Genomic DNA, 57,671 nt, shown 5'->3' with positions numbered 1-57,671 from the left:
AAATTACTTAAAATTGGGGGATGTTATGAGAAAGAAATTAAGTGCTCTTCTATTCATCGGAATCATATTATCCGGATGTTCAACTATAGCAGAAAATTCTTTAGAAACTGGAAAAGGCAGTATTGAATTATTAACACCGACGATTACAACAAAAGATAACGAATTAGAATTTAAGACTGAAGGCATTGATGAAAATAAAGTGACGTTTATTTATGTCGCCAATAAAAAAGTATTGGAACAAAAAATTAATAATGGCGAATCCTACAAAGTTAACATTAAAGATATCGAGCACGCTCATAGGACAGATTACAAACCAAAAGTTCAACTTTTGCAAACGCAAGATGATCATAAAGATGGAGAGATGGTAACGTTTAAACAAGTTAGATATACAGTTAAAAAAGATTAATTTTATAGGTATTTCCTTATAAATGTAACAAACGAAAATATACTTTTAACAGAGGAGAAATGTAAGGGGTGTTAACATGAAAAAACGATGGATTTCTTGGTGGATCGGTAACATATTTTGGATTATCGTTTTTGGAATATGGGCCGCTATTATTTGGTTACGCGACGTTGATGGTGCTGGTGTTATCCAAACACCCGAAATTAAATCCATATCACTTATCGTTTTATTAATCGCGTTTATCATACCGGTATTTTTTCAAGTTATATGGCTAATCATAAATTTGAGAATGAGTAGAAAAAATAATTATACGATTTAGTTTTTCAATTAACAGATAATTTTTTCATAAAAAAGAGAGGAATCTACATCAAAATAGATTCCTCTCTTTTACATATGGGCTTATACTCCCCTTTTTTACGATGCATGTTCATCTTTCTTCTTCATTAACGCTCTTTTCTTCATCGCCTTCGTTAAATATCCACCTTTAAATGAACGGATTTCATAAGAAGACATAAACGCTTTTGGTGCAATTTCATTAATAATTTCTAACAGTTCTTTTTCTCTAGAACGCTTTGCTACGATATCTAAGCGATAACGTATAGAATTAATACCTTCGCCTTCAAATACTGTAACGCCAAATCCAGAGTGACGTAATTCATCTACTAATTCATTACAACGGTCTAGTAAACTAACTTGATACGTAATATAACCAATTGCTAATTTATTCTCTATATAACCGCCTAATAATAGTCCCGTACTAAAGCCAATGACATAGGCAATAATGTTCATCCAATTTGATAAATCTTGAAACACAATACCTAAACTGACAATGTAAATAGCTCCTTCTAACAATCCAACACCAGCAGCGGATCTTGTTTGATTCTTTACAAGCAAAATCGTACGGATTGTCAAAATTGGAACGTAAATAATTTGAAGCACAAAAATAAGTAACGCTTGTAACATTGGTATCCACCTCTTTCAAAAAGTCTTTTGTCATAATAACATACATAACCTTTAGAAATCGATGGGTTTTTAAATTTTTTTACATTATTTTTCATACTATTGAAAAACATAAAAAAGAAGCGTATTATATTTGTCGTAAATTTGATTCCTTTCATTAGCTCGCTTTAAACACAAAAAGGAACCCCATTAGGCCCCTTTCATCATAGCTCTATGTTTTTCGAAGCCTGTTCTCTTTGCTTCTCTTCTTCTTTCACTAACTGCACATTTGCATAAGCTAAATTCGCAATCATTAAAAAGTGACCACCTAAAATGCCTGTACCGAATGCCCACATTTCCATTTCATGCTCAATTTCATACATAATAATAGCTCCTAAAATGGCTGCTGCAAATCGGTTTAAAACTCCTAATCCAGGAGCCTTTTCTTTCATTACGATACTTTTCCCAAGTTTCTCCACTCTGCGAGCCAATAACCAAAGGCAATATGCACTTACAGCTAATCCGATACCAAACCCTGTTACTTGTTTTCCAAACGGAGTAATCGTCCACATAAGTAGTAAACCACTAAAGATCGCATACAATTGTAATCGATATACACGTAAGGCTGCTTGAATCAAAATATCCGCTCCTAATTTCACATTTTTTATACTTTAGAAGAAAAGCAGCAACTTACACAGTTGCTGCTTTCTCTTCTTCTTGCTCTTGTTCCATCTTACGAATTTCAACACGTTTAATTTGGTAAGCATCTTTTTCTAACACTTTAAATTCATAACCTTCCGCCTCAACGTGTTGTCCTTCTTCAATTTCATGATTTTGCATCATAATCCAGCCACCAATTGTATCCACATCATCTTCTTCAATGTGTAATCCAAATAAATCTTTCACTTCGGAGATAAGCACTTTTCCATCAACGATTTTATGGTGCTCATTCACATGCTGAATTGGTGGTGCTTCATCTTCATCATATTCGTCACGAATTTCGCCGACGATTTCCTCCAAGATATCTTCAAGCGTTACAATTCCGGCTGTTCCTCCGTACTCATCATATAAAACAGCCATCGGAATTCGCTTCTTCTGCATTTGAAGTAATAAATCGTGAATTGGAGTTGTTTCCATCACTTCAATAATCGGACGCATATACGTGCGAATCGATGATAAATCTTCTTTATCGTTGTTCATATATCGAATAAAGAAATCTTTTACATTGACCATACCGATAATATCATCTTTATCTTCTCCAAAAATCGGATAACGTGTGTATCGTTCATTTTGGATTACTTTCATGTGTTCTTCTACTGAATCTTCCAGGTAGAAACCAATGATTTCTGTTCGCGGTACCATAATCTCTTTTGCAATACGATTATCAAATTCAAAAATGTTATTTACATACTTGTATTCAGCCTGATTAATTTCGCCACTTTCATAGCTATCTGAAAGGATAAGGCGTAATTCTTCCTCTGTATGAGCTACTTCATGTTCTGAAGCCGGTTTTAAACCGAATAAGCCAGTTACAACACGAGCTGAACCGTTTAATACCCAAATAAATGGATACATGACTTTATAGAACATCATTAACGGACCTGCCAATAACAATGTTACTTGTTCAGCCTTTTGAATTGCCATCGTTTTCGGAGCTAATTCCCCTACTACAACGTGTAGATACGTCATTAGCATAAAAGCAAGACCAAATGTTAATACTGATGAGATAGAAGGATTTATGTTCCATTTCTCAAATAACGGGTGTAATAACTTTTCAATTGTCGGTTCACCTAACCAACCTAATCCCATAGCTGTAACTGTAATACCTAATTGACAAGCAGATAAATATTCATCTAAATTTGTTGTTACCTTTTTCGCTGCTAAAGCACCGCGTTTCCCTTCCGCAACAAGCTGATCAATACGACTTGAACGTACCTTTACAATCGCAAACTCTGCTGCTACGAAAAATCCAGTAAATGCGATTAAAATCGCAACCATGACTAAATTAAATATTTCCAATGAATCCCCTTAGTTTAAAAAACTAAGGTGTCCACCTCCTGTATACTATAATGTTTTCTTATTTGTTCATTAGAAAACATAGCCCGATACAAAAATTAAAGAGGTCGGATTTCACTTTTTTCTATAATAATAGAACAAGTGTCTGTATTAAAGCTGTCGTTTGACCAGATAAAGATTTCGATATTTTTTCACGTTGTGAATCAGTCAATCCATCTAAAAGCGGCTTTAACTCCGTTAACTCTGCTTCTAATCGATGAATATGGTCTGTCACTTCATTCACTTGTTTCGAAACGTGTTCATTGATACCGAGCAGCTTCTTCTTCTCCTCGATTTTCTCTTTAATCTCACAAAGCGGCATATGCATTTCTTTGCACTTCTCAATAAATTGTAATGTCTCAAATGCTGTTTCATCGTAATAGCGATAATTAGATTGAGATCGCTCCGCTTTTAAGATTCCTAGATTCGTATAATAATCAATCGTGCGTTTCGACACGTGAGCCATGAGAGCCAACTGTCCGATTCGATACACCTTCCCAACGATCTTCCCCCCTTGTTTATATTACTAACATCATACAATACATAAACTGTACAGTCAAACGTGACGGTTTATTATTCATAATTTATACAAAATTTCACATGCCATCTAAGTATGTAGTATATTCACACTCTATAACTCTATCCATATAGTTAGATTACTATTTTTTCGATATGCCGATACCAAAATATAAAAATGGAATCACACATTCCTTTCAACCTTCCTTAATTCAAAACATATGATAATAATATTGAAATAAAATCATTATTTATGCAACTGGAGGAGATTAAAATCACTAGGACAATTATCTCTCACTTTTATAACGAGGAGTATTTATTACCATGGTGGCTTATGCATCATACAAAAATATTTGATCACGGCATATTAATTAATAGAGGTTCTACAGATCGTTCTGTTGAAATTTGTAAATTATTTGCTCCCAACTGGGAAGTACGAAATTCAAGATTCCTTGATTTCGATCCCACTAATACTGATATTGAGGTGATGGAAATTGAAAGAGAGGTTTCAGGTTGGAAAATGGTATTAAATACTACGGAATTTCTTTGTTGTAACAATGTAGAAGAGTTTTTCTCATCACTTCATACGTTAGGCCAAAATATGTATGCAATTAGAATGATTGTCATGATTGATAAGCATAATTACAATTATTCAAAACTAAGATATTCTATTCCGTTAGTAGAGCAACGATATCACGGGCTCTTTCCTTATAAACCAGAAATCGGCTGTGCCTGGAGATTTATACACAACCATCTTAACGGCGCATATTTACCAGGCAGACATTTTACGCAGCACCAACCTATCGTTTATAACTCCCCTTCATTCATTTTAAAATTTTATTTTAGCCCTTGGAACGAACATACAAAGGCAAGAAAATTACAAATTACACCTACTCTTTCAAAAACGGGTGTTCAAATGGGCCTTCAAACTCATTATGGTCAGTCCTCTGAGGAACTCGAAACTCGATTTTTAGAGCTTAGTAACATAACACAAGATCTACGTAATCACCCTGAGTATCAACAATTATTCCCTAAATTCAAACCTTAACATTTCTCACCCTATCATGTTCCACACATTTTTACGCACTTAGCTAAAAACCATACCATTTGTATTTCATATGAATACTGTATATATTATAAATTTTTATTTTAGGAGGAAAAAATGAAAGCTGTTATTCTTGCAGGTGGATATGGAACAAGGATTGGGGAAGAAACTCATTTAAAACCAAAACCTATGATTGAAATTGGAACAAAGCCTATTTTATGGCACATTATGAGTTTGTATAGTCATTACGGGATTACTGAGTTTATTATTTGCTTAGGCTATAAAGGATATGCAATTAAAGAATTCTTTCTAAATTACAACTTACACATGTCCGATTTTACGATACATTTAAGTGACAATACAATTACGAACCACTCTCATCGCATTGAACCATGGAAAGTTACATTAATTGATACTGGTCTAAATACCGAAACAGGTGGACGAGTTAAAAAAATACAAAATTACGTCGGGGATGAACCTTTCTGCCTCACTTATGGCGATGGATTAAGTAATGTAAATATAAAAGAACTCATTGCATTTCATAAAAAACACGGTAAAATGGCGACTGTTACAGCCGTACAACCTCCTGGTAGATTCGGTTCTCTCGTATTAGATAAACAGTCTGTCACATCCTTCCAAGAGAAGCCACTCGGGGATGGCGGATGGGTTAACGGTGGATTTTTCGTTTTAAACCCTGATGTTTTCAATTACATTAGCGGAGATAAATCTGTTTTTGAAACAGACACTTTAGTTCAGTTAGTAAACAAAAATGAACTAGCCGCATATCAACATTCTGGTTTTTGGCATCCGATGGATACATTGCGCGATAAAAATAAATTAGTCGAGCTATGGGAAAGTAATAACGCTCCGTGGAAGGTTTGGTAATATGGCTTCTTCATCTTTTTGGAATAAGAAAAAAGTATTTATTACAGGACATACTGGCTTTAAAGGCTCATGGCTCACCCTTTTTTTAACTTCTTTAGGCGCAGAAGTAATTGGCTATTCTTCTCATCCACCATCCATTCCAAACCTTTTTGAACAATGTAACGTAGCAAAAGAGTGCATAACAATTAAAGGCGACATTACAGATTACGATTCTTTATTACATGCCCTAAAACATCATAACCCTGACATACTATTTCATTTAGCTGCCCAGCCAATCGTCACCACTTCATACAAAAATCCTATCGAAACATTTAAGACGAATGTTTTAGGTACTGTTCACGTATTAGAAGCGGCAAAACATATAGAAAGTATACGCGGCATCATTAATGTTACAAGTGATAAATGCTATGAAAATGATGGGAGCGGTAACCGTGCATTCGTGGAAAGTGACCGATTAGGAGGTTTCGATCCTTATAGTGCTAGTAAAGCTTGTGCTGAACTAGTGGCGACTTCCTATCAAACCTCATTCTTCCGCACTAACACTCAGAATCTTGCCTCAGTAAGAGCAGGTAACGTTATCGGCGGCGGTGATTGGGCAAAAGACCGATTATTCCCAGATGTCATTCGTGCATATTTACAAGATGCTACGTTAAATATTAGAAACAAACACGCTATCCGCCCGTGGCAACACGTATTAGATCCTTTACATGGCTATATCCTTTTAGCTGAAAAACTTTGGAAAGACGCCGAATTTGCAGCGGCGTGGAATTTCGGCCCGATAAATGAACCTAACAGAACCGTTCATAATGTCATTCAATCTATAATGAAATTATGGAATAAACCACTAACAATCCTTTCTCCTCATACAAACACTCCTTATGAATCACCTATTTTAACACTCGATAGTACAAAAGCAGTAAATAAACTCGGTTGGACTCCTAAGTTATCAACAGATCACTCTATCGCTTGGACTGTTGATTGGTACAAGAAATATGCATCTGGTGAAAATATGGAATCTTTCACGCGCCAACAAATCGATGCATTCAAAAATTTATAAGGGGGCTATAAAATGGAACTGAAAAAATGCCGTTTTTGCCACTCATTACTAACAAATACTTTTCTAGATTTAGGTGTTTCCCCTCTCGCTAACTCATTTGTAGATCCAGAACACTCATATAAAATGGAACCATTCTATCCACTGCACACTTTTGTCTGTACCTCTTGTTTACTCGTACAATTAGATGAATTTGAATCTCCGCACAACATTTTTCATGACTATTTATACTTCAGCTCTTACTCCTCCAGTTGGCTACTACACGCTAAGCAATATGTAGAAATGGCGATTAAGCGTTTCAACTTAACCAATCATTCGAAAGTGATTGAAATCGCGAGTAACGACGGGTACTTATTACAATACTTTCAAAAAGAAAATATCGAAACGTTAGGAATTGAACCAGCAAAAAATGTAGCAGAAATCGCTATCCAAAAAGGAATTCCTACTGAAGTGAATTTTTTCAGCAATGACTTTGCAAAAAAATTACCAAAAGCTGATTTAATCATCGCAAATAACGTATTGGCACACGTCCCGAACTTACATGATTTTGTCGCTGGTTTAAAAACGTTATTAAAACAAGACGGAACAATAACAATTGAATTCCCGCACTTATTAAATCTCATATCCTTTAAACAGTTTGATACGATCTACCATGAGCACTTCTCCTATTTCTCACTTATAAGTCTTCAAAAAGTTTTAGCTCATCATCATTTACAAATTGTCGATGTAGAAGAGCTTGCAACGCACGGTGGTTCCTTACGTATTTTTGTAAAACATCATAGCGACAAATCCACTATCCATTCCAGTGTTACAAAATTAATCGAAAAAGAAGTAGATCACGGGCTAAATACATTAGATTGTTATCTCCTTTTTTCTAAACGCATCGAGCAATTGAAAATAAATATTTTAAAGTTTTTTATCGAAGCAAAAGCTTTAAACAAACAAATTATTGGTTACGGTGCACCAGCTAAAGGAAACACCCTTTTAAATTATTGCGGAATAGGAAAAGAATTTTTAGCTTATACAGTAGATAAAAACCCTCACAAACAAAATCTCCTACTACCAGGAACACGCATTCCAATAAAATCTCCAGAAGAAATTAAGCGTACAAAACCTGATTACATTCTCATACTCCCTTGGAATTTGAAAGATGAAATTATGAAAGAATGCTCTTTCATTCGTGAATGGGGCGGCAAATTTTTAGTAACCATTCCAGAAGTTGAGGTAATTGAGCCATGAAAAAAATTCTTGTAACAGGCGGTAGTGGATGGATTGGTAAATATGTTGTAAATTCTCTTATACAAAGGGGCTATGAGGTGCACGCCACTTATCATACAAAGAAGCCTTCTCACATCCCTTGCCACTGGCATAAAGTAAACTTACTTTGTGATGAAGAAGTAAAAAAACTCATTTACGACATGAAGCCTAGTCATCTCATTCATTTAGCTTGGGAAGCAGTGCCGCCAGCTTGTTACGTATCTATTAATAATTACTATTGGCTTACATCCAGCATCTCATTGATTCAACACTTCACAACATGCGGCGGAAAGCGAGTCGTTGTTGCCGGCACCGGCGCAGAGTACGAATGGTTTAACGGCGTACTATTTGAAGATTCACCGCTTCTTTCCTATAAAACACCGTATGCATTATGTAAAAACGCACTACACTCTTGGCTACAAACGTACGCTGAGCAAACCGGCCTCAGCATGTGTTGGGGCCGCATCTTTCATATGTATGGCCCTCACGAACAAGGGAATCGGCTCGTTTCTAACATTATCACTTCCTTATTAAAAAATGAGGAAGCACTATGTACACATGGAAAACAATCAAGAGATTTCCTCCATGTGAGCGACGTCGCTGATGCTCTCGTAACAGTATTAGAACATGGCGTTACAGGCACAATCAATATCGCTTCTGGTCAATCTGTACAAATTAAAGAATTAGCTTCTATCATTGCTAAAAAGTTAGGAAAAGAACATTTAATTAAACTAGGTACGATTCCTTTCTCTAAAGATGAACCTTTATTCGTCGGCGTTAATGTAGAGCGTTTAAAAACTGAAGTAAATTGGAAACCAACATACGATCTAAATACTGGGATCGAAGAAACAATTTTATGGTGGGAATCATTTATAAAAAAACATAACGATACGCACCACTAAAACGCAAATCCTTCGTCCCTCTCGCTAAATCCTTATACCATTCTTCTAATTTTTCAGGTGTAATAATATGATGTGTTCCCATTCCCCCATGCTTACTAGCTTCAGAAAGAGTCGGGCCAATTTGTAATTTCCTCTTTCTCATCGCATCGTTCCAAGGGCTGAAACCAAACCATGCAATACACGCAAGTGGCGGATAAATCATAGATTCATGTGCAGATAAATGTCTCCCAACCGTATAACTTCCGTGTTCATGATTATGAATAAATCTACCTCTTCTCCATAACGCCCAATCTTCTGGTAAATAACCATGAAATCGCTGTTTCATTAAAGGTATTCCAAAGTTAAGGTCCGGATAATTATAGTTAAGATCATCGACCATAATAAGCCCTTCCAGCCAATACATCCTCCCTCCCAATTCATTCAGGGATTTCCAAAACTGATTTTTATCTTGCACACAAAGAAACTCGGTCGTATTTAAAATTATTTTCCATCCTTTTACTTCTTGTTCTATCCTCATCACTTCATGATCTGTCGCTAATGCATCAAATTCTGGATTTGCAGAATCTCGTACTTCCCAGTGTGGTGCGAATTTTTTACAAATTTCAACCGAACGATCTGTTGAACCTTTATTAATTAAAATGCCATGATCAAACAGTTTCGTATGATGAGCAAGCCACCACGGTAATAAATACTCTTCATTGTAAAAATGAGAAATAACGGTTGTAGTTATAACAATCTCCTCCTCGTTCTCTATTAATCTACTTTTTCATCCTACTCTTACTATACTTATCAGTTATGTAATTGGTTTCTTTTATTTTTAAAATATGTTTTTCTACCATATACTATGCTTTCTTAGACAACCACCATTTTCTAAAGAAACATCCCAATAAACTGAAAATTAAGTTATAATATCTTTATTAAATTATGAAGGAGGAATGCACTCATGTACTACAACACTTCATTCGAAAACGATCAACCTGTAAGCCGTCTATAAACTAAGGCGGGCATTCATATAACACTTAACACTATGCCTCGTCTTAGGGAACTCATAAAACCCTAAAAATAGACGGAGGTACTTTACATGAAACAAACAATTTTAGGAGCTATATGTTTATCACTAGCAGCTAGTATATGGGGCGGTATGTATGTTGTTAGCAAATATGTACTCGACTTTATCCCACCACTGACACTCGTTTGGCTACGCTTTATTATCGCTTTCGTTGTTTTATATTTCATTTTGAAAATAGCTGAGAAAAAGCAAAAGAAAAAAGTAACCATTCACAAAAAAGATTGGCTACTCTTCGCCTGGATTGGATTTATCGGCTATTTCATTTCGATTACTTGTCAATTTATCGGAACAAAATTATCTGACGCTCATACAGGCTCTTTAGTAACATCAGCTACACCTGCATTTATGGTTATATTTGCAGCGATCATTTTAAAAGAAAAACTAACCGCTCGTAGACTGCTATCTACTATCATAGCGACAATCGGTGTAATTATCGTCATTGGATGGGATATTGAAATTGGCTCCTATTTTATCGGTACAATCATTTTAGTTGGGGCCGCTATTACGTGGGCTTTACTATCCATTTATGTGAAGATTGCTTCAACTCGATTTTCATCCTTAGTTATCACAACGTACGCCATATTCTTTTCACTCTTTTTCATTACACCTTTTATGATATGGGAACTACAATCAACCTCTATCGAAACAGTAAACACGTACGTAATATTAGGCGTAGTATATTTAGGAGTCGTCTCAACGGCAGGTGCCTTTTTCCTTTGGAATAAAGGGTTAGAATTAATGGACGCAAGCATCGGTTCCTTATTTTTCTTCTTCCAACCTATCGTCGGATCATTGCTTGGTTGGTTACTCTTAAATGAGACATTAAATATTAACTTTTTTATTGGTGGTATTCTTATTATATGTAGTGTTTTCATTACTACTTTTGAAAAGAAATGAAAAAACAGGCAGAGATTCTTAATCTCTGCCTGTTCCACATTCTTTACGCACTCCAATGCGATGGACGGGACAACACTTTCGGTAATTTCGTATGTTTATCCCCTTTCGCTGCATTAATTTGAACTTGCGTCAGAAAAATACTATTTGTGAAATCCGCCCCGCGAATATCTGCATCTCGCAAATCTGCTCCGATAAGATCTGCTCCTCTTAAATCTGCTCCATTTAAGTTAGCCGCAATTAAATAAGCTCCTCTTAAATTCGCTCCTTGTAAATCTTTATTCTTCAAATTTGCTCCCATAAGGTCTGCTCCGCGGTGACTAATTCGTTTCTTACGCGCGGCATTCATTTCCTTCCAAACTAGCTCACTCGTTTCTAAAAGTAACACATTTACTTCCGCACGGTGTAATGGAATATTTACTTTCATTAACTCGTCCGCATTTAAATTTGATAAGCGCTCTGTCTCTCCAATTGCTTTACTTAGTTCTTTATGAATCGATTGTGTCGCCTGTAAAAGAATCGCCTCATTCAAATACCACAGTATTTCATGAAGCTGATGCATAACTGGAAAAGCATCGTACATTTTTCTCGCATGCTTAGCATCTTTCCGCCAATCAATCCCGTTAAACGTAACTTGCGAAATCTTCTGCCCAGCCCCGAAACACTCAAACACTGTACAACCTTTATAACCTTTTCCTCTAAGATTTTTATGTATGCTACATTTAAAATCTGTTTGTAAGTTAGAACATGGTGTCCCGCCATCTTTATTCACCGCAAAATCTACCGATGCTGCGAACGGTAACGCCACGCAACATAAACCGAAGCATTTTTCGCAGTTTGCTTTTAAATGATCGTTATGATTAGTCAAAATATATACCCCCTGTTGTCTTTTGACTATTTCATAATATTCCAACCTTATTAAATAATCAATTTAAAAATAAATGAGCTTCTTTCATTTCAAATCATAACTTTATCATTCGATTTCCTTTCAATTGAAAAAGACAGCTTCTATCTAATGAATTATAATTAAATTATAAATATTCAAACTAAAAGGAGACTTACTATGGCACTCGAAATGAAAACAAACTGTCAAATTTGCGATCAATCTCTCGAATCAAATTCCGAAGCCTACATTTGCGTGTATGAATGTACATTTTGTGCACCGTGTACAGAAGAAAGACAAAACGTTTGCCCAAACTGCGGCGGCGAATTAGTACGTAGACCGAAAAAGAAACAATAAAAAGCAAAGCGATATCGCTTTGCTTTTTTACTGTTTTTGGGATATATAGAAATTCTACCAATCACAAATTAAACGTTCAAAAACTTCACACAAACAGGCTCTGGTACAATAACATCAGATTGTAACAATGTTAACTCACCTGTCGTTTCATTTCTTGAAAATAGCACAAGGTTATGTGACTTTTCATTTGTAGCAAGAAGAAACTTTTCAGTCGGATCTAATACAAAGTCCCTCGGCCAATTTCCTTCTGTAAATGTATGTGCAACAAATGTAAGCTGGCCTGAATTTTGATCCACACTGAAAACAGCAATACTATTATGACCGCGATTCGCCGCATACACAAAACGGCCGTCAGAAGAAATATGAATCGCACTTCCTTGACTATTGTCATCAAATTCTTTCGGAACGGTAGAAATATACTGCAACTCTGTAAAGGACCCTTCTTCCGGATTATATGATAATGCAATAACTTCCGAACTAAGTTCAGTCATTACATACGCATACTTTCCGTTCGGGTGAAAAGTAATATGTCTAGGACCACTTCCTGGGTTCACAGACAAGCTATTCACTTCCTTTAACTTACTATCTTTTATTTCATACGTAATGATTTTATCAATTCCTAAATCAACGCCTACCACATATTTTTCATCAGGAGTATATCCCGCGTAATGCGCATGTGGTTTTTCTTGTCTTTCTTTATTTGGACCAGAACCTTCATTTGCCATAATCGATGTAACAGGATTTACAGTTCCATCTTCTTCATTAACTACGAAAGACTCAATTGTTCCTTTATGGTAATTTGCTGTAACTACCGTACCGTTTTCACTATCCACACTAATATGACAAGGAGTAGCCCCTTCTACTACTTGTCTGTTTTGTTCCGTTAGCTCTCCTGTATAACTGTTAATCGAATAAGCAGCTACACCACCAGCTTCGCCTTCCTTAACAACAGAATAGAGATATTGATTATTTTTGCTAATCGTTACATATGTAGGGTTATCCAGCTTAGCCGCAAGCGTTACATTACTAACTTTTTGTGCTTCTGTATTTAAAGTAAAAGTATATATCCCTTCACTATTTTCTTTCGTGTACGTTCCAACATATCCAATAAACTCTTTGTTATCCGTCATTTTCATAACCCTCTCCCTATAGTTTTTGTTCACCATACTTCTTACCAAGTTCATAAAACTATTTTTGATTGAAAGAATATCCTAAAAAATCGGAGTACCTCTTTATAAGTTACCATATTTTTCTGCCAAATAACCTCTAAACCCATTTTTTCTGAAAAGCTGCTATACTTTCATATTCTTCTTCCAAGTGACGGGCCAAACGAATATAGATCGGTATTAATTCTTTATATTTCTCCACACTTTCCATGTTTGGCTCATGATAAAAATTGGCACCTACCATATTAGAAACTACATGTAATGTATTTATTTCACCTAAACTATATAAACCAAGGATAGCTGCTCCTAGACAAGAGCTTTCGAAACTTTCAGGAACATATACGTCTTGATGAAAAATATCTGCCATCATCTGTCTCCAAAGTTCCGATCTTGCAAAGCCACCTGTCGCTTGAATTTTTTTCGGTTCGCCAATTAGTTCTTTTAAAGCAAGGAGAACTGTATACAAGTTATAAATGATTCCCTCTAAAACAGCACGGATAAGATGCTCTTTCTTATGATGTAGTCCAAGCCCAAAGAAAGACCCCCGCGCATTCGCATTCCATAAAGGAGCTCTTTCTCCTGCTAAATACGGATGAAATAATAAACCATCAGATCCAGGATTAACTTTTGCTGCTATTTCAGTAAGCAATTCATAAGGATCTTTTCCTAAGCGCTTCCCATGCTCAACTTCTAACGCACACAATTGGTCACGAACCCACCTAAAAATCATACCACCATTATTCACCGGTCCACCAATTACCCAAAGGTCCTCAGTTAACGCATAACAAAAAGTCCTACCCTTCGGATCCGTTACAGGATGATTTGTGACAACTCGCACTGCACCGCTCGTACCAATTGTAATAGCAACTACTCCAGGTTCTATTGCATTCACACCTAAATTCGATAGTACTCCATCACTCGCTCCTATTATAAAAGGAGTAGTAACAAGTACATTCATCTCTCTTGCAAATTCTTCATCTAATCCTATTAAGGTGTGCGTAGTTGGAACGAGTTTAGAAAGCTTTTCCTCCGAAATTCCTGCAACACGAAGAGCTTCTTCATCCCATTTTAAAGATTTCAAATTGAACATTCCTGTTGCTGATGCTATAGAATAATCAATTACATATTCCTTAAATAACTTATAGAAAACATATTCTTTAATAGAAATGAATTTATAGCTTTTTGCAAATAAATCAGCATGTTCATTTTTAAGCCAAACTAATTTTGAAAGTGGTGACATAGGATGGGTTGGTGTTCCAGTACGAAGGTAAATTTCATGACCATTCATATCATTCTTTATTTTTTCTGCCCAACTTGCGCTTCTATTATCTGCCCAAGTAATACATCTCGTTAACGGCTTCCCTGCTTCGTCTACAGCAATGACGCTATGCATTGCCGAACTAAAAGAAACACAAAGAATATCAACTGGCTGTACATTACTTGATTGTATAGTTTCTTTAATCGTATGTATGACCGCTTGAAAAATCTCTTCTGGATCTTGTTCCGCTGTTTCTGGTGCGGGAGTATACAAAGGATATTCAATCCCATGACTTGCAATAACAGATCCATCGATCGAAAACAAAACTGCTTTTGTACTAGTTGTCCCAATATCTACACCAATCATATATTTCGAGCTCACTATGTAACCCCTTTCAAATCATTCCTATAACAAAAGAGCACCATGGTGTCTACAAAAAGATGCTCCCTTATGAGAGCTACGTTTTCATAAACTTCACTCTCATAAGGGGATCCTTTTTATAACCATTGTGCTGTTTTGAAAATGCATGGTGTCTTTTCATATCGCTGCTTTTACGTAATAAGGTACCAAACTCGGGATTTATTTTAAAGGATGAAGTTACATAAAGATTGGTCCTCTCGTGAAAAAGCAATTTGTGTAAACTTTACTTCCTTATAACTTAGGCGCCTTCGCCCAATCCGCAGCAAACTTCTCAATACCTTGGTCTGTTAATGGGTGCATAGCAAGTTGTTCAATTACTTTATAAGGAATTGTTGCAATGTGAGCACCTGCCATTGCTACACGAGTGACATGGTCTGGATGTCTAACAGAAGCCGCAATAATTTGTGTATCTAATTGATGAATATCGAACAATTCAGCTATTTTAGCAACTAATAGTACGCCATCTTCAGAAATATCATCTAGGCGACCTAAAAATGGTGAAACATACGTTGCACCTGCTCTAGCAGCTAAAAGGGCTTGGTTCACAGTGAAAATAAGGGTAACGTTCGTTTTCACACCTTTTTCAGTAAGGTAACGACAAGCTTCTAATCCTGCTAGCGTCATCGGAAGTTTTATCGTGATGTTTTTATCACCACCGTTAATTTTAATCAGTTCTTCTGCTTGAGAGATCATTTCTTCAGCTTCTACAACATCTGGAGTTACTTCTGCCGAAACAGATTCAACTTTAGGCACTGCCTGACAAATTTCTGCAATACGGTCTTCAAACTTAATGCCCTCTTTCGCTACTAAAGAAGGATTCGTTGTAACGCCGGCTAAAACTCCAAGTTTATATGCTTTTTTTATGTCCTCAAGATTTGCAGTATCAATAAAAAACTTCATAATTCATTCCCTCCATTTTTTAAACGTTAACGAGTTATAATTTTAAGATATTTATTTCTTTTCTACTGCATGTCCACCAAACTCATTACGCAGTGCTGCTACAACTTTTCCTGTAAATGTATCATTGTCTAATGAGCGGTAGCGCATTAATAGAGACATTGCGATAACAGGAGTTGCTGTTTGAAGGTCTAATGCTGTTTCTACTGTCCATTTTCCTTCACCAGAAGAATGCATAACGCCCTTAATTTCATCCAATTTTGCATCTTTAGAAAATGCGTTTTCAGTCAATTCCATTAACCATGAACGAATGACTGAACCGTTGTTCCATACTCTTGATACTTTTTCATAATCGTAATCAAATTCACTCTTCTCTAAAACCTCAAACCCTTCACCAATAGCAGCCATCATTCCGTATTCAATTCCGTTATGAATCATTTTTAAGAAGTGACCGCTACCAGCTTTTCCTGCATATAAGAATCCATTTTCTACAGCTGTATCACGGAAGATAGGTTCAACGATGTCCCAAGCTTCTTGATCTCCTCCGATCATGTAACAAGCTCCATTACGCGCACCTTCCATTCCGCCAGAAGTTCCTGCATCCATAAAGTGAATGCCATCTTTCTTTAGTTGCTCATATCGGCGAATAGACTCTTTATAATGTGAATTACCAGCTTCAATTAAAATATCTCCTTTTGATAAAAGCGGAGTGATCTCATTAATAACAGAATCAACAACAGCGTGCGGAACCATTACCCAAAGAATTCTTGGTGATTCCAATGATTGCACAAGTTCGTTTAAACTAGACGTACCTGTAGCACCATACTCTTTCATTTCTTCCACCGCACTCGTATTTAAATCGAATGCAGCTACTTCATGTTTATGATCCATTAAATTCTTCCCTAAATTTAATCCCATTTTACCTAAACCAATTAATCCTACTCTCATAATATAATTCCTCCTTGAATTACCTTTCATCATAAATACATGTTAATAAAATGATGAATATCTTTTTGTCATATTGTTTTACATATAAAGAAACGTATGAAATACCTTCATGTAAGAATGTACTTATTTTTTCAATTCCTCATCTAACCACCATTTAAACTCACTTTCTTGTAATAGAGCATTCGCAGCATCTGGACCATACGAACCCGACTTATATTCATGAAGTGGTAACAAGTTTTCTTCGAATGCTTCAAGTATTGGCTGCACCCATTCCCATGACAATTCAACTTCTCTCCAGTGTGCAAAGAATGTAGAATCTCCACATACAGCATCATAGATAAGCCTTTCGTAAGCTTCAGGTATTCCCACACCTGTTTGCTCACAAGTAAAATGAATACGGATCGGTTCAAGCTCTCCATTGTTCAATGGATTTTTACTATTTAATTGGAGTGAAACATTTTCATTTGGGCTAATTTCAATGATTAACAAATTAGGCGCTGCATTTGGATTACTATCTTGATACTGCTGTTTTAATGTATTTTTGAACTCAATTACAATACGAGTAGACTTTTCTTTCATTCTTTTTCCTGTTCGTATGTAAAAAGGAACATCAGTCCAAAATGGGTTATCAATCCATAAGCGAGCCGCAACAAATGTATCTGTTTGAGAAGAAGGATTTACTCCTGGCTCCTCTCTATACGCCACAACTTGTTGTCCTTTTATCTCCCCTGAAGCATATTGTCCGCGAATGATATGGTTCTGAACGTCTTCTTTTTTCACTTTACGAAGAGTCTCCATCACTTTTCGTTTTTCCTCACGAATTTCACATGCATTAATCTTTTCCGGCAGATTCATAGCAGTCATCATTAATATTTGCAGCATATGATTTTGAACCATATCGCGAATGGCTCCTGCATGATCATAATATGCTGCCCTTTCTTCTACCCCAACCGTTTCACTAGCTGTTATTTGTACATTCGCTATATGTTCTTTATTCCAAATCGATTGAAGAACAGGATTTGCAAATTCAAGTGCTTCAATATTTTGAACCATCGGTTTACCTAAATAATGATCAATACGGTATATTTCGTCTTCTTCAAACGTTCGACTAAGCTTATCATTCAGCTCTCGGGCAGATGTAAGATCATGACCAAACGGTTTCTCAATCATTAGACGCTTCCATCCATCTGTTTTATCAAGTCCACTTTCTTTAATATTTAAAGCAATGGTCTCAAAGAAGTCAGGAGTAACTGAAAGGTAGAACATTCTATTCCCTTGTATATTTTGTTCTTCTTCCCTTTCATGAACTACTTGTAATAACCTTTTATAATCTTCTGGCTTATTCACATCTAACGGACAATAACGAAAATACTCTAAAAAATCTTCTATTTTCGGAGTACCTTCTTCTCTGCGACGAGAAAAAGTTTCTATGGATTCTTTTACTCTTTTTTGAAAATCTAAATGAGATACTTCACGTCTTCCAAGCCCGATAACAGATATTGGCTTTGGAAGCTTTTGATCTCTATATAAGTTATATAGCGCGGGGTAAATTTTCCTTTTCGCTAAATCCCCTGTCGCTCCAAATAAAACAAAGGTCATCGATTCCAATTTCAGTCCTCCTCGTGATGTATAGTCATTGCCAATATAGTAAGAATGCATTGTACAGAAGCTACTATTATTGTTGATCCAATCTTACTTCTTAACTTCTAATTTTTTATATTTGTCGCTTTCTAATTGTCCCCAATATTAATAGTGGCAATTCAAAGCATTTTCCCCACATCCTACTTACTCAGTTATACTTACATAAAATAACTAGATTACAAAAAGTAATTAAGTTATTTTATGTCTATCATATTAACTACATAGATTATTATCGTCAAGGAAAGTGTCTTGAATTAAAGATTTTTCATTTCGTAACATCTTATTAAAAATATGTTCATGAACTGAATAATAAAAAGGAAAAACCGAACATATTCTTGTTCGGTTTTTCCTTTTTATTATTGCTTTAAATGATTTTTAACTGCCCTTATAACTAATTCATGATCTTCTTCTGGTGGTAACCCTGAAACTGTTATCATTCCAATAACTCCTACATCTTTTATTTGCACAGGAACGCAACCACCAAACGCAGCATAATCCGACCTATCTAAAAGATACTTTTCATTATATGGAACACCCGTTATTTCACTTTGTATTTGCATATAATACGAGCTATGATTGTGCAAAGAAACAACTCGTTTTTTACGCTCAATCCATTTCGTATTTTCCTCAGTTGTCCCCGTCATCTTGAAATGAAATAATTGCACACCATTTTTCGCTATATCAACAGCAATCAATTTCCCTTCCTTTTTCGCTGTTTCAACGATAAATAAACCTATCTGCAGTGCATCTTCATTTGTAAAAGAGGAAAATTGAAGTGTTTCCTCCTCTATTAAAATTTGTTTACTTATTTCATTCAAATTTGAAGTACTCATATGTTTATCCCCCTTACTCACTTTATGCCACATTGCTATTTTTAAAATTATGCGACCCTACCGTACGGACTTTCCATATAACTAATAACGTAAAGCGTATTCTTTTCTTCTTGTTGCTATTATGAATTATATTTAACGCACTAAAAATGTATGTCCTCTAGCGCTAAACATTTCGTATAGAAGTTTTCTTCCAGCTACTACTTACAAGCATAAAAAAACCAGTTGCTTAAGCAACTGGTTCACTAAAAGTTTTATCTAGGATATTCATTCAACCAAAGGAATGCTTGTTCATAATCATCGAAAAATTTTACAGATTTTTTTGTATTAGATTGTTGTAAATAATTCAGTATCTCTCCTTCTTCAAGAAGAAAAGCCATTGCCTTACTGTGTTTCAAAATCGTTTCATTGAAAAACTTCTCTTTCCATGCTTTTTGAACAGAAAAGTGATCTGGTATGTATCCTTTTCTATCGATCAACAATTTGTATTTCCGCCCTTCGGAAATGAATTGCTGACAAACTTGCTCGAAGCCATTAAACCATTCATAAACATCATCTGTTTTAATCTTGCCTATAAGACGAGTAACAATTATATCTCCGGAAACCGTTGTACTAATATTCAGTTTACTCAATCTGAAATCATCTCCCTTAGTTACAATTATGCGTGAATCCCTCATAAAATCAATAAGATCAAACTGTAACGCATTAAAAAGGGACAGACTCTCCAAACGGAGAAACCTGTCCCAAAATCGTTCTATTTTGCATTAGAACTAACAATCGTGAATTAGAATAATGATTTAATACTTGCTAAAACAGTAAGTACACCTACAATAATAACAAATACGTTACTCATTTTCCCTTTGTATTTAGCTAGTACTGGTACTTTTTGAATCGCATACATCGGTAATAGACATAAGATAGCAGCAACTAATGGACCGCTTAGAGAATCAATAAGTCCAAGAATACTTGGATTTGTATAAGCAACAAACCAGCATGATAATACAACAAAAGTAAGGACGATTGTTTTAATTGTTTTTTCTTCAATAACTTTTCCACGTGATTTACCGAACTTAATAATCATGTCACGCATTACTTCAAATGCTCCGATATAATGGCCAAGGAAAGATTTTGTAATAGCCACAAAAGCAATGATTGGAGCTGCAATCGTAATTACAGGTGAATTAAGCTCATTAGCAAGATATGAAAGGATTGATAAGTTTTGCTCTTTTGCCATTTTTAAATCCTCTGGAGTCAAGCTTAATGTACTACTCCAAACGAAGAACATAACTACAGCGAATGTCATGATATAACAAACTTTTTGTATTTGCGCACATTTAGCATCAGTAGCTTCTATTCCATACGTAGCTCTCTGTTTCACAACAAATGATGAAATCATAGGTGAATGGTTAAATGAGAATACGATGATTGGTAGAATCAACAGTATCGTTCCAAAATATCCTGTTCCTGTTGAAGCAGTAGAAACAGCTGAAAAGCTAAGCATTGACGTATTCCACTGTGGAATTAAAGATATTGCGATAAACAGTAGAGAAGCTATGAAAGGATACACTAGCATACTCATGATCTTTACAGTAATATCTTGACCAAAATTCAGTATAGCGATAAGACCAAGAACTAATACAAGTGATAAAATAGCCCTTGGAGGCTCTGGCATGTGCAATTGATGCACGATAAAACTACTTGCAGTATTTGTAAGCGCAACCGAATACATTAGCACGATTGTATAAATTGAACCGAAATATACGATGTTAAAAATGATACTTGCTTTATTTCCGAAATACTCTCTAATTGTACCTGTGATCCCCTCATCAGCAGAATTAGAAGCGTATATCATTTTAGCAAGTGCCCTATGTGAGTAATACATAACTGGATATGCAAGCAATGTAATTAGTAGTAATGATAATAAACCACCTGAACCTGCATTAATCGGTAAAAAGAGCACCCCTGCTCCAATTGCAGTTCCAAATAGGCTCAATGCCCATGTAGTATCCTGCTTATGCCACTTTTTCGGATCTGCATATTGCTCATTTTCTAGTGCGATATTTTCAGCTTGAACTTCTATTTTCTTTGCAGTATTCCCGTTCATATAATAACTCCCCCTTGTATCTATTCTTGCGTCTCTCTTTATAGCTAACAAATATTCCTTTTTTCGGAAAATGAATTCCTTACAAGTTGCCCCACATTGCAAGTCCTTCATCATAATGAATCCAAATTGAAACATTCGCTAGTTAGCGTCCTAACATAAATGTTAGCGTTCACAAAAAAGTTTACTCGTACTATCCGCTCTTTATATAAAGACCGCTTAAGAGAACAATATTGAATAGACTTCATAAATACGTTGCAACATTTCTAATAACAGTGTATTACTTTTATGGTTTCTCTAAATTACTTGTAACAGTAATTTCAGTTAAACCGGCCTCTCTTCATTTATGAGGCATTTCTTTCTCAATTCTATACATCACTTTAATAGCTTCGGCAGCATTTATGGTATTGATTACACAAGCCACTGAAGCACTTTACATACATTTCGCCTCTAACCACACACCTTTCTTACTAATAATCGCATTTTTTATATTTTCTCCAGAGATCATAAAATTTCTCTCGACGCACTCATTATAACGTGTATATTTATAAAATTAATATTTTTATATTTTCAGAAATATTTAATGGATATAATTTTACATGGATAATAATTTACAGTTAGCATGCAACCCTTGTTCCTATCGCTTAAAATGGAATTAATCAGCATAAAACACAGTAAAATATTGTTTATTTAAACTACTCATTTTAAATTTTTTTATATTTTTCTTTATCTAAAGATTTTATTTCAAACTAAAAAAGATATCCTAATAAATAATTAATGTGGTTAAAAAGAAATATTTCATTGAATATACAAACCAATTTTCAGGATATATATTACAGACATTGTATTCATATACATTTTTAGGAAAATACATATTTTAACTTGATGACAATAAGAGAACCGCTAACATTTCGCAAAAATCTTCGCTAAACGAAAGAATAAAATAAGCTGCCCATATATGGACAGCTTATTTACATCATTATCATTGTTAGGTGTAGGCAAACGAATCACTTCAATTTCATCTTAATTTTAGTTTTTTCAAATCTTCTTCAGGGATATTTCTATGTTTGTATTGAATGGGTTTTATTTCATTTCCTTTTATACGAAAAGTAATTGTGTCCTCTCCATAAGGTGGATTGTGTGCCCCTTCAAAAGTTTGAATTTGCACAGTTACATAGAAAATATAATTTGCTTCGTCTTTTGTTATTTCAACAATTTTTTCAGAACCTCGGAACCAAAGCTTCGGTTCCTTATAATATTTTTCAACTTCTTTACTTATTGGTTCTAATAAAAGATTAATTACTACTTCTTTTAAAAATTTCTTTGGTACAGGTATTCTGTTAATCCTTTTTCTATTTACATTTATAATTTTCCAAAAACCACTTTTCTGTTCAACGGTATAAAGAACATTCGTACCATCCTCTTTCCAAAGATGAAAATAGCCTTTAGTCCCCTTAATATATAATCTTGGTTCATCAATCCATTCACCTTCTGTTTGAACTATACCTAAAAACAGTTGAGTAAGCGGCGTTATCTTATAACCTATTTGATTAAAGTCACCAAATGAATAAAGTTCATAACCAGTTAAATCTATGTCAAAATATTCGTTGATTTCATTTTCACTTTTTCCAATTGCTTGAGCAGAAATACAAGGTAATAAAAAACTCAGAAGATATATGATGCTAATTATTTTTATTTTCATACCATCAATCACCTCTTTTATTAAAATGCAACAAAAGAGATGATATTATTGATTATTACACCATTAAACCTATTAAATACGAATAATGTAATCTTTAAAACCCCTCATTAACTAACTCTTTTATCAAGTTTAATTTTGCAGAGAGCTCAATAAACCATTCTTCATCCCCTGTTAATAATGCAAGGTCTATAAGATAAAGGATTTGCTCCTTATTTATTACCTTTGATTCAGGGAGTTTGTTAACGTGTTTACTAAAGAGTAAAATCGCTTCGTTCATTGTGTACTTGTCGTCACGTTTCACAATGCTAACTGTAACTACATCTTCCACTTCATCAAGTGATACAATGTAACCAACTATGAATTCACCCTCATTTGATATTCCACGAACCCAATCTCCCTCTTTTAAAACATGATTATTATTTGACATCATACTTTTTCACCTTCTTATAAATATTTTTTGTACCGATAAAAAATATATAAAAAACAGCTTAAACTGTATTATTTTTAATTACAGTTTTTTTTTAAGAACTCACGGCTACATAATAATTAAGCCGCTTAACGTTCTTGATTAATAAGGTCAACAACTTCTTTCATTGTATAATTCTTTAAATATTCACCTAGATGTTCTTCCACACCTAAGAAAATAGCAAAAAGAACTTTCCGCATATTCGAACCTACAATACACTGATCATTTGATTCTGGACACTTCGGCTGCAATGTACCTTCAGAGGTTATTTGATAAATATTCCAAAGATTAATTTCACTTAAATCTCGGGCAAAAATAAAACCTCCACCAGTTCCCTCCTTTGATTGTATAAACTTATGTTTTTTTAACAAACTTAGCACTTTTCGAATGCGTACGGGATGAACACCTGCACTTTCTGAAATAGCATTACTTGTTGACATCCGATCTGGCTGTAAAGCTAAATAAGTTAAACTGTGAATGGCCAAGGTAAAGTCGCTGTTCATTGTTGTCCTCCTACGATAAAAAATATGATTTCTCGCTTAGTAACATACTGTAGCCATAAATATTACAGATAGGTTAGTCAAACGTAAAAATATAAGAAGCATGCTTAGCATGAAAAAATAAATCTCTTTATATTCTATCAGAACTCCCCTATATCTCCTAACTTCAATTAACTTTTTAAGTTACAAATCAATTTAAACAGTCCACTGTTTCTTAACTTGTTCTTCTGCCAATTGTTTAATTTGTGTCCAAATCGTATCTTTACTCACAATAACATTTGTATGATAATTTCTATCTTTATAATTAACTGTAACACGTACTTCAATCACTTCTGTTTCCTCCTTTCAAAATATTACTTATTAATTAGCCATTTTTTGCAATTCAATATTCAAAAATGTTCGAACGCTACGCGGTAAAAATTTGCGGATTTCTTCCTCGTTAAAACCAACCTGTAATCTTTTTTCATCCAGCATAATTGGACGACGTAACATTTGAGGATACTCAATTATTAATTTATAAAACTCATTAAGCGAAAGCGCCTCAATATTTATATTTAATTCCTGAAAAGTTTTAGATCTAGTTGAAATAATTTCATTAGCACCCTCTTCAGTTAAACGGAGAATGGATTTAAGCTCATCGACTGTAAGAGAATTTGATACGATATTTTTTTCGGTATAATCAATTTGATGTTCTTCAAGCCATGCTTTTGCTTTTCGGCATGAACTACAGCTTGCTGTCGTATATAAAATCACCATATTTTACACACACTCCTTTACTTTTTAAATTATTATATAGATTATTGAAATGTATTAAAAAAAATTACAGTTTAGAATGAAATACACGTTATATTATTTATTCGAGAATATTTAATTTATCTGTTTTTTACAAACAATAGCAACTCACTTCTAAAAACTATACTGTAATTTTAAACTTTACAGTTCTATTAATCAACTGTTAAGTCTTGGATGCATTCCATTAGCCGAACAAATCATTTTCTTCTGTACGAATGTCCTATAGTGTTACGGCTAACCACTTCTTTAAAGTAAATTTTATCCCGCTATTTGAGTGCACCGCCTCAAAATTTGGCAAGAGCAACAAAGTTAGGTCGAAGTCAGGCTCCCCTTAATAACCCGATTGGTAAGGTCTAATTATATTTCACTTTATTCATTTCTTTCCTACATGTACTACTATGAAATATATTTAGCATAATAAAAGCAACTGCATTGAACACAGCAGCATTGTAGGAAGAAATACGCGGACAAAAAAAGCAAAGCGCGCGCACTTTGCTTCTTACAAAATCCCTTTTAACTTTTTACCAATTAACTCCGCTACATATTCATAACCTTGTCGGCCAAAATGTAAACCGTCTTTTTCATCAGCTGTAATACTATCACCAAAGCATACTAACGTATTCATAAAAACTAAATCTCCTTTTACGTATGAAATAACTTTCCTTCTACCGCCTTAATATATCTTTCAGCAGAACGTTCCACTGCCTCATTGGCATTCTCTTTCACTACTCGGTGAAAAGCATTATATAAACGATTAAACTGTAATGGCTTCACTCGATTCGCCATTTCCTCCACTTTTCTCGCTGGTAATGGAATTAAGTTCGGATAGCTGTACATGAAACTCACCCATTGCTGATCCGCTACAACTTGAATAATATCACCTGTTAATAAAATACCTTTCCCATCATTTCCTTCTTCCCAATGTAATACAGAACCGCCGCTAAAATGTCCTCCGAGACGATGAATAGTAATTCCGTCCGCTAATTGTAAAGACTCGCCAGACCAATAAATAATACGGCTACTCGGGCGTACTACCCACTCTTTATCGTCTTCATGTATATAAATTGGTACATTAAACGTTTCTGCCCATTCTACTTGCGTTGAATAATAATGAGGATGAGATAGTGCTATCGCATCTAACCCGCCCCACTCCTTTATTTTCTCAATTGTCGTTTCATCTAAATAAGTAATACAATCCCATAGTAAACGATACGCTTCCGTTTTTACTACATATCCCGTTTGACCAATCGCAAATTCCGGTTTTGTCGTAATACTATAAAGCCCATTTTCTTCTTCTATCATTTCATTTTTATATGTACCACTCGATTGCAAGTTTTCTAAAGTCGTCCAAGACTGTCCTTTCGGATTCACATATTGTCTCTCCTCATCACAAATAACACAACTTACCGGTTCTTCCACACTCGCTGCATACTGTACGCCGCACGTTGTACAAACGAAATTTTTCATAATATTTCCCCCTACCCCTATATTTTTATCCCGCATTAATGGGCAGTAAGATCTTCACCTCAAAATTCAGCGAAAGCAAAGAAGTTAGGTGGGGAATCAACTGCCCATAAAAGCCCGATTGGTTCAACTAATAATCAGTGGGGGATGAAGCCCCCCACTGATTAAAGTTTCACTTTATTAAGCTGATTTTTGTTGATAATGATCTACTTTTTTATTTTCAATTAATAAACCGATTAGAGTCAGTAAGTAGACAACTGTAACTGCCAATGGAATGACAGTAAATCCATTGTCTGCAAAAAGAATCCCGCAAACTGACGTTACGAGTACAGTCCCTACTGACAATACACCATAACTTTTACTTTCATAAATCCATACGTACGGTATAAAATGAACCCCTATTAACATCGCTACTACAAAAGGTAGCCACTCTGGAAATTGAAAATAGGCAAGTAATACAAACGGAATATTTAATACATTTATCCCGCCAATTAATCCAGCTAAAGTCCCTAGCGGATTTCCTTTCGCAAACATGTCAATTTTCAATATAGCAGCTATCATTAAGCCAAAAGGAAATACACAACCCATACCAATTAAATACACCCACACAACTTGTTTTTCTGAAAGAAGAATACCCGTTACACTTGCTACAATCCAAAATAAAATACCAGCTATTATAACTGGAAATCCTCTTTTCGTTCTTTGTGCTAAATCTCTTTTTGCTTCTAGAATGTTCATTTCACTATCTCCCCCAAACTATTTGTACTATAAAGCCGGCTCAATTTCGTCCATCCAATAACGCCAAGCTACTAAGTAATCTTCTAAATCTTTCGGGTGGTGTCTCAAACATGTATCTATACGCAAATATAATCCTATGACTATTTCTTCGTATAAATCTCGTTCTTTTTTATGAAATACACATTGTTTCATCGCAAAATCAATTGCTTCTTTCGTAACATCTTCAGGAGTTGAACAGAACGCATAAATTAAATCATATAAAGGATCTCCAAGGACTGGTAACGGATCAATTACTCCATGTAACTTATTCTGCCGGAATATAAAATTATGAAATCCGAAATTACCATGTAATAAAAAGGGTTGATTTACTCCGGCTTCCCTATTTGCTAGTTTAAGAACCGTTCTATATTCTTCTTCACTTATGTAACATCTTACATTTTCATAAGCTTCCATCACATTTGCAGTTAAAAATTCATTCCAAGATTGAACCGGACTTTCTTTCCACCCCCAGCCTTCTGCCTCTGGAACCATTTTATACTTATTGATAACTTCTTTTACAAGTGTACGAAGCGTACTTCGTTTATATCCTTGTTTACACGAAGTATTACCTTCCAGGAAAGAATACACGAAATATGTATGTAAAGGTTCCTTATACAAAAGCTTTGAAAATAAAGTATTCCCCTCATAAAAAGAAAGAAAATTAGCTTCTTCACGTATTACTTCCGCTTCATTCAGCTTTACTACATATTTTTCGTCCAACAAATATACAGTACTTGTCGTTCCTCCGTTCAACGCTTTTACGCTATTTGGAGCATGTGAAATAACTTTCTCCTTAACTAGTTGTGCAGCAATTATTGAAATGTCCATTCTCTCACCCTTTAATTTCGAAGATCCCCTCAATTCAAAAGACAACTTTACTATTATTTGACAAACGAATAGGAAACCCCTTCCAAAATCTTAATATAACAAAAATTCATTTACTTTTATATTTCAAAAATAAGGAAATACTAACAACAACGTTACATACATATTAGGAGGACAATATGAAACCTGAATTTTTAAAAGCAGTACATGATGCCATTGGAAGTGTCGAACACATTCATATAGAAGAAAGCGGTGCTGACAGCTTACTTATCCATCATGATGATGCACAGCAATTACAACAAGTCGCTAAAACGTTAGAAAACAACAATTTCCGCTCTGCTTTAAGAACAACTGGAGATGCTTCGTATATTGAAGTGTTGAACAGATAATGAAAGTCTGGATGTATTCCGGGCTTTCTTTTTTTATCCCACATTAACGGGCAGTAAGACCCCCACTGATTAAAGTTTCACTTTATATTGAAACTTTAAACTCTTTCACATACACCGCTGTTCCAGCAATATCTATTTGTAATTTCTCATTTTCTACATCTTTCGTTACATATACCGTTACACGGCCATCTTTATTCATTTCCTGTCCTTGTTCAACGATTAATTCCATTTTATGGTCAAAACCTTTCTCCAAATACATCGCATAGTACGCTCCCATTACACCTGAAGCTGTTCCTGTCACTGGATCTTCAATCGTTCCAGCATAAGCCGATGAGAAATGACGCCCATGCATTTGTGCCTGTTCATCATAAGTTTCTAAGCAAACTGGATGAATAGAAGCGTTAGGTATTTCTTTTAATACCGATGGAAACATCTCATTGTTAGGCTTCATTCTCTCACATACATCTAGATTTTTAACCGGTACAATTACAGTCCAGTTTCCTGTACTTCCATATACAATCGGTAAACTTACATCTAAATCATTTACGTCCAAACCAATGCTATGAGCTAATTCTTCTTTTGAACCTGCAAATTCTTTAAACTGAGGTGTAGCCTGCCTCATTTTAATAAAGGTTTCTCCCTTTTCATTTACATCTGTTTGTATTGCTAAAACCCCTGCCTTCGTTTCAATCGTAAAACTTGTTTTCTCTTCTAATAAACCTCTTTCACACAAGGCAAATATTGTTCCAACTGTCCCATGACCACATAAATCTATTTCAAAACGAGGGGTAAAATAGCGAACCTTTAAATCTGCTACTTTTGAAGAAAGAACGAAAGACGTTTCGTTAAATCCAACTTTTTCAGCAATACGCTGCATTTCCCCTGCTGTTAATCCATCCGCCTCTAATACAACACCTGCTGGATTCCCCATATTTGGTTTATTCGTAAATGCATCGTAATGAAATACCTTTATAGTCTTCATTTTCTTTTCTCCTAATCTCCTTCTAATTTTCCAATTGTAATTATGTGTAGCAAACCATTTCATATTCTCCATGAAAACCCAAATAGTCATTCAATACTTATAAAATCGTACTTCACCACTTCAATTCCCCCACACCTGGCTCAATAAACTTCCCTGAAACATCCTCATTTGAATCAATTACCCAATCATATATATTTTGTGCTCCTTCAGCCGGAGTCATATTCGCATCAAAGGCACCGATATCAGTCTTTAATTTTCCTGGGTGAATTGCCGTTACACGAATTCCTTTATTCTCAAACTCTTGTTGTAAACAAAGTGTTAACATATTTTGTGCAGCTTTAGCAATTCGATAGGAATATGAGAACTGTCCTTGCGGAAACTCTTTGTTCGCCATTTTATGTAGTGATCCTAACCGAGAGGACACATTTATTATTCTCGGCTGATCCGATTTAGCTAAAGCCACATATGTACCTTTTACAGCTCGAATTACGCCTAAGCAGTGAATATTAAATAAGTCCGTTAACTCTTCTGAATTTGTATGTAAAATCTCAGTCTCCTTTCCAGTAATTCCAGCGTTATTTATAACTAGATCCATATACTCTGTATATCCCTCGAGCTGGTTCTTAATCTGCTTCGTACTCTCATCAAGTGATAAGTCTGCCAATATAGGAAAACATCTACAACTAAACATTTGCTTCAATTGCGTTACCGTAACCTCAGTTCTAACTAACGGATAAACGATATGCCCATTTTCATGAAATACTTTTACCAACTGTAACCCTAACCCGCGATTTCCCCCTGTAATTAGAACTCTCATATATCCATCTCCTTATTTTTAAAATAAATAAGAAAGTCCATCCATTTACCATTCTCTAAAGAAAACGCCTCTCTCTTGCATTCAAGTGAAAAACCTGTTCTTTCCGCAAGACGAACGGATGGCTCATTATCAACATGTATATGTAATTCAATTCTATGGAAATGAAGACTATTAAAAAATAACGATAACGCAGCTTTTACACTTTCAATACCATATCCATTTTTCCAGTATTGATTATGTATGGAATACCCCATCATCGCCCATTGATAGTCCATACGTAAAATTTTTATAAGCTCTAGCTTCCCAATATTAGCCCCATCTTCTTTACGAAAAATACCTAATACATACATCTCATCTCGATGTGCTGCTTCATCAAAACCTCTTATCCATTCCGTGAACCATTCTTTTGTTGATGATGCCATAACTTGGTGGCCATCGTCATATTTATACTGCGATGGTAGCCTCTTATCCATTCCGTGAACCATTCTTTTGTTGATGATGCCATAACTTGGTGGCCATCGTCATATTTATACTGCGATGGTAGCCTCTTATGAAATCCATCTAACCAACTTTCATAATCATCATTTTGGAACGGACGGATTATGAGCCTCCCTGTCTCTACTTGTAATAACGGTAGATTCATTTATATCTCTTCCTTTTTATTAATGATTGAATATTCTTTATTATCTTACACAAAATACAAAATCTAGTAAATTATTATGTTCTTTACAAACAAAAATCCAGTTATGCTTTGTACATAACTGGATTCCTCATCATCTAATCGCTTTTTATTTTACAAGTACAACTTCTCTTAATTCCCTCTTCAACACTTTCCCTAAAGCATTTTTCGGTAATTCTTTCATAAATACAACTTCTGGTATTTTATAACTTGCTAGTTTCTCTTTACAATGCCGTATAATTTCTTCTTCCGTTAAAGACGTTTGCATATCTTTTACAATATACGCTGTCGGAATCTCTCCCCAAAAGTCATCTGGAACTCCAACTACTGCAACTTCTAAAACACCATGTATTTCATGAATAACATCTTCTACTTGATCTGGATATACGTTGTCACCACCGCGTATAATAACGTCTTTATATCTTCCCATAATATGCAGGAATCCGTCATCATCTATCATGCCCGCATCGCCCATGTTAAACCAATTATCTTTTACTACCTTTTTTGTCGCCTTTTCATTATTCCAATACCCTTTAAACATGTATGGACTTCTTACATGAATCTCACCAACTTCATTTGTTGTTAGTTCATCACCTGTTTCTGGATGAACAATTTTTAACTCTACATGTTTCAAAGTTTTCCCTACAGAAGACATCTTTTCTTTTCCCATCATTGGATGCCATGAAGTTACAACCCAACCTTCTGTACTCCCATATCCTTGCACCATATATATTCCTTTTTCCATATATTTTTGAATAAGTGTTTCTGGCACTTTTGTACCACCACTTTGTGCTACTTTAAAAGTTGAAATGTTACGTTCTTTTTTATTTAGCTCCTCAAGCATGTAGCTATAAACAGCTGGGAACGCAAGCATCGTAGTAATTTTCTCTTCTTCAATCTTATCCCAAATAAGAGCAGGATTCGAATCAGCTAAAAAGATCATCGTAACACCATGATAAATACAATTTAAAATAGAAAGCACTCCACTCATATGAAATAATGGATGCACGGATAAAAAGCGTTCACCTGGTGGAAATTCTCTTTGGCCCGCAATCTCAGAAAAATAATGATGTAAGTTTTTATGTCCAATTACACATGCTTTTGCCTGTCCAGTCGTTCCTGAAGTAAATAAGTAAATCGCATCATCATCTTCATGAACTTCTACGTTCGGTTCTGTAATTGGCTGTTCTTGTAATGTTAATTCAAATGAACCAAATCCTTCTTCAGTCGTTTTAATTACATAAGGAATTTCTTTAACAGCATCAATTTTTAAAGCTTCATGGAACTCTTCATCAATAACTAACACTTTTAATTTTGCTTCTTTTACAATCGTTTCTAACTCATAAGCAGTAAGCTGATGATTTAACGGAATACATACAGCTCCAATTTTTAAACTTGCCATCATAACGCTTGGAAACGGATGATTATTTTTGCATAGTATTCCAATACGATCTCCTCTTTGTACACCGTTATGTAGCAAATAGTGTGCAAGCTGATTTACTCGTTCATTATACTGCTGAAACGAATACCTTTTCTCTCCCCCTACAAGCGCTTCCAAATTTGGTGATTGCATTGCTCTTTTTTGTAATAATTTTTGCATCGTTCTCAAGTAAAACTCCCCTTTATATATATTAGGTTTTTTATTTTACCAGATTAACTATTAATTTACTAAAGATTACACTTAGTGAATGTAAATCCACTAAAAATAGCCATCTACTTAGCAAGTAAATGGCTATTTCCTCTTATATATTAGAATACTCCTTATTCATCACATAGCGCACATACTCCGGTGCACTTTTATCAATCTCTTCATCACTTAATTTATATTCGGCACCATATAAATAAAATGGAGGTATAAATTTCATATCTGTATATAAGCAAGTAGCTTGAAATGGTTTTGTTAACTCATCCATTGTAATTCCGCTATTTTCATAGTCTTTTTCTAATCCACCTATAGAAATAGCTAGACCAAATTCTTTCCCTTTCACTTTGTCTCCTTTTGATCCGTACGCAAATCCATATGTTAATACATCGTCAAACCATTTTTTTAATAATGGTGGTGAACTGTACCAATAAAGCGGAAATTGAAATATATATCTGTCATGTTCTACTAATAGCTTTTGCTCTTCTTCAATATTAAACTCCCAATTCGGTGCCGCTTTATATAATTCATGCACCGTAATTTCATCTGAATATTTCTCAAGTTCTTCAATCCATCTTTTATTGATTTTTGATTTTTCAATATCAGGATGTGCTACAATTACAAGTGTTTTCATCCGTTTCCATCCCCTTTATAAATTAATCAATCCTTTACGTATTAGTATGAATGAGTCACATATAATTGAAAAGTACGTACTTTAAAGTGCTATAGGAACCTTAAAGTACCTGTGGAGGTGTTAAATGAATCAAAATGAAGACTGCCCAATTGCAACGACACTCGATGTAATCGGCGGAAAATGGAAAGTTCATATTTTATGTGTTTTGATGGATGGAAAAATGCGAACAAATGAAATCCGACGAGAAATCCCAAACATTACGCAAAAAGTTCTTACACAACAACTTCGGCAACTTGAAGCTGATGGAATTATCCATCGTACTGTATATCAAGAAGTACCACCAAAGGTTGAGTACACAATAAGCGAATACGGGAAATCTTTAATGCAAATTATGGATGAACTATGCGAATGGGGAAAAGATCATCAAATCAAAAGATTACATGACTAAAAAAATCACCAAATTCTTTACATACTAGTGGGAACGGCACATCACTATCAAGCTAACAAAGAGACCCTAATAAGAAAACTTTCAATTTTATAGTCTCTTTAAAATTTAGCTTGATAGTGATACGGCAAGACCCAAATAAAGAAGTCTATGAAGCAAATTAAAAACAACAACAGATACAACTAATGTTAATAAGAAAATTATAGTCTCTGAATGGCTTACTTCATTTTGAAATCTAAACAGTCACCCTTTAAGCCAAGCTTAATAATATCGCTTTTGTACGATTATCCGTTACTTCATAATAAATTTCTAACCCTTTCCGAGTACCTGTAACAACCTTTGTAGCTTTTAGTTTAGATAAATGTTGACTAATTGTACTTTGAGGCATTTGTAATGTTTCATACATTGTCGTTACGTTAATAGGACCTTTTGCAAGCATTATTTTTACTAATGATAAACGGACAGGATGTGCTAATACCTTTAATACTTCAGTGATTTCTTCATACATTTTCATATTTTTTCTCTCCTTTTATATAACTATTAATGATATCCATATATATAATTCGAAAGGATATATGATTTTATGTCCGTCATTTTAAAAAAATATTAAAAAATCTCTTCAGATAGAGGGAATCCTCCCAATTCTATAGATTTCTCTTTCACTCTATATTATTTGATAGAAGCTTTCCTTACTGAGACCCTCTACCGTTGTTCTCTTGCTGGTGCCCATTATTCCCTTGCGATCCTCTTCCGTTGTTTCCTTGCTGATTTCCATTATTCCCTTGCGATCCTCTTCCGTTGTTCTCTTGCTGATTCCCGTTATTCCCTTGCGATCCTCTTCCATTGTTCCCTTGCCCATTTCCATTATTCCCTTGCGATTCTCTTCCGTTGTTTCCTTGCTGATTTCCATTATTCCCTTGAGACCCTCTGCCGTTGTTCTCTTGCTGGTGCCCATTATTCCCTTGCGATTCTCTTCCGTTGTTTTCTTGCTGGTGCCCATTATTCCCTTGAGACCCTCTAACCTTGTTCTCTTGCTGGTGCCCATTATTCCCTTGTGATCCTCTTCCGTTGTTTCCTTGCTGATTTCCATTATTTCTTTGCGATTCTCTTCCGTTATTCTCTTGTTGGTTCCCATTATTCCCTTGCGATTCTCTTCCGTTGTTTCCTTGCTGATTTCCATTAATCCCTTGAGACCCTCTGCCGTTGTTCTCCTGCTGATTCCTATTATTTTCCTTTATTTGCTTCGGTTGTTGTTCCTTAGATTGCTCTTGTTCTATATACTCTTTCTTCTCGTTGCTTTCTTCTTTTACAGGAGGTGTGTCCGATGATGCATCAGAAGATAACTTTTGTTGTTCTTGATTAGATGACGGTGCAGGTGGAGCAAGCGATTTTTTCTTCTCATTCTCTTGTTTTATATAAACGCCCGTTCCAACTCCTGCTTTCTCAGCATCTTCCCGCATTTGCATCGTACTGCTTTGATATTCGACTGTAACATGTTTTATCTCATATTCTTTCTTTAATTCCTGCATAGCCTTTTCCAACTGTGGTTCTAGCGACTTGTCCTTTGCAATAGCCGTTAGCATAACTTGCTTATCATTGGTTAAGTACTTATCCTCTTGACTCTGCTTTATAATAATACGTATCACGTCTTGCAGATGTTTATTTTCCCACCTGTTCATTTCTTGTAAAATACGCCTTCCATCATCATTACAAGCCCGCAAATCTATAACACGAAGATCCTCCGTTACGCTCGCCTCTATACTTGGATTTATATCAACTGAGACATAAGCAAATACTTTTTCTTCTGGTTGATTGTAAAAAAACAGCAATACGCATAGAAAACCAGCAACAATTACTGTTGTAGGCTTTAAGAAAGGTAGTATGGAAAAACGCGACGCTCTTTGTTCTTGTTTGTTAAACGAGATTTCCTCTCCTATCATGTATGGGTGCGCTTTTCTTTTAAATGTAATAAACTCTCCATTTGGAGTCAAAACAACTACGTTATGCTTTTTTATATCCATCACAATTCCTTTATTCATCATGCTTTTCCCCTCTTATATAATCAAGAATGTATGTATAGTTATTTGCAAAAATAATACTCATCGCAATAATGTATTTTCTATGTCGTTCCAACGTTTTACGACTTACCCTAACAAGTGGTTCAATATGTTTTAGGGGTAATCTTTTCTTACGGAACAGCTCTTCCATCATTTCCTCTTCTTTTATAATAATCTTCACAATTTCTATTAGGTGCTCACGCGTATCACGATGCTTAGGAGATTCTTTAGCAAGCTCTGAAAATGTAATTTTAAACTCAGCTAACACACTTTGAAAATGAAGAATTTCCTCCTTACGGTTACTATTTTCGATTTCTTTCATATACTCCGTAAGCGATACTTGCATTTCTAACATTTCCTCTTGCTCATCTTCTTTTAAAAAGACAAAGTTATGCTTAGACTCCTTGCGTATATAGTCAATTACATCTCTTTTTATAAGAAGATCAGCAAACGCTAGAAAAGATTTCCCTCTTTTATATGAATACTGTTCAATTGCTTCGTTAAACGCAAACAGTCCAATACTATATTCATCATCCTGTTCTGTAATATATCGACGACAGACAGACGATATGGATTTTCTAATAAAAGGCTGATACTGTACGATAAATGCTTCCTTATCTCCTCCGTTGTTTTGTATGTTATATACGATATCTTCTATTTTCGGTTTTCTTAGGATCTTCATTACTAAACTCAACACTAGTAATCTTCCAGCCTCCTTCTGCTTCAAATAGCAAAATGATCACTAAACAAGTGACCATTTAACCACATTTTCTTAGTACTTTTCTTTGGGCTTGTCTACTTGCTATTACTCATATTTTTCGAGGCCGATTTTTTATATGACTATTTTTTCCACTTGTACTAAAGTGAAGTCCGTATTTTGTACTGCTTTCTTGTTTTCTTTTACAATACCACTTGCTCTTTTCTATTTTAGCCGCAATCTTTGAATAACTCTTCGCTATATTTTTGGTAATTTTAGCTTTTTCTTTCATTTATTTTCTTCTACTTTACATATATTCGAAGGAACAAATAATTTTATGGGGGTCAAAAATTTTTTTTTTATAAAATAGTTATTTTTTCAAAAATAAAAACCATCAATTGGAAGAAAATCGTTATAACTCCTCCTTATGGTAATTCCTTTGTAAACCTTTTTATTTAAATGTATAATTGTATTAAAAGCCTAAAATTACAGAATTGTATGACGGTGTCATGAAAAGTTTTGGTACGTTAGTAATCTCTACCGTCATTTCAGCAGGCTTAGTGTATTATAATATCGATTCCTTTTATAATAAATTTACATCCGGGAATACATATTACTGGGTAAACGGTATCCTAGCTGCTGAATTCCTTATATCCTTAATTATCAACATAAAAGATATCATCAAGAAAAACTACACAACTTCTGAATCAAATTAAGGAGCCTATTATGGTTCCTTTTTCTATGCAAAATAAAAAAGCAGCTGTTAAGCTACTTTGAATTCTTCTTATCCCCAAATGAAATGATATATATTCTCCCGTTACACGTTCATTAATTCCAGCGACCCTAGCGAATCTCATTAAGTCCGCCCCTAGAAGAAAATACACCGAGATCGTAACTGGTACTTGTGACCACATGAATTGATAAAGCTCATTCATTCTCTGATTCGTCGAAACGATTAAATCATTTACAGGTCCATGATTCCATGCAGAGGTTTGAAGTGAACGGAAGGTCTTTCTCATTAATCACTATTCTTACCACACTTTGAGTTATGTCCATAACAATCCCATCCACCATTACAGAATTTAGACCTGTTTCTATACTCATATTCTTGATTAATAATAAATGTTTAAGGCAAACCCCTATTTTCATTTCTACTCAAAAATAATTTAAATGATTCTTCTTTATTTCTCAATATAAGGAGCCTTGGATTTTCATTAAAACTCCTGTAGTATATGAACAAAGAGTAAGGTAAGAGTTACTCTTTGCCATTTTAGGAAAGGTTCTGTTGGAAACAACAGGACCTTTTTTCGTAAAGAGATGGTTTTGTTTAATTTCTCACCACTAACCATAAAAATATCTTATAATCGTTATATAATAAATTAAAATAATAGATTAGGAGTAGATCAAATGCCAGTTACACTAGAACTTATTCTTTTCATTCTTCTAGCAATTAGCGCTATTGGCTATTTAGTAAAAGAATTTCAAAAAACTAGGAAAAGAACACTTGGAATTTCACTAGAATTCTTGGTTCTTTTCTGGTCAATATGGAGAATATCGACTATCATAATCTGATTTGTAAAACATGAATTCCTTCGAATAAAAATCAATATTATGTCCATAATGTTAATAGGCTGTATGCCAAAATCCATTTAGTTTTCTCTGTATCTCCTTGTATTGAGCAGTTAGTTTTTGCTAGCTGCTCTTTTATTTATGAAAAAAGATAATTTTTTTATAATGATTCTTCTTTATTTCTCAATATAAGGAGCCTTGGATTTTCATTAAAACTCCTGTAGTATATGAACAAAGAGTAAGGTAAGAGTTACTCTTTGCCATTTTAGGAAAGGTTCTGTTGGAAACAGCGGAACCTTTTTTCGTGATTTAAAGGTACTAAGACAAAAATGAAATATTTACCATGAAGGTAGTTGTTAAATATTTTACGCTTATACAGTATAATGGGATAGTTATTGTGTATTGGCATTAAGAGGAGCGTCCTGATTAAGCGCTTCTCTTTTTTTATAAAATAGCTCCAAATTACTTGGACACATTTACCAGTTTATTCAACACAAATATCATGTTAAAATCCCTTGTGAATACGACATAACTCAACTTGGTGAAGCCCTGTAATATTTTCTGTAGGGCTTCTTTTTTTACAAGCAGTTATTTCATTAAGCTGACTACCTTGTTGTGCAAAATAACGATTTTGTTCACTTTTTTGATACATTTATAAAACATTCATATGTTATCTTCAGTAAGTTCTATTTCCTTTATAATATTGTGTGAAGTATAACAACGAACAAAGCCTAAAAAACTCTAATGAAGTGATGAAAAAAACCTAATTTCTCTACAAAACATTGAGAAATTAGGCTTTTTAATAGAAAAAGTAGCATTCATAAACAATGAATACAGTTTAACTCTTCAATTCTATTTTCACAGATTCATATATTCTTCTAAAGTCAGTTTTTCCTTATATATATTTTCAGCAATATCTCCTACATAGCGAATATGCCAAGGTTCATATGCATAGCCCGTAATACTTTCCTTCCCCTTAGGATAACGAATGATAAACCCTGCACGATGCGCGTTTTCTTTCAGCCATTTTCCTTCCTTCGTATTCGCAAAGGATAGCTCTAGTTCATTGTTCGCACTTTTAGAAGAAACATCCATCGTTAAACCTGTTTGATGTTCGCTATGCCCTGGCTTTGCAGAGAAGCGATCCGTATGCTCTTGCCCTTTCTTTTTAACATTGTTGGCATACAGACCTTTTTGATACTCATAGGAACGAAATCCTGAAACAGCATTCAACTGGATCCCATCTTGCTTAGCTAAAAGGAATAGTTTTTCTAATGCTTCCGCTGCTTCTTTACGAAGATGACTCTTTTCTACCGTTCCACTAAATGAGAACGGTACATTTGGTACAACTAAATCCTCTGGCATATAGTCTTCGGGTAAACCATATTCCTTATTAACTACAGCCTGTACACTAGCAAAAGAACTTGCTATCTTATTTGAAGTCCTATTTTGCTTACTATTTTTTTCTTTATTTATGGAGTTTTCACTAGTTTCATGGTTTGTCTTATATGGTTCTTTACCAATAGATATATTGGTGTAAATAATAAAGATACCTAACATTACTACTATACAAGTTAAGGTTCCTACTAATTTAAGTCTCATCATTCATTTCCTTCCTGCAACTCCTACTGTTACTCATTCATCATACTTCAACCATATCAAATCCATATTAATTCCCTGTGAACTTTTCTTCATAACGTATTCCTTAATAGATTGATAGTATATCTTCCCTTTCTTTTGACACCCTTAAAATATCAGCTCTATTCATACATGTAGAAAAATAATCTAAAAATTTGTATAATGGGATAAGAAGTGTAGCATTCTATTATAGAAAGGTCTTGGTATAATGCTAGGTATTGATGTCAAAAAAACAAAAGAAGAGTTAATTATTTCATGGCAATTTGCGGAGGTCACGATTCCATTACGTGATGTAATCGAGGTTACCGAAGATGCTACCTATGCGGGTGTTGAAGAACCAAGTGCAATCCGTATCGGAACAGCATATGGGACAACTGATCGTATATTAATTAGAACTGTAAAACAAAATTATGTATTATTTACTACAAACAAAGTGTCGATTTTAAACGCAATTCACGCGTAACAATGAGTAGATAAACGCGCTTAAACAAAGTTCAAGTGAAATATGAAGGTGCAAAGTCATAGAATTGACTTCGCACCTTTTTTAAAACAATCTATATGAATGAAAATTCCCTTTAACATTTCAGTAAGGCCAAAGCCACTTCTGTCACACCATTCTACTTTGTGTCCCATTTATCTAAATTGAAGAGATAACGCTCTCTTTTTTTGATAAAATTATCTCTATAATGATAGCAGGAAAGGATTTGTTGCTTTATCACGGCAGAAAAAACACAGTTTGTAAAAAAAGAGCATTATATCCCCCAGTTCTCTATGAGACCTTTTGAAATAGCTAAGGGATTTTGTCTCACAGTGAATTTAGAAGCTGACACTTTGGAAGCTAAGGAAAAGAAAACAGGGAATTATTACAACAACTCAAAAATAATCAAATAGATTAAAATACTGTAAATAGAACTAAATTACTAACATAAAAATAAGCACATCCTGTAAAAACAGATGTGCTTATTTTTTAATTTCTATGCATTTTTACGTTTTAAGAAAATTACTCCACCAACAATTAGCAGTAATGCTCCTGCAGCCATAGAGATCCAACTTGTAAGGTCAGCACCTGTTTGCGGTAACCATCCAATTTTAGATTGAACTTCTTTCTTAGGTTGTGGTTGTTCTTTTGGTTGTTCTGAAGTTGGAGTATTTTTATCTTGATGCGGCTGTTCTGGTTTTGGTTGTTCCGGTTTTGGTTGTTCCGGTTTTGGTTGCTCCGGTTTTACTTCTTTAAATTTCACCGTTTGCCCCTTATCTTCGATGTCAACGTGAATAGCTACCAAGACATTATCTTGATACAATTCTTCAAACACTACCACTTCTTTACCTTGTAATGCAGAAGCATTGAATGTGAAATCGAGTGTGATAGAGCCATTTTTCTCTTTTGCAGTAAACTTAGATTCTACTGTTACTTCTTTACCATCAACTAATAATGGTTTTTTTGTTGCTTTATCCATTAGTTTTCCTTTTACTACGTACTCTTTACCCACGATTAAGTCTTTGTATTCCACTTTATCTTGGATTGTTACAGTTTTAGAAGCGTCTAACTCTTTAGAACCATCAGCTTTATTTGTAGCTGTCGTTTTAATAGAAGGCTCTACAAATCGAACTGTTTGACCTACATCGTTAATATCAGCGTGAGTTGCAATTACTTTACCTTCATGCAATACGTCTTCAAACACAACTACTTCTCTTCCTTGCTGTTCAGCACCAACGAAAGTAAAGTCTAATGTTACAAAACCATTCTTTTCTTTTGCAATAAATTTAGTCTCAGCTGTTACTTCTTTACCATCAATTAATAATGGTTCGTTAATAGCTTTGTTCATTAATTTTCCTTTTACAGTGTACTCTTTACCAACAACTAAGTTAGTGTACTCCACTTTATCCTGAATTGTGATAGAATCCTTTGAATGAATCTCTTTTCCACCATCAGCTTTGTTTGTAGCAGTTGTTTTTACTGATGGCTTAACGAACTTAACTGTTTGACCTTTATCATTGATATCAGCATGTGTAGTAACAACTTTTCCGTCTTTCAGTAACTCTTCGAATACTACTACTTCTTTTTCTTCTAAACCAGTTGCATCAAAAGTGAAATCTAGTGTAATAGAACCAGCTGCTTCTTTTGGTGTAAACTTAGTTTCAGCAGTTACTTCTTTACCATTTACAACAAATGGTTTATTAGTCTTTTTATCCATTAATTTACCTTTTAAAGTGTACTCTTTACCTACTTGTAGGTCTTTGTATTCCACTTTATCTTGGATTGTTACAGACTTAGAAGTGTGCATTTCTTTTGTACCATCGGTTTTATCAGTAGCTGTTGTTTTTACTGATGGAATCTTTTCATCTTTGACAATATGTTTAATGATGTGACCATTCTCTTTGATCTCAAAAGAGAATATTTCTTCATTCAATACATAACCTTTTGGTGCAACAGTTTCTTTATATGTGTATTTTCCAAATGGTAACTTTTCAAACTTCGCGATACCTTTATCGTCTGTTTTCCCTTTAACTACTTCTTTTCCTGCTTCATTATAAATAGTAAACTCTGCATTCGGAAGCTTATTGTTTCCATCAGCTACATCAACTTTTGTAATTTCTAGATCACCTTTGATACGATGATTAACTGCTAATAGCTCAATAATTTTTCCGTGTTCCTTTATTTCGAACACAATTGGTTCTGTAATAAGAACGTAACCATTTGGAGAAGCCTTTTCTACAAATGAATATTTACCATACGCTAAATCTTTGACATTAACTTCACCATTTTTATCTGTCTTATATTCCCCAATTACTTTCCCGCTTGCATCTTTTAGCTCGAATACTGCACCTTCTAATTTTTTACTGATATCTTCATTATCTACTTTTAGTAATTTCACACTACCTTTCACTTCTGTATTTTCCACTGTAAAAGTAAGTGTTTTATTGTGCTCTTTAATTTCAAAAGGATACTTTGTTTTATTTCCAATATATCCATTAGGTGTTTTCGTCTCTAAGAAATAATATTTACCATACGTAAGACCATCAACATTTGCAATTCCATTTTCTTTTGTTACTACTTTTTTCGCTTCTTTTCCATCTTCAGTAAAGACCGTGAATTCAACATTAGGCAACATCTTACCTGAATCACTACGTTTTTTTATTTCGATGTTACCTTTTACTTTGTTGTTTACTACTTGAACAGCTCCTATTTCCCCTGTCTTAACTTCAATAGTTTGTGGTTTATCACCTGAAACATAACCTGTTGGTGCTTTAATTTCTTTTACTGTGTAGGTACCAATTGGTAGGTTATTTAATTCTGCAGTACCATCAGCACCCGTCGTTATTTTTCCAACTGATTCATTATTTGCATTAAAGACTTCAAATACTGCACCAGCTAATATTTCTCCATTTTCCCCAACCTTTTTAATTTTTAAAGAACCAGCAGCTTCCCAATTTACTGCAAGGTCACTACTAAGCTTTTCCTCATTTCTTTCTAGTAGCACTGTAGCATTCTGAACAGTATCAGTACCGCGATAAGCAATTGCTTGAACTTTAGTTAAATTTGCAGCAACACTTAGATTAAATTCACCTGTTTTTATATCTTTAGGAATTTGGATACGGAATTTTTCCCCAAGTGAAAGCTGATCTTTCACTTCTCCATTTTCACTAACAATTTTAACTCCATTAGGTGCATTTTTCGCTACTACTTTATAAGAACCACTCTTAGCATTTGTTTGTACTGTGTATAGGTTTGTTTCAAAAAACTCACCCTTTAATTCTGCCTTTTGCTTTTCAGCAGGAATCACATTCATAAAAATATCTTGAGTATCTTCACTTGTATTTGCAGCATTAATAATTGTCTTAGCCGCTTTTTCAACATTTTTATTTTCATGCTTTAATTCATTTACATCAAGTTGACCTAATGTATTCCAAACCGCAAGCTGAGTTGCATAATGTGCTTCATTCTTATTAGCTACTCCCAGTTGTTCTATACTTTTTTGTGGGAAACCATTTAATAGAACCCTATATACTACATTATCTGTTTTTCCCATTTCAGGAAGATCTTCACCATTTGGTGATTTTAAGCCAAGAGTTAAACAATAAGCAATTTGACCGCTTGAATTTTTAATAATTTCAGTTCGGATATCCTTTCCTAAACTGTTGCTATAACTCCAGTTCATTGAATACTTTTCATGCGTCATAACCTCCGCATTTGCCTTCGGTAGAAACACATTAAAGAATAATGCTAGTACTGATAATAATGCAAAAACTCTTTTAACAACTCTTCTCCCCAATTTTAAAACCTCCCTAGATAATATGAATCTGATGTATTATTCAAATATTTAAAATAATCACAACGAAGATATTTCATATTATAAGACATAAAGTTACAAATATTATATTATTTTTACAAATTATTTATTTTCTCAATATCCACTAAAAATTATAATATTTAAATATTATAATTTTAAAAAGTAACGATATTAGGATACCTTAACAAAATAAGAAACTTGGTAAAATGCTAGAATAACGGTAGTTGGAGTACGGAAACGATTCTTGGCATGAAGGACCACTACAAAGATATTTTAATATGTAAACAGATATTTTCAGATTGAATATATGTATTAATAATGAAATTTTATTGCATTTACACCTGCAATGTTTATATAAAAGGTTGTAAATTATGTTTTTATAGGATTTTTTCTATTAGTTTACTGGAAATTTGCATTATTATGTGACAATAAATATCATTGTATTTAATATAAAATGATATAAAAAAAGGGTATGTGAATAATTATCAGAACTTTCGATTAATTAATTATACTAAAATTAGTATTAAGAATATTAGCAAAAAAAGTAACAACGTTATTACAAAGTTCGAATATTGGTCTAAGTACCCTAGCATCTCAATGGTAACCTCTTGAATACTTTTACGTTTTTAAATAAATTAAAATAACAAAAAAATAATAATTTTTAATTTTTTCTTTGTAATTTAATAAGTTGCATGTTAATATGGCGAAGGTTATAAAATGGATTTCGCCATACACAATGTTTTTTCGGAATATTCACTCCAGAGAAACGTAACTATTTCAGTAATTTGCTTCATCTTTTACCTATACAAGGGCTACTTTCAATTTTTTTGTTCATAAGTAAAAGTAACTTTTTATTCTATCTTCCTCATCGATTTTAATATAAATGGTAAAAAAGCACTTTTTCAAGTGCCCTTCCTTTTCTTTTTTAAAGATAGAAAATCTAATAAAATCAAACACCTAGATTAAACACAGACATAATCCTACTTACAAACTCTCAGAGAGGTATAAACTATGGGAATTCCTACACTATTATTAAATACATTTATTATTATTATTTGTATCCTTAGTTACCAAGTATTTTGGCTAGAACATAAAGAAAAAATGGCATGTAATAATATATTAATTTCTGTACTTTCCTCCATTGCAATTATTTTTTGTATGACTTTTCCTTTTCATTTACACGCTGGGTTCATTTATGATTTACGTTTTATTCCCATTATATTAGTTTTTCTATATGGAAATACAAAGAGCATTATTTGTATTGGAGTTTTATATCTTTCTTATAGATTTTACTTAGGTGGAAGCGGAGTCTTCCCATCATTTATTATCTTTACTATTATTTCTGTTATTACAATCATGTTTCGTTACTTGTCACCTACTTATTTCAAGGAAAAGAAGATATTATTAAGTATTCTACTTATTTTGATATGTACAACTTCCCTTTCTATCTGCGGTATTGTAACGCAAATAGATACAGGTGGTAAAATTGACTCTACTCTCATTGAATTTTTATTCAATTATATAATCATAAATATTTTCACAGTATTATTATCAATTTATTTAATAGAAGGAATGATCAAGAAATATAAAATAAAAGAAAGAATGCAAAGAGCAGAAAAATTTTATATAGCTAGCGAACTAGCTGCATCGATCGCGCATGAAATTCATAATCCACTGACCACGGTACGTGGATTCACTCAATTACTAAATGAAGATGTGAGTGCTAAGATGTCTCAAGATAAGTACTTAGAAATTATGTTACTTGAAATGCAGCAAATACAATCTACTATTAATAACTATTTATCTTTAACCAAACCACAAAATATTATAAAAGAGGAACTAGATATTAATTACATATTAAATCAAGTGAAAGATAATATTTCACCACTCGCGCTTTCATATAATGTTGAAATAAAACAGCATATTACAACAGATTCCCTTTACATAAATGCTAATCCTGAAAAATTAAAAATATGTCTAACCAACATCATACAAAATGGAATTGAGGCTATGAAAAATGGTGGTGTATTACAAATAAATATACAAAAAATAAAAGATAATATTGTAATTGATATCATTGATACAGGAATAGGAATGTCTTCCCAACAAATAAAACGTATTGCCTTGCCATTTTATTCAACAACAGAAAAAGGTACTGGGCTTGGTACTATGATTGCGTACAGTATTATTAAAGAATTAAACGGAGATATAGAGATAGAAAGTGAACTAGGAAAAGGAACACACTTTTCTATCACTATCCCCTGCTAATATAATAGAAGATTTATTTAAATGATATTATTTTGTGGCTAATATACCCATATAAAAAGAGGACGTAACTATTCGTCCTCTTTTTGTATGGTCCTGGTGCAAAAATGTTAGTTAGAAACATAGAGTAGCAATTTCCTTTTCATTTCTATCAAATTACATTTTTTGAGGTGTGGTCCCCGAAACCCCGAATTATTCACGTACCCCTAGCAAACGAGAGCACTCCCTCTTACGAGAGTAATCCTGTATCTCTTGCTTTTTGCACGGCTTCTTCCCGATTTTTGACTTCTAGCTTGTCATAAAGAGTAGAGGCATAATTTCTAACTGTGCCATTTGATAAGTAAAGTTTCGAAGCAATTGTTTTATAACGGATTCCTTGAGACAAAAGATTCAAAACCTCTAACTCGCGTTTCGTTAAGCCATACTCTTTTCCATCTGACTTCAATTCGACTGACTCTTCCTCATCATTTCCATCCCACATCTTATGGAACAAATCTTGGTCAATCATCGTGCCTCCCCGATAGATGAGGCGAATCGATTCAGCTTTCTTTTCTTTGCTAATACCCTATGAGTCGCTCTTCGATTCTAACTTTTCATCTGTCACACACAGTAGTGTCAAAATGTCATAACTTGTAGGTCGTGTGTATAAAACTAGCCGTACTCCGCTCTATTTTTTATGTCATGCATGAATATGACGAAAGGTCACTAGTTACTATGACTTGCTACTTGCTACACTCGGCTCATACACTAACGAGCTGACAACTCGTTGTGCAAACAAGAAATCTTCAATCTCATAAAGGAGTGTACAAAAATGAAAAAAGTAATCAATAAACTGGGGCTCGTCACAATTCTGCTCACTTCTACAAGCATGATTTCTGCATGTTCACAAGAATCATTAGAAGTTGGAAAATCAAAGTCATCGACACTTGCAACCAATATCAAAATGACGAAGGCACCTAATAACAAAAAAGAAGTAGAATCTTTTGCTGATCCGTTATTCGAAGAAAAAATGAAGAAGTACAATGTGAACGGTTCAAGTTTTGTCGTCGTTCATGATGGAAAGATCGTCGTCAATAAAGGGTATGGTTATGCAGATAAAGAAAAGAAGATTCCCGTCAATAAGGACACGGTCTTTCAAATCGCTTCAGTCTCGAAAACTTTTACCACCTTGGCCGTGATGCAACAAGTTGATAAAGGAAAGCTTAAACTAGATCAAGATGTACAACAATATCTCGGTGGATTAAAAATTCCCAATAAAACAGGAAAACCCCTCACCCTGTTTGATATGTTGACCTATACCAGCGGCGTAGACCTGCCCGATATCACCACGCTAATCGGGCCTGAATATGTAAATCAAAATATATCTATTAGGGAATTTCTACCTAAACATATGCCGACAGTGGTACGGCCGCCCGGTGAAGCTTATACGTATGACAACTTTGCATTTTTACTCGCAGGATTTGCAGTGGAGAATGTTACAGGCACATCTTTCTCACGATATATGGAAAAGAATATTTTCAAACCATTAGGCATGAAGTCTACAAGTGTGCGCTTTACACCTGACCTTCTCAAAAGAATGGCTACACATTACGGTCCCACTGGCGATCCTCATCCAATAAATGGGCACGCTCCAACTGATGGACCACAAGGAAGCATTTTGTCCACCGGGGAAGACATGTCAAAGTACATGATTATGCAACTACAGAATGGAAAGTTTGAAGGTAAAGAAATCGCAAGTAAAAAAAGCATGGATATGATGCATACCTACCAAGTTTTCGCAGATAAGACGATTCCTATTGCGACAGTTGGATTTGAAACATATTTCAATGACCTTGCCAACGGTCAACATGTCGTATTAAAGGGCGGGAATATGCCAGGACATTCTTCATTGATGGTTTTGATACCTGAACAAAAAACCGCATTCTTCATGTCTTACAATAATGATTCTATGATGAGTCGAGAAGTGTATGAAGCGTTCATGGATCATTATTTCCCTGCTCCCAAAGCGGAGAAAACAGTATATTTCTCGTTAGAGGAAAAAGAATCCCAAAAATACTTGGGCATGTACCAAAACACACGTGCGTTTGCGATCCGTACCCACTTTACCTATGAGAATGGAACGTTGGTCATGGAAGATGAAACAGCTGGCAAACAAGTCCTGAAAATGATTCACCCTTTGTTGTTTGAGGATCCAGAAGGAAATAAGATTGCTTTCCAAAAAAATGCGGCCGGAGAAATCGCATATTTTTATTACACCAGTCCTAAAGGCCTAGGCATTGTTGCTCAATCTCAGAAAATCAATATCAAACCACCTTTTGCAGACGTCCCGCAAAAGAGTAATTATAGAAGCCATATCGACAATCTTCATGCTTTAAACATCATGGATGCTAAAGCGGATAATCTATTCGATCCGATGGGTACGATGACACAAGGAGAATTTACGGATGCCTTGTTGTTGGCACATGGATGGAACATTTTCCCGGGTCAAGCCGGAGGGATTAAGAAGCAATGTATAGCAGGTATACCAGAATATGACCGCGCGACTCCGATTAGCAGACAAGTTGCAGCAACCATGATTCAAAACTTGAAGCAGATTCAACCTGACCAAACCAATCATGTGAAATTGCTCGAAACTGCGGATGCCTGGGCGGTCCAGTCCATTCAATCCCTTGCCTCACAAGGCATCATAGACCCTGGTACTACCATCAATACTGACGGATCTTTTACCTTCCGTCCGAAGGATTTGTTACTGCGTCAAGAAGCGAGCGCCTTGCTCGATTTGGCTTTTGGCTATTATGCACTGCCTATTAAACAGAAATAAGCATTCACCCAAACATGAATCATGGCAAATGTTTAGGGGGGTATCCCATCAGCATAAAGATAAAGGGTTCTGGTGCAAAGATTGCATCTATTTGAAAGAGGTATATAGATTCCTAATGGAATCTATTCTTATGTAGCCATTCCGAATAGTTGATGAATAAACTTCATTTCATTTTGGACAGACTTGTCCCGTAAAATAAGTTGGCCTTTTTTAATGATATGCATAGCTTCTATTCCTGAAAGAATAGATTTAGCTGTACAAAAAGATTTCAATCCCAACATTGAACGAACTCTCTTTTTAATAAAACGATGATCTTGCTCTACAATGTTATTAAGGTATTTTATGTCTATCAAAACTGACTGAAATATGTTTAAAATTCAGTTCAAAAACTCATGACCAAAAACAAAGTTTTATATCAAACATCAAATACCGTTTATGGAACACTCTTAATGTACGGAAAACCAAGTTTTTAAATAAAAAGTTCCTTAGCGTACGAAATTCGCGTTATGTTGGCGGGACCCCATCGCCATCAAGTTAAGAAATACATTCTTCCCCAAAACGAAAAAATGAGTTGTTTTTGTTACGTTACCAGTTCTAACAAAGATTTGCTACGTTATTCCATTTTCCAATGTGTTTTTGATTTTTCAACTATATCTTCTTCAAATGATGAATGAAACAAATGTCAAGTAACCCTAAAATATAATACACTTACGATGTACTATATTTTAGGGTTACTTGACGTTTACTTTATATAATGTGATATTCGACTATATACATTCTAAGTGATTCGTATCGTTGATAAAATGAATTACTTTTTCTTTATCCGTAAGTTCAATCATACTAATCCCTGTATCTCCTACTTTAAAATAGTAATCCATGTTAATTGGCATTTGGAAAAAGGCACGTAATATACTAGTAATTACCCCGCCATGAGCTACAATTGCAATCCGTTCATATTTATTTTCTGTCACAATTTTAGAAAATATCGTTTCAATTCTCATTCGAAACTCAATGAATGATTCCCCATTTTCAAAACGATCATGAAGAAATTTTGGCTCTGGATACTTTTTCGCTTCTTCGAAAGACATGCCAGCCTGTATACCATTATTAAATTCCATTAATTCTTCTTCAAATTTCACTGGACAACCAATTGCTTTCGCTAATGTTTCAGCAGTTTCTCGCGCCCTCTTTAATGTACTTGCCCATATAAAATCTGGTGGAAAGTCATTTTTCACTTTATGTACTAAACCTTTCACTTGTTTTCTACCCATTTCCGTTAATTCAAAATCTGCTCTTCCTTCATGTACGTTTAAAATATCCGCTTCCGATTCCCCATGCCTAATTAATAGTATTTGCATACCTTTTCCCCCTTACATCTTTTAAACTAGATTGATATATTACCATATTTTACCGATATATTCAAATGAATAAGAAATTCTTACTTTTAATAACATATCCTTTAACTTGTGGTACCGTCTCATCGCTATCAAGCTAACAAAACTAAATTTCCTTAAAATGAAAAAATACGCTATTCTTTTTGTAAAAACATAGGAAAGGATGGCGTTTTTGGTATGAACTTATCGACTTTTGATAAATTAGAGTTGTTTTCTAAAGAGTTACAACGATATATGTCACCTGGTGCTTTAGAACAATTAGCTAGAGAAATAGGATTTGTTCAAAGAAAAAGTAAATATCGTGCGCAAGATTTAGTAGCTCTTTGTGTTTGGTTAGGCGAAAACATAGCAAATACTTCATTGACACAACTATGTAGTCGATTAGAAGCTAACACAGGTATTTCTATGAGTCCAGAAGGACTCAATCAACGCTTTAATTCTCGAGCTGTACAGTTTTTACAACAACTCTTAGCACATTTACTTCACCAACAATTTTGTGCTTCTAGCAAGATTCCAACTTTGTATACAAAATATTTTCGACGTATCCGCATCTTGGATTCTACCCATTTTCAAATTCCAGATAAATTCACTTCTACATATCAAGGTTCAGGTGGTAGCGGTCAAAGTGCTGGAGTAAAAATTCAACTAGATTATGATTTACTAAGTGGTCAATTTCTTCATGTTCATGTAGTATCCGGAAAACACAATGATAAAACGTATACTTCTACTTGTTTAACATCCCTTCAACCGAACGATGTATGTATACGTGATTTAGGATATTTCGACTTAAAAGATTTACATACTATAAGCGAGTGTGATGCTTATTTTATTTCGCGATTAAAGCTTAATACACGTATATATCAGAAGAATAAAGAACCTGAATACTTTCAAAATGGAACCATAAAAAAGCAATCTGAGTACATCCAATTAGATATGGAGCAATTTATTGACCAATTACAGTCAGGTGAAACATATGAAATTCCTGAAATCTATATTGGAATGTATCAAAAGCTTCCGGCAAGACTAATTATGTATAAATTAACTGAAACGCAAATGAAGCGTAGACAAAAGGATTTAGCTTCTAAAGAACATAAGAAGCAAATTACCTATAAAGAACGCAGTAAACGACTTAGTGCAATTAACTTTTACGTTACAAATATTCCATTGGAATATCTGCCAAAAGAGCAAGTATACGATTTTTACTCCTTACGATGGCAAATTGAACTTATCTTTAAAACATGGAAAACATTTTTTCGTATTCATAAATGTAGTTCTGTAAAATTAGATAGACTAGAATGTCACTTATACGGACAATTAATAAGTATCCTTCTTTGTTCCTCCACCATGTTTCAAATGCGCCAACTACTCCTCATCAAGAAGAAACGAGAATTAAGCGAATATAAAGCAACTTATATCATAAAAGATTATTTCTTACTTATTTATCAATCTTTGCAAAAAGACACCCAAGAATTAACAAAGATATTGTTTCGGCTGTTCAATCTTTTGCAGAAAAACGGACAAAAATCCCATAGGTATGAGAAGAAAACAGTCTTTGATATCTTAGACGTCGTCTACAACTTTTCCATGTCTCATAATCATGTAGCGTAATTCAAAAAATCGAAACCCAATAGGGTTTATTTGATATGCAATTCTTTAAAAAACTTACACGGGATCTTTAGAAAAAAGAAGAAATCTCGCGTGAAATTAAACTAATATAAGCTTAGCTTGATGGGCATGTGGCGGGACCCCATCGCCATCAAGTTAAGATTTTGAAGTACCCCCTAAACGAAAAAATTCTTTCTCTATAGGGGCACCATATCAAAAAAGAAAATTGTAAGTTTAGACACATTTTAGATACAAAATAACCGATTCCTTATACGTTAAGGGACCGGTTATTTATTTTCCTACTTTTTTAGGGAGGTTTTTCTCGTAATGGTCTTAAATGATTGATTTAAGGTTATAAACTTAAATCATAAATAAAAGATAGAGTAAAAACTATATAAGAAATAAATGTAACGAAAACAAGAAAACATATAAACTGAGCATTAGATACATATTGTTCTATTCTTTTTTTCATTTTAATTAGTATTATTTTTCAGATGTGAAGTATCAATTTGAATTTCACCTTTCCAAGACCCAATTACTTTTCCAATTCTATTTATATTTACATCTAAAGTAAGGGGCTGTTTAAAATCGTCTTTTCCTCCAGTAACTATAACAAATGTAGCAACACCTTCGGGTTTATCATTATCACGAATGCCTACATCATTTAATTTTTTACCTGCTGCCATAAGTTCAAAAGGAAGACGGTCATCTGAATCATGGATAAATGATAGTCTCCCTTCATGTTTAATCTCAGGGTTTTCCTCTTGTTGCCCATTAATTTTACCATCACTTTCGAGCTCTAATCCTGATGTATCAAATTCAAATGGTACTAAACTTCCGTCAGCTTTTTCCATTCTATAATGAACTGATATACGTGAATCTGCGATATATAATTCTTTGAAATGTACAGTAATACCTTGATCTGTAATTTTTTCATCAATAGGAATATATTTACCATTCTTCATCATATCTTGTGTGACACCATTTTCATCTTGTATTCCTTCATTTACAACTTTATCATTTGTAATTGCATCAGAAAAATATGAGGCAACATTTGTAGCCGCTACTTGTACTTGTGGAATCATTGCTGTTGTGAAAAGTGCTGCTGCAGCTACTGCTGTATACATGAAACGTTTTGATTTTTTACTCATGTTTGTAAAGAGTCCCTTCTTCTGTTGTTTTTTGTGATTTATATTAGAAACATTGTCTAGCTTGGAACGACTTTCAAATGTTTTCCATGCTTGTTCTATATCAATTTTGATTTCTTGTGGTGAATTTGCAGATTCTTCATCTAGCATTATGTTTTCCCATTGATTTAATTTACTGATTTCTACTAATAAATCTTGGCATGCTTCACATGTATCTAGGTGCTTTGTGAATTCCTTTCTTATATCATGAGAAAGTTCTCCATCAATATATGTTTGAATAAATCCGATATCATAACATTTCATTTGTTATGCCTCCTCCATTTGTTTATAAATCTTGCGAAATTTCATTTTGGCTCGGACCAATAATGTTCCAATAGAAGATATTTCAATTTGAAGTATTTCTGCAATTTCTTTATATTGAAAACCAGAGAATTTCATTAGTAAAAGGGTTCGTTCTCGATCATTCATTTTATTTAGTATCGTTTGTACCTTTGTAATTTCCTCTTTTCTTATCCAATCATCGTCTAATGATGAAACATTTTGTACTTCATGGTATTGTATTTCTTTATCAATCTTCGCTTGTTGCCTTTTTTCAGATCGCAAATGGTTATAAGCTACATAAGTAGAAGATTTAATCAACCATCCAGGTATGTTTTCAATTACTTTCCAGTCGCTACGATATAATTGTAAAAATACTTCTTGTGCTAACTCTTCAGCGATAGATTGATCTTTAACAATCCATATAATCTGTTTCACAGCATAAGCATAGTACTGCTTAAATAAATCTTCAAAAGGCATATCAGAAGCATGACTTTCTTCATTTTTTATGGTTAACATGTTAGTTTAAACCTCACTTTCAATTTGATGCCTGTATTATAGAGAAACCAGAAAAACGGATTTTGTGACAGTTTTTCTGGTTATTTTTTTATTATGTACTAAAAAAAGCATTCATCTGATTAAAAGATAAATGCCAAAAGGGAAATGAAAACATAAAACTATAACTCTTGCAGTAGTTTTCTATTAATGGGGTACCGCCACATCGCTATCAAGCTAAGAAAAGTAAATACCCCCAGAACGAAATTTTGTGCTAACTTGTAGCAAAAAAGCTCATTTTTTTATTTTGGGGTAATTCGGAATTCTTAAGTTGATGGACATGTGGCGGTACCCCATCACCATCAAGCTAAGAAAAGCAAATACCCGAAAATGAGAAAATTGACGTCTCCAGATTAAAACGTACAATTTTCTCGTTTTGGGGGTATTTTAAAATTTCAACTTGATGATGGGGTATGCCCTACTAAACATAAAGTTCGATTCTCTTTTTATCACTTTTTTTAAAAGTACTCGCTGCAATTGCTTTTCCTATTTTTAATTTTTACTAAACAAAGATAACATTATAGCTTTAACTCTTTAAACACTTTGTTACCTGTATACTAATTTTAGTAAGATATTCCTCCTTATTATTAGTTCTTAATGGATTGTAGAAGTAATCTTCATAGGCATTTCCTTCAATAACATAGCCCTCTGATTTGATAAATTTCGTGATATTGTGGTATGCGGATTCAATATCTTTATAAGATCCTTGGTGATAATATATGACATAAATTCCTCCTGGTTTTGATTGACCTGTTTCTAAATCACTATAACAAAATAAGTGATCTACCTCCTCATATCTTTCTTGAATCAGGCTCTCTCTTGTTATCACAGATCCAATAGGAGCAGGAACAAACAAGCCTATTTGCTTGCTAAAATGTTTTACCCAATCGAAATCGGTCATGCTATTTTTCGAATTTACATCGCTTAAGAAAATAGATTTTTTCTGTGTCTTTTGGATATAAACCTTCCCAACTTCAACGTTTTTTCTTTCTTCTTCCATTGAAATAATACCCTTAAAGAAACGACGAATTTGAATTAATTTCTCAATTTCTTCTTCCACCAGAACTGTCTGCTGTTTTGCCATTTCAACAAGTTTGTAAGTGTTGGGAGAATTAAGATATTCTTTTAGTTCCTCAATCGAAACTCCCACTTTCCGAAGAGATTGGAGTGTTGAGAATGTATTAATTTGATCGTAGGTATAATATCGATAACCATTGGGAAGTTTACCGGCAGGTTTAAAAAGATTGATTCTATCATAATAAAACAAGGTGTCTTTTTTCACCCCAAAATAACTAGCAAATTCTCCTGTACTTAAGGTTTTAAGGTTTTTTCTCTCCAAGTTAAAAACTCCTCTTGACTATAGACTAACTCCACACTTCATACTAGCATAAGCAAACGCATGTTAATACAGGAGGTTTTTATTATGGATTATTTTCACCCCCTCGTCTGGCAGCTGCTCGGTGGTACGACCTTCGCCCGCACAGCTAGCTTTATGACGATACCATTTTTAGCACTTTATTTACAAAATGATTTACATGCCTCACCAATTATGATTGGTTTAGCAGTCGGTATTTCACAATTGACTGCGACATTTGGTGGCTTCTTCGGTGGTTTCTTTACTGACCGGTTTGGCCGAAAAAAAATTATCATCATATCGATGTTCTGTTGGAGTATAGTCTTTTATGGCTTTGCATTCGCAAACTCTGTTTGGATATTCGTTCTATGCAATGCTCTCAACGGTATCTGTCGTGCATTTTTTGAACCAGCTTCACAAGCTTTGATGATTGACTATACTGACGAAGATAGGCGTCGTCGCCTATTTTCAATTCGATATACTGCCATCAATTTATCAGCTGTGATCGGCCTTTTGCTCGGTATTGTCATTTCAAAAGCATCATCAATAAGTTTTCCATTCCTTATTACTGCAACGATGTACTTATTGTATGCGATTTTCTTAGTCATCACTTTACGACGTATAGAGGAGCAGAATACGGTCAATGTTACGCAAGATATTGGCGACTTGATGCGTGTTCTTTTACAAGATAGCACACTTATGTTGCTCATTATTGCGAGTGTTATTTGCAATTTCGTATATATGCAAACAGAGGCAACAATGCCACAATTGCTTAATTTAACTATGGCAGACGGAGTAGCATTATATTCAGTTCTAATTGTGATTAATGCTGCAACAATCGTAATTCTTCAATTGCCACTCGGCATTTTAAGCGAAAAAGTAGCAATCAAAACAAGTCTTATTTTCGGGGGCGGACTATTAGCACTTGGTATGTTAATCTTCCACTTCGCTGATAATTGGACACTTTTTATTGTCGGTATGGTTGTGTTCTCACTTGGTGAAATTTTTGTTTTCCCAATGACGAGTGCTATAGTCGAAATGATTGCACCCGCGCATCAAAAAGCAACATATCTTGGTTTTATGCAATTTCAAAACTTAGGTGGCTTCTTAGGCCCAGTGCTTGGTGGCTGGTTGATTATCCATTTTGCACCACAATTGTATTTGGTGATGGTTAGCCTATGCTTAGTAGTTATTATTTGCTACATAGCAGCTTTACGTGGCAAATCATTTCGAATGTCTTAATACAAATAAAAACTGTGACTACATGAGGTACGGTCACATTACCATAAAGCTAAGGTTTCACACTATTCATTAAGCAAAAAAGACGTTATTCTTACTGTAGAATTATAGGAAAGGATGGCGTTTTTTGTATGTCTAATTCTGTATCTGACGACTTACAATTATTTGCACAGGAGATAAAGAGTCTTTTATCCCCAAATACCTTACAGAATCTAGCTAGAGATGTTGGATTTGTACAGCGAACAAGTAAGTATCAAGCACAAGAGTTAGTAGCTTTATGCGTATGGCTAAGCCAAAGTGTAGCAAAAACTTCCTTAACCCAGTTATGTAGTTGTTTAGAAGTATCAACAGAAGTACTCATCAGTCCTGAAGGACTAAATCAAAGATTTAACGCCGCAGCCGTCCAGTTTCTACAACAAGTTTTAGCCAAACTTCTAAACCAAAAGTTATCTTCAGCTAAGCTAATTTCTTCTCCATATACTTCTATTTTCAAGCGTATTCGTATCTTAGATTCAACTGCATTTCAACTCCCGGATGTATTTTCATCGGTTTATCCAGGTGCAGGAGGATGCAGCCATACAGCTGGGATAAAAATTCAGCTTGAGTATGATTTGTTAAGCGGACAGTTCCTACATATTCATACAGGTCCAGGTAAACAACATGATCGCACTTACGGCTCTCTGTGTGCCCCAACTGTGGCAGCGAATGATTTATGTATCCGAGATTTAGGTTATTTTCATTTAAAAGACCTTCAATATATACAAGATCAAGAGGCCTACTATATTTCTCGTATCAAGTCGAATACACGTATTTATCAAAAAAATCCTAACCCTGATTATTTTCAAGATGGAAGAATTAAGAAAGGTACAGAGTATATACAGTTAGATATGGAGACGGTAATGAACTCCCTTCAGCCAGGACAAACATGGGAAATAGCTAATGCTTATGTAGGAATGATTGATAAAGTATCAGCTCGTGTAATTGTCCATCGATTAACAAAACAACAGCAACAAAAACGATTACAAGATCAAGCTGTAAGAGAAAAAAAGAAAGGAATGAAGTATTCTCCTCGTAGTAAACGACTC

Annotated in this window: 53 protein-coding genes and 5 pseudogenes; 18 read left to right on the top strand and 40 right to left on the bottom strand. The window is 34.4% G+C overall.

What is annotated here, in order from left to right:
- Positions 1-25: 25 nt before the first annotated feature.
- Both ACLBWW_RS17575 and ACLBWW_RS17570 read left to right on the top strand, forming a co-directional pair.
- A complete protein-coding gene (locus ACLBWW_RS17575; protein WP_098078153.1) occupies positions 26-406 on the top strand; it encodes a hypothetical protein in 381 nt (126 codons plus the stop codon).
- 76 nt (positions 407-482) lie between these two features.
- Complete coding sequence (locus tag ACLBWW_RS17570; RefSeq protein ID WP_000747680.1) at positions 483-722, top strand: DUF3923 family protein; 240 nt, start codon at positions 483-485, stop codon at positions 720-722.
- Between the two features lie 95 nt (positions 723-817).
- On the opposite strand, the gene ACLBWW_RS17565 is transcribed toward ACLBWW_RS17570, so the two are convergent.
- The 4 genes from ACLBWW_RS17565 to ACLBWW_RS17550 all read right to left on the bottom strand — a co-directional run bounded on the left by ACLBWW_RS17565 (position 818) and on the right by ACLBWW_RS17550 (position 3,890).
- Positions 818-1,366: a DUF2179 domain-containing protein gene (locus ACLBWW_RS17565; RefSeq protein WP_088122707.1), complete on the bottom strand. Its 549-nt coding sequence runs from the start codon at positions 1,364-1,366 to the stop codon at positions 818-820.
- 200 nt (positions 1,367-1,566) lie between these two features.
- Positions 1,567-1,980, bottom strand: coding sequence for an ATP synthase subunit I (locus ACLBWW_RS17560; protein ID WP_048546511.1), 414 nt, complete (start codon positions 1,978-1,980; stop codon positions 1,567-1,569).
- Between the two features lie 52 nt (positions 1,981-2,032).
- The gene (locus ACLBWW_RS17555; protein WP_046957914.1) at positions 2,033-3,361 is read right to left on the bottom strand and encodes a hemolysin family protein; all 1,329 of its coding nucleotides are present in this window, start codon (positions 3,359-3,361) and stop codon (positions 2,033-2,035) included.
- A 121-nt stretch (positions 3,362-3,482) separates the two neighbouring features.
- Positions 3,483-3,890, bottom strand: a complete 408-nt coding sequence (locus ACLBWW_RS17550; RefSeq protein ID WP_000285638.1) for a MerR family transcriptional regulator — start codon at positions 3,888-3,890, stop codon at positions 3,483-3,485.
- A gap of 276 nt (positions 3,891-4,166) precedes the next feature.
- Here ACLBWW_RS17550 and ACLBWW_RS17545 point away from each other — a divergent pair, with 276 nt between their 5' ends.
- The 5 genes from ACLBWW_RS17545 to ACLBWW_RS17525 all read left to right on the top strand — a co-directional run bounded on the left by ACLBWW_RS17545 (position 4,167) and on the right by ACLBWW_RS17525 (position 9,056).
- Positions 4,167-4,961, top strand: a complete 795-nt coding sequence (locus ACLBWW_RS17545; protein ID WP_048546514.1) for a glycosyltransferase family 2 protein — start codon at positions 4,167-4,169, stop codon at positions 4,959-4,961.
- Positions 4,962-5,075: 114 nt separating this feature from the next.
- Entirely contained in the window at positions 5,076-5,843 is a 768-nt protein-coding gene (gene rfbF, locus ACLBWW_RS17540; RefSeq protein ID WP_046957912.1) for a glucose-1-phosphate cytidylyltransferase, read from the top strand.
- Position 5,844: 1 nt separating this feature from the next.
- On the top strand, positions 5,845-6,900 hold the full coding sequence (gene rfbG, locus ACLBWW_RS17535; protein ID WP_048546516.1) for a CDP-glucose 4,6-dehydratase: 1,056 nt from the start codon (positions 5,845-5,847) through the stop codon (positions 6,898-6,900).
- Positions 6,901-6,912: 12 nt separating this feature from the next.
- Positions 6,913-8,136 (top strand): class I SAM-dependent methyltransferase, encoded by a 1,224-nt coding sequence (locus ACLBWW_RS17530; RefSeq protein ID WP_048546519.1) that lies wholly within the window; start codon positions 6,913-6,915, stop codon positions 8,134-8,136.
- Positions 8,133-9,056, top strand: coding sequence for an NAD-dependent epimerase/dehydratase family protein (locus ACLBWW_RS17525; RefSeq protein WP_048546522.1), 924 nt, complete (start codon positions 8,133-8,135; stop codon positions 9,054-9,056). Before ACLBWW_RS17530 ends, ACLBWW_RS17525 begins: the two co-directional genes overlap by 4 nt.
- On the opposite strand, the gene ACLBWW_RS17520 is transcribed toward ACLBWW_RS17525, so the two are convergent.
- Positions 9,025-9,810, bottom strand: a complete 786-nt coding sequence (locus tag ACLBWW_RS17520) for a glycosyltransferase family 2 protein (RefSeq protein WP_088064065.1) — start codon at positions 9,808-9,810, stop codon at positions 9,025-9,027. The genes ACLBWW_RS17525 and ACLBWW_RS17520 overlap by 32 nt on opposite strands.
- 327 nt (positions 9,811-10,137) lie before the next feature.
- On the opposite strand from ACLBWW_RS17520, the gene ACLBWW_RS17515 reads away from it, so the two are divergent.
- Positions 10,138-11,022 carry a DMT family transporter gene (locus ACLBWW_RS17515; RefSeq protein ID WP_088064066.1) on the top strand — a complete coding sequence of 295 codons (885 nt, stop codon included), beginning with the start codon at positions 10,138-10,140 and terminating at the stop codon, positions 11,020-11,022.
- 43 nt (positions 11,023-11,065) lie between these two features.
- Here the strand turns inward: ACLBWW_RS17515 and ACLBWW_RS17510 are convergent, their stop codons facing one another.
- Positions 11,066-11,887: a pentapeptide repeat-containing protein gene (locus ACLBWW_RS17510; RefSeq protein WP_098633923.1), complete on the bottom strand. Its 822-nt coding sequence runs from the start codon at positions 11,885-11,887 to the stop codon at positions 11,066-11,068.
- Between the two features lie 195 nt (positions 11,888-12,082).
- Here ACLBWW_RS17510 and ACLBWW_RS17505 point away from each other — a divergent pair, with 195 nt between their 5' ends.
- A complete protein-coding gene (locus ACLBWW_RS17505; protein WP_002146550.1) occupies positions 12,083-12,259 on the top strand; it encodes a DUF1272 domain-containing protein in 177 nt (58 codons plus the stop codon).
- A gap of 68 nt (positions 12,260-12,327) precedes the next feature.
- Here ACLBWW_RS17505 and ACLBWW_RS17500 read toward each other — a convergent pair whose 3' ends face one another.
- The 17 genes and pseudogenes from ACLBWW_RS17500 to ACLBWW_RS17420 all read right to left on the bottom strand — a co-directional run bounded on the left by ACLBWW_RS17500 (position 12,328) and on the right by ACLBWW_RS17420 (position 28,049).
- The gene (locus tag ACLBWW_RS17500; protein WP_447614176.1) at positions 12,328-13,389 is read right to left on the bottom strand and encodes a lactonase family protein; all 1,062 of its coding nucleotides are present in this window, start codon (positions 13,387-13,389) and stop codon (positions 12,328-12,330) included.
- A 136-nt stretch (positions 13,390-13,525) separates the two neighbouring features.
- Positions 13,526-15,067 carry a gluconokinase gene (gntK, locus tag ACLBWW_RS17495; RefSeq protein WP_098633924.1) on the bottom strand — a complete coding sequence of 514 codons (1,542 nt, stop codon included), beginning with the start codon at positions 15,065-15,067 and terminating at the stop codon, positions 13,526-13,528.
- A 267-nt stretch (positions 15,068-15,334) separates the two neighbouring features.
- Positions 15,335-16,003, bottom strand: a complete 669-nt coding sequence (fsa, locus tag ACLBWW_RS17490; RefSeq protein WP_087984123.1) for a fructose-6-phosphate aldolase — start codon at positions 16,001-16,003, stop codon at positions 15,335-15,337.
- A 51-nt stretch (positions 16,004-16,054) separates the two neighbouring features.
- The gene (gnd, locus tag ACLBWW_RS17485; protein ID WP_088609547.1) at positions 16,055-16,948 is read right to left on the bottom strand and encodes a phosphogluconate dehydrogenase (NAD(+)-dependent, decarboxylating); all 894 of its coding nucleotides are present in this window, start codon (positions 16,946-16,948) and stop codon (positions 16,055-16,057) included.
- 123 nt (positions 16,949-17,071) lie between these two features.
- Positions 17,072-18,556: a glucose-6-phosphate dehydrogenase gene (zwf, locus tag ACLBWW_RS17480; protein ID WP_060487784.1), complete on the bottom strand. Its 1,485-nt coding sequence runs from the start codon at positions 18,554-18,556 to the stop codon at positions 17,072-17,074.
- Between the two features lie 389 nt (positions 18,557-18,945).
- On the bottom strand, positions 18,946-19,455 hold the full coding sequence (locus tag ACLBWW_RS17475; RefSeq protein ID WP_170968437.1) for a heme-degrading domain-containing protein: 510 nt from the start codon (positions 19,453-19,455) through the stop codon (positions 18,946-18,948).
- A 218-nt stretch (positions 19,456-19,673) separates the two neighbouring features.
- The gene (locus ACLBWW_RS17470) at positions 19,674-20,096 is read right to left on the bottom strand and encodes an STAS/SEC14 domain-containing protein (RefSeq protein WP_088064486.1); all 423 of its coding nucleotides are present in this window, start codon (positions 20,094-20,096) and stop codon (positions 19,674-19,676) included.
- 107 nt (positions 20,097-20,203) lie between these two features.
- Positions 20,204-21,523, bottom strand: a complete 1,320-nt coding sequence (locus tag ACLBWW_RS17465; RefSeq protein WP_046954708.1) for an aromatic amino acid transport family protein — start codon at positions 21,521-21,523, stop codon at positions 20,204-20,206.
- A 1,015-nt stretch (positions 21,524-22,538) separates the two neighbouring features.
- Entirely contained in the window at positions 22,539-23,222 is a 684-nt protein-coding gene (locus ACLBWW_RS17460) for a DUF3888 domain-containing protein (protein WP_048546542.1), read from the bottom strand.
- Between the two features lie 94 nt (positions 23,223-23,316).
- The gene (locus ACLBWW_RS17455) at positions 23,317-23,652 is read right to left on the bottom strand and encodes an IDEAL domain-containing protein (RefSeq protein ID WP_048546544.1); all 336 of its coding nucleotides are present in this window, start codon (positions 23,650-23,652) and stop codon (positions 23,317-23,319) included.
- 125 nt (positions 23,653-23,777) lie between these two features.
- Positions 23,778-24,191, bottom strand: coding sequence for an Rrf2-family transcriptional regulator SaiR (gene saiR, locus ACLBWW_RS17450; RefSeq protein WP_048546546.1), 414 nt, complete (start codon positions 24,189-24,191; stop codon positions 23,778-23,780).
- Positions 24,192-24,383: 192 nt separating this feature from the next.
- Entirely contained in the window at positions 24,384-24,518 is a 135-nt protein-coding gene (locus ACLBWW_RS17445) for a BA3454 family stress response protein (RefSeq protein ID WP_048546548.1), read from the bottom strand.
- Between the two features lie 30 nt (positions 24,519-24,548).
- Complete coding sequence (gene spxA, locus ACLBWW_RS17440; protein WP_048546550.1) at positions 24,549-24,944, bottom strand: transcriptional regulator SpxA; 396 nt, start codon at positions 24,942-24,944, stop codon at positions 24,549-24,551.
- A gap of 535 nt (positions 24,945-25,479) precedes the next feature.
- Positions 25,480-25,566, bottom strand: a pseudogene (locus ACLBWW_RS17435) (esterase); the annotation flags it as partial.
- A 56-nt stretch (positions 25,567-25,622) separates the two neighbouring features.
- Positions 25,623-26,447 (bottom strand): hypothetical protein, encoded by an 825-nt coding sequence (locus ACLBWW_RS17430; protein WP_048546552.1) that lies wholly within the window; start codon positions 26,445-26,447, stop codon positions 25,623-25,625.
- Between the two features lie 177 nt (positions 26,448-26,624).
- Positions 26,625-27,182: a DUF7010 family protein gene (locus tag ACLBWW_RS17425; RefSeq protein ID WP_048546554.1), complete on the bottom strand. Its 558-nt coding sequence runs from the start codon at positions 27,180-27,182 to the stop codon at positions 26,625-26,627.
- Between the two features lie 27 nt (positions 27,183-27,209).
- A complete protein-coding gene (locus ACLBWW_RS17420; protein WP_447614140.1) occupies positions 27,210-28,049 on the bottom strand; it encodes a phosphotransferase in 840 nt (279 codons plus the stop codon).
- Between the two features lie 176 nt (positions 28,050-28,225).
- Here ACLBWW_RS17420 and ACLBWW_RS17415 point away from each other — a divergent pair, with 176 nt between their 5' ends.
- On the top strand, positions 28,226-28,435 hold the full coding sequence (locus ACLBWW_RS17415; RefSeq protein ID WP_044443258.1) for a hypothetical protein: 210 nt from the start codon (positions 28,226-28,228) through the stop codon (positions 28,433-28,435).
- Between the two features lie 82 nt (positions 28,436-28,517).
- On the opposite strand, the gene ACLBWW_RS17410 is transcribed toward ACLBWW_RS17415, so the two are convergent.
- From ACLBWW_RS17410 to ACLBWW_RS17390, 5 genes and pseudogenes are all read right to left on the bottom strand, one after another.
- Complete coding sequence (locus tag ACLBWW_RS17410) at positions 28,518-29,417, bottom strand: PhzF family phenazine biosynthesis isomerase (protein WP_098078119.1); 900 nt, start codon at positions 29,415-29,417, stop codon at positions 28,518-28,520.
- 112 nt (positions 29,418-29,529) lie between these two features.
- Positions 29,530-30,234, bottom strand: a complete 705-nt coding sequence (locus ACLBWW_RS17405) for an SDR family NAD(P)-dependent oxidoreductase (protein WP_098078116.1) — start codon at positions 30,232-30,234, stop codon at positions 29,530-29,532.
- Positions 30,231-30,877: pseudogene (locus ACLBWW_RS17400) on the bottom strand (GNAT family N-acetyltransferase). Before ACLBWW_RS17400 ends, ACLBWW_RS17405 begins: the two are co-directional and overlap by 4 nt.
- Before the next feature lie 145 nt (positions 30,878-31,022).
- A complete protein-coding gene (locus ACLBWW_RS17395) occupies positions 31,023-32,522 on the bottom strand; it encodes a class I adenylate-forming enzyme family protein (protein WP_048546566.1) in 1,500 nt (499 codons plus the stop codon).
- Positions 32,523-32,655: 133 nt separating this feature from the next.
- On the bottom strand, positions 32,656-33,189 hold the full coding sequence (locus tag ACLBWW_RS17390; RefSeq protein ID WP_098078114.1) for an NAD(P)H-dependent oxidoreductase: 534 nt from the start codon (positions 33,187-33,189) through the stop codon (positions 32,656-32,658).
- A 124-nt stretch (positions 33,190-33,313) separates the two neighbouring features.
- Between ACLBWW_RS17390 and ACLBWW_RS17385 the strand changes: the two genes are divergently transcribed.
- A complete protein-coding gene (locus tag ACLBWW_RS17385; protein ID WP_001072996.1) occupies positions 33,314-33,637 on the top strand; it encodes a winged helix-turn-helix transcriptional regulator in 324 nt (107 codons plus the stop codon).
- Positions 33,638-33,884: 247 nt separating this feature from the next.
- Here the strand turns inward: ACLBWW_RS17385 and ACLBWW_RS17380 are convergent, their stop codons facing one another.
- From ACLBWW_RS17380 to sigI, 3 genes are all read right to left on the bottom strand, one after another.
- Positions 33,885-34,148 (bottom strand): ArsR/SmtB family transcription factor, encoded by a 264-nt coding sequence (locus tag ACLBWW_RS17380; protein WP_048546570.1) that lies wholly within the window; start codon positions 34,146-34,148, stop codon positions 33,885-33,887.
- A 175-nt stretch (positions 34,149-34,323) separates the two neighbouring features.
- The gene (locus ACLBWW_RS17375; RefSeq protein WP_447614139.1) at positions 34,324-35,673 is read right to left on the bottom strand and encodes an anti-sigma factor domain-containing protein; all 1,350 of its coding nucleotides are present in this window, start codon (positions 35,671-35,673) and stop codon (positions 34,324-34,326) included.
- Positions 35,666-36,388, bottom strand: a complete 723-nt coding sequence (sigI, locus tag ACLBWW_RS17370) for an RNA polymerase sigma factor SigI (protein WP_048543735.1) — start codon at positions 36,386-36,388, stop codon at positions 35,666-35,668. Before sigI ends, ACLBWW_RS17375 begins: the two co-directional genes overlap by 8 nt.
- A 509-nt stretch (positions 36,389-36,897) precedes the next feature.
- Between sigI and ACLBWW_RS17365 the strand changes: the two genes are divergently transcribed.
- Positions 36,898-37,104: a hypothetical protein gene (locus tag ACLBWW_RS17365; RefSeq protein WP_088110356.1), complete on the top strand. Its 207-nt coding sequence runs from the start codon at positions 36,898-36,900 to the stop codon at positions 37,102-37,104.
- A gap of 68 nt (positions 37,105-37,172) precedes the next feature.
- Here the strand turns inward: ACLBWW_RS17365 and ACLBWW_RS17360 are convergent.
- Both ACLBWW_RS17360 and ACLBWW_RS17355 read right to left on the bottom strand, forming a co-directional pair.
- Positions 37,173-37,537: pseudogene (locus tag ACLBWW_RS17360) on the bottom strand (hypothetical protein).
- 1,278 nt (positions 37,538-38,815) lie between these two features.
- Positions 38,816-39,559 carry a M15 family metallopeptidase gene (locus ACLBWW_RS17355; protein WP_048544249.1) on the bottom strand — a complete coding sequence of 248 codons (744 nt, stop codon included), beginning with the start codon at positions 39,557-39,559 and terminating at the stop codon, positions 38,816-38,818.
- A gap of 244 nt (positions 39,560-39,803) precedes the next feature.
- Between ACLBWW_RS17355 and ACLBWW_RS17350 the strand changes: the two genes are divergently transcribed.
- The gene (locus ACLBWW_RS17350) at positions 39,804-40,058 is read left to right on the top strand and encodes a SunI/YnzG family protein (RefSeq protein WP_002035246.1); all 255 of its coding nucleotides are present in this window, start codon (positions 39,804-39,806) and stop codon (positions 40,056-40,058) included.
- Between the two features lie 511 nt (positions 40,059-40,569).
- Here ACLBWW_RS17350 and ACLBWW_RS17345 read toward each other — a convergent pair.
- The gene (locus ACLBWW_RS17345) at positions 40,570-43,869 is read right to left on the bottom strand and encodes a VaFE repeat-containing surface-anchored protein (protein WP_447614138.1); all 3,300 of its coding nucleotides are present in this window, start codon (positions 43,867-43,869) and stop codon (positions 40,570-40,572) included.
- A gap of 1,029 nt (positions 43,870-44,898) precedes the next feature.
- On the opposite strand from ACLBWW_RS17345, the gene ACLBWW_RS17340 reads away from it, so the two are divergent.
- Complete coding sequence (locus ACLBWW_RS17340) at positions 44,899-46,155, top strand: ATP-binding protein (protein ID WP_447614137.1); 1,257 nt, start codon at positions 44,899-44,901, stop codon at positions 46,153-46,155.
- A 226-nt stretch (positions 46,156-46,381) separates the two neighbouring features.
- Here ACLBWW_RS17340 and ACLBWW_RS17335 read toward each other — a convergent pair.
- A pseudogene (locus ACLBWW_RS17335) lies at positions 46,382-46,699 on the bottom strand (response regulator transcription factor); the annotation flags it as partial.
- Between the two features lie 264 nt (positions 46,700-46,963).
- On the opposite strand from ACLBWW_RS17335, the gene ACLBWW_RS17330 reads away from it, so the two are divergent.
- Complete coding sequence (locus ACLBWW_RS17330; RefSeq protein WP_262721122.1) at positions 46,964-48,973, top strand: beta-lactamase family protein; 2,010 nt, start codon at positions 46,964-46,966, stop codon at positions 48,971-48,973.
- Positions 48,974-49,101: 128 nt separating this feature from the next.
- Here ACLBWW_RS17330 and ACLBWW_RS17325 read toward each other — a convergent pair.
- Positions 49,102-49,317 (bottom strand): annotated as a pseudogene (locus ACLBWW_RS17325) (DDE-type integrase/transposase/recombinase); the annotation flags it as partial.
- Between the two features lie 423 nt (positions 49,318-49,740).
- Positions 49,741-50,331 carry a histidine phosphatase family protein gene (locus tag ACLBWW_RS17320; protein ID WP_048543746.1) on the bottom strand — a complete coding sequence of 197 codons (591 nt, stop codon included), beginning with the start codon at positions 50,329-50,331 and terminating at the stop codon, positions 49,741-49,743.
- A 213-nt stretch (positions 50,332-50,544) separates the two neighbouring features.
- On the opposite strand from ACLBWW_RS17320, the gene ACLBWW_RS17315 reads away from it, so the two are divergent.
- A complete protein-coding gene (locus tag ACLBWW_RS17315; protein ID WP_098221471.1) occupies positions 50,545-51,975 on the top strand; it encodes an IS4 family transposase in 1,431 nt (476 codons plus the stop codon).
- A gap of 470 nt (positions 51,976-52,445) precedes the next feature.
- Here the strand turns inward: ACLBWW_RS17315 and ACLBWW_RS17310 are convergent, their stop codons facing one another.
- The 3 genes from ACLBWW_RS17310 to ACLBWW_RS17300 form a co-directional block, all read right to left on the bottom strand.
- On the bottom strand, positions 52,446-53,423 hold the full coding sequence (locus ACLBWW_RS17310) for a DUF4179 domain-containing protein (RefSeq protein WP_048543750.1): 978 nt from the start codon (positions 53,421-53,423) through the stop codon (positions 52,446-52,448).
- A 3-nt stretch (positions 53,424-53,426) separates the two neighbouring features.
- Positions 53,427-53,957 (bottom strand): RNA polymerase sigma factor SigX, encoded by a 531-nt coding sequence (locus ACLBWW_RS17305; RefSeq protein WP_048543752.1) that lies wholly within the window; start codon positions 53,955-53,957, stop codon positions 53,427-53,429.
- A 562-nt stretch (positions 53,958-54,519) separates the two neighbouring features.
- On the bottom strand, positions 54,520-55,332 hold the full coding sequence (locus ACLBWW_RS17300) for a MerR family transcriptional regulator (RefSeq protein ID WP_048543754.1): 813 nt from the start codon (positions 55,330-55,332) through the stop codon (positions 54,520-54,522).
- Between the two features lie 84 nt (positions 55,333-55,416).
- Between ACLBWW_RS17300 and ACLBWW_RS17295 the strand changes: the two genes are divergently transcribed.
- Positions 55,417-56,589, top strand: a complete 1,173-nt coding sequence (locus ACLBWW_RS17295; protein WP_000384374.1) for an MDR family MFS transporter — start codon at positions 55,417-55,419, stop codon at positions 56,587-56,589.
- A 128-nt stretch (positions 56,590-56,717) separates the two neighbouring features.
- Positions 56,718-57,671 (top strand): IS4 family transposase (locus ACLBWW_RS17290; protein ID WP_000072034.1); only part of this gene is annotated, 954 nt, incomplete at its 3' end.

It is taken from the genome of Bacillus sp. M5A3_1b, from assembly GCF_053345335.1.
The sequence above is the reverse complement of the archived record's forward strand: the minus strand, read 5'-3'. Positions and strand labels throughout refer to the sequence as shown.

Bases quoted from the DNA above. Each gene is read 5' to 3' on its own strand.
- ACLBWW_RS17310 (WP_048543750.1), bottom strand. From the start codon at position 53,423: ATGAAATGTTATGATATCGGATTTATTCAAACATATATTGATGGAGAA.
- ACLBWW_RS17405 (WP_098078116.1), bottom strand. From the start codon at position 30,234: ATGAGAGTTCTAATTACAGGGGGAAATCGCGGGTTAGGGTTACAGTTG.
- rfbF (WP_046957912.1), top strand. From the start codon at position 5,076: ATGAAAGCTGTTATTCTTGCAGGTGGATATGGAACAAGGATTGGGGAA.
- gnd (WP_088609547.1), bottom strand. From the start codon at position 16,948: ATGAGAGTAGGATTAATTGGTTTAGGTAAAATGGGATTAAATTTAGGG.
- ACLBWW_RS17470 (WP_088064486.1), bottom strand. From the start codon at position 20,096: ATGAGGGATTCACGCATAATTGTAACTAAGGGAGATGATTTCAGATTG.
- ACLBWW_RS17570 (WP_000747680.1), top strand. From the start codon at position 483: ATGAAAAAACGATGGATTTCTTGGTGGATCGGTAACATATTTTGGATT.
- ACLBWW_RS17295 (WP_000384374.1), top strand. From the start codon at position 55,417: ATGGATTATTTTCACCCCCTCGTCTGGCAGCTGCTCGGTGGTACGACC.
- ACLBWW_RS17305 (WP_048543752.1), bottom strand. From the start codon at position 53,957: ATGTTAACCATAAAAAATGAAGAAAGTCATGCTTCTGATATGCCTTTT.
- ACLBWW_RS17315 (WP_098221471.1), top strand. From the start codon at position 50,545: ATGAACTTATCGACTTTTGATAAATTAGAGTTGTTTTCTAAAGAGTTA.
- ACLBWW_RS17375 (WP_447614139.1), bottom strand. From the start codon at position 35,673: ATGAATAAAGGAATTGTGATGGATATAAAAAAGCATAACGTAGTTGTT.
- ACLBWW_RS17330 (WP_262721122.1), top strand. From the start codon at position 46,964: ATGAAAAAAGTAATCAATAAACTGGGGCTCGTCACAATTCTGCTCACT.
- ACLBWW_RS17565 (WP_088122707.1), bottom strand. From the start codon at position 1,366: ATGTTACAAGCGTTACTTATTTTTGTGCTTCAAATTATTTACGTTCCA.
- ACLBWW_RS17430 (WP_048546552.1), bottom strand. From the start codon at position 26,447: ATGAAAAATTTCGTTTGTACAACGTGCGGCGTACAGTATGCAGCGAGT.
- ACLBWW_RS17410 (WP_098078119.1), bottom strand. From the start codon at position 29,417: ATGAAGACTATAAAGGTATTTCATTACGATGCATTTACGAATAAACCA.
- ACLBWW_RS17415 (WP_044443258.1), top strand. From the start codon at position 28,226: ATGAAACCTGAATTTTTAAAAGCAGTACATGATGCCATTGGAAGTGTC.
- ACLBWW_RS17515 (WP_088064066.1), top strand. From the start codon at position 10,138: ATGAAACAAACAATTTTAGGAGCTATATGTTTATCACTAGCAGCTAGT.
- ACLBWW_RS17525 (WP_048546522.1), top strand. From the start codon at position 8,133: ATGAAAAAAATTCTTGTAACAGGCGGTAGTGGATGGATTGGTAAATAT.
- ACLBWW_RS17455 (WP_048546544.1), bottom strand. From the start codon at position 23,652: ATGATGTCAAATAATAATCATGTTTTAAAAGAGGGAGATTGGGTTCGT.
- saiR (WP_048546546.1), bottom strand. From the start codon at position 24,191: ATGAACAGCGACTTTACCTTGGCCATTCACAGTTTAACTTATTTAGCT.
- ACLBWW_RS17385 (WP_001072996.1), top strand. From the start codon at position 33,314: ATGAATCAAAATGAAGACTGCCCAATTGCAACGACACTCGATGTAATC.
- ACLBWW_RS17475 (WP_170968437.1), bottom strand. From the start codon at position 19,455: ATGTGGCATAAAGTGAGTAAGGGGGATAAACATATGAGTACTTCAAAT.
- fsa (WP_087984123.1), bottom strand. From the start codon at position 16,003: ATGAAGTTTTTTATTGATACTGCAAATCTTGAGGACATAAAAAAAGCA.
- ACLBWW_RS17390 (WP_098078114.1), bottom strand. From the start codon at position 33,189: ATGAAAACACTTGTAATTGTAGCACATCCTGATATTGAAAAATCAAAA.
- ACLBWW_RS17365 (WP_088110356.1), top strand. From the start codon at position 36,898: ATGAAAAGTTTTGGTACGTTAGTAATCTCTACCGTCATTTCAGCAGGC.
- ACLBWW_RS17465 (WP_046954708.1), bottom strand. From the start codon at position 21,523: ATGAACGGGAATACTGCAAAGAAAATAGAAGTTCAAGCTGAAAATATC.
- ACLBWW_RS17355 (WP_048544249.1), bottom strand. From the start codon at position 39,559: ATGAGACTTAAATTAGTAGGAACCTTAACTTGTATAGTAGTAATGTTA.
- ACLBWW_RS17500 (WP_447614176.1), bottom strand. From the start codon at position 13,389: ATGACGGATAACAAAGAGTTTATTGGATATGTTGGAACGTACACGAAA.
- ACLBWW_RS17350 (WP_002035246.1), top strand. From the start codon at position 39,804: ATGCTAGGTATTGATGTCAAAAAAACAAAAGAAGAGTTAATTATTTCA.
- ACLBWW_RS17460 (WP_048546542.1), bottom strand. From the start codon at position 23,222: ATGAAAATAAAAATAATTAGCATCATATATCTTCTGAGTTTTTTATTA.
- ACLBWW_RS17380 (WP_048546570.1), bottom strand. From the start codon at position 34,148: ATGAAAATGTATGAAGAAATCACTGAAGTATTAAAGGTATTAGCACAT.
- spxA (WP_048546550.1), bottom strand. From the start codon at position 24,944: ATGGTGATTTTATATACGACAGCAAGCTGTAGTTCATGCCGAAAAGCA.
- ACLBWW_RS17320 (WP_048543746.1), bottom strand. From the start codon at position 50,331: ATGCAAATACTATTAATTAGGCATGGGGAATCGGAAGCGGATATTTTA.
- ACLBWW_RS17545 (WP_048546514.1), top strand. From the start codon at position 4,167: ATGCAACTGGAGGAGATTAAAATCACTAGGACAATTATCTCTCACTTT.
- ACLBWW_RS17420 (WP_447614140.1), bottom strand. From the start codon at position 28,049: ATGGACATTTCAATAATTGCTGCACAACTAGTTAAGGAGAAAGTTATT.
- ACLBWW_RS17425 (WP_048546554.1), bottom strand. From the start codon at position 27,182: ATGAACATTCTAGAAGCAAAAAGAGATTTAGCACAAAGAACGAAAAGA.
- ACLBWW_RS17530 (WP_048546519.1), top strand. From the start codon at position 6,913: ATGGAACTGAAAAAATGCCGTTTTTGCCACTCATTACTAACAAATACT.
- ACLBWW_RS17340 (WP_447614137.1), top strand. From the start codon at position 44,899: ATGGGAATTCCTACACTATTATTAAATACATTTATTATTATTATTTGT.
- ACLBWW_RS17505 (WP_002146550.1), top strand. From the start codon at position 12,083: ATGGCACTCGAAATGAAAACAAACTGTCAAATTTGCGATCAATCTCTC.
- rfbG (WP_048546516.1), top strand. From the start codon at position 5,845: ATGGCTTCTTCATCTTTTTGGAATAAGAAAAAAGTATTTATTACAGGA.
- ACLBWW_RS17575 (WP_098078153.1), top strand. From the start codon at position 26: ATGAGAAAGAAATTAAGTGCTCTTCTATTCATCGGAATCATATTATCC.